Source organism: Dyadobacter chenwenxiniae, from assembly GCF_022869785.1.
In the GTDB taxonomy this organism is placed as follows: Bacteria; Bacteroidota; Bacteroidia; order Cytophagales; family Spirosomataceae; genus Dyadobacter; species Dyadobacter chenwenxiniae.
In genome coordinates this window covers 4842445-4900115 of the sequence record NZ_CP094997.1, presented here as the reverse complement: position 1 = coordinate 4900115, position 57671 = coordinate 4842445, and the positions used below count along the sequence as shown (strand labels likewise).

43 protein-coding genes and 1 pseudogene (1 of these 44 running past the window's edge) are annotated in these 57671 nt (G+C 46.0%); 22 read left to right on the top strand and 22 right to left on the bottom strand.

Going from position 1 to position 57671, the window contains the following annotated elements:
- Positions 1-25: 25 nt before the first annotated feature.
- A complete protein-coding gene (locus MUK70_RS20875; protein ID WP_234654973.1) occupies positions 26-880 on the top strand; it encodes a 3-keto-disaccharide hydrolase in 855 nt (284 codons plus the stop codon).
- Between the two features lie 95 nt (positions 881-975).
- Here the strand turns inward: MUK70_RS20875 and murA are convergent, their stop codons facing one another.
- The 4 genes from murA to MUK70_RS20855 all read right to left on the bottom strand — a co-directional run bounded on the left by murA (position 976) and on the right by MUK70_RS20855 (position 6102).
- Positions 976-2283, bottom strand: a complete 1308-nt coding sequence (murA, locus tag MUK70_RS20870; RefSeq protein WP_234607919.1) for a UDP-N-acetylglucosamine 1-carboxyvinyltransferase — start codon at positions 2281-2283, stop codon at positions 976-978.
- Between the two features lie 43 nt (positions 2284-2326).
- Complete coding sequence (locus MUK70_RS20865; protein WP_234607918.1) at positions 2327-3082, bottom strand: DUF4290 domain-containing protein; 756 nt, start codon at positions 3080-3082, stop codon at positions 2327-2329.
- A 67-nt stretch (positions 3083-3149) separates the two neighbouring features.
- Positions 3150-5561, bottom strand: a complete 2412-nt coding sequence (gene porU2, locus MUK70_RS20860; RefSeq protein ID WP_234654972.1) for a putative type IX secretion system sortase PorU2 — start codon at positions 5559-5561, stop codon at positions 3150-3152.
- Positions 5562-5592: 31 nt separating this feature from the next.
- Positions 5593-6102, bottom strand: coding sequence for a dihydrofolate reductase (locus MUK70_RS20855; RefSeq protein ID WP_234654971.1), 510 nt, complete (start codon positions 6100-6102; stop codon positions 5593-5595).
- Between the two features lie 235 nt (positions 6103-6337).
- Between MUK70_RS20855 and MUK70_RS20850 the strand changes: the two genes are divergently transcribed.
- The 9 genes and pseudogenes from MUK70_RS20850 to MUK70_RS20810 all read left to right on the top strand — a co-directional run bounded on the left by MUK70_RS20850 (position 6338) and on the right by MUK70_RS20810 (position 14825).
- A complete protein-coding gene (locus tag MUK70_RS20850) occupies positions 6338-6712 on the top strand; it encodes a PadR family transcriptional regulator (RefSeq protein ID WP_234607915.1) in 375 nt (124 codons plus the stop codon).
- 29 nt (positions 6713-6741) lie between these two features.
- A complete protein-coding gene (locus MUK70_RS20845; RefSeq protein WP_234654970.1) occupies positions 6742-9291 on the top strand; it encodes a PspC domain-containing protein in 2550 nt (849 codons plus the stop codon).
- Positions 9292-9362: 71 nt separating this feature from the next.
- Complete coding sequence (locus tag MUK70_RS20840; RefSeq protein WP_234607913.1) at positions 9363-10058, top strand: head GIN domain-containing protein; 696 nt, start codon at positions 9363-9365, stop codon at positions 10056-10058.
- A 168-nt stretch (positions 10059-10226) separates the two neighbouring features.
- Entirely contained in the window at positions 10227-11084 is an 858-nt protein-coding gene (locus MUK70_RS20835; RefSeq protein WP_234654969.1) for an outer membrane beta-barrel protein, read from the top strand.
- A gap of 19 nt (positions 11085-11103) precedes the next feature.
- Positions 11104-11622 (top strand): acyl-CoA thioesterase, encoded by a 519-nt coding sequence (locus MUK70_RS20830; protein ID WP_234654968.1) that lies wholly within the window; start codon positions 11104-11106, stop codon positions 11620-11622.
- Positions 11623-11676: 54 nt separating this feature from the next.
- A pseudogene (locus MUK70_RS20825) lies at positions 11677-12046 on the top strand (Rid family detoxifying hydrolase).
- A 39-nt stretch (positions 12047-12085) separates the two neighbouring features.
- On the top strand, positions 12086-13636 hold the full coding sequence (gene gltX, locus MUK70_RS20820; RefSeq protein WP_234654967.1) for a glutamate--tRNA ligase: 1551 nt from the start codon (positions 12086-12088) through the stop codon (positions 13634-13636).
- Between the two features lie 105 nt (positions 13637-13741).
- Positions 13742-13996 (top strand): hypothetical protein, encoded by a 255-nt coding sequence (locus MUK70_RS20815; protein WP_234607908.1) that lies wholly within the window; start codon positions 13742-13744, stop codon positions 13994-13996.
- Positions 13997-14045: 49 nt separating this feature from the next.
- A complete protein-coding gene (locus MUK70_RS20810; RefSeq protein ID WP_234654966.1) occupies positions 14046-14825 on the top strand; it encodes a TIGR00266 family protein in 780 nt (259 codons plus the stop codon).
- Between the two features lie 64 nt (positions 14826-14889).
- Here MUK70_RS20810 and MUK70_RS20805 read toward each other — a convergent pair whose 3' ends face one another.
- From MUK70_RS20805 to MUK70_RS20785, 5 genes are all read right to left on the bottom strand, one after another.
- Complete coding sequence (locus MUK70_RS20805) at positions 14890-15897, bottom strand: ligand-binding sensor domain-containing protein (protein WP_234654965.1); 1008 nt, start codon at positions 15895-15897, stop codon at positions 14890-14892.
- Positions 15898-15975: 78 nt separating this feature from the next.
- Entirely contained in the window at positions 15976-18042 is a 2067-nt protein-coding gene (locus MUK70_RS20800) for a sialate O-acetylesterase (protein WP_234654964.1), read from the bottom strand.
- A gap of 122 nt (positions 18043-18164) precedes the next feature.
- Positions 18165-19736 (bottom strand): RagB/SusD family nutrient uptake outer membrane protein, encoded by a 1572-nt coding sequence (locus MUK70_RS20795; protein ID WP_234654963.1) that lies wholly within the window; start codon positions 19734-19736, stop codon positions 18165-18167.
- Between the two features lie 38 nt (positions 19737-19774).
- Positions 19775-23011 (bottom strand): SusC/RagA family TonB-linked outer membrane protein, encoded by a 3237-nt coding sequence (locus tag MUK70_RS20790; protein WP_234654962.1) that lies wholly within the window; start codon positions 23009-23011, stop codon positions 19775-19777.
- Between the two features lie 581 nt (positions 23012-23592).
- Positions 23593-24684, bottom strand: a complete 1092-nt coding sequence (locus MUK70_RS20785; protein ID WP_234654961.1) for a Gfo/Idh/MocA family protein — start codon at positions 24682-24684, stop codon at positions 23593-23595.
- A gap of 347 nt (positions 24685-25031) precedes the next feature.
- Here MUK70_RS20785 and MUK70_RS20780 point away from each other — a divergent pair, with 347 nt between their 5' ends.
- The 9 genes from MUK70_RS20780 to MUK70_RS20740 all read left to right on the top strand — a co-directional run bounded on the left by MUK70_RS20780 (position 25032) and on the right by MUK70_RS20740 (position 38671).
- The gene (locus MUK70_RS20780; RefSeq protein WP_234654960.1) at positions 25032-26939 is read left to right on the top strand and encodes a DUF3858 domain-containing protein; all 1908 of its coding nucleotides are present in this window, start codon (positions 25032-25034) and stop codon (positions 26937-26939) included.
- A 10-nt stretch (positions 26940-26949) separates the two neighbouring features.
- Complete coding sequence (locus tag MUK70_RS20775) at positions 26950-28878, top strand: transglutaminase family protein (protein ID WP_234654959.1); 1929 nt, start codon at positions 26950-26952, stop codon at positions 28876-28878.
- A 122-nt stretch (positions 28879-29000) separates the two neighbouring features.
- Positions 29001-29939, top strand: coding sequence for a dihydrodipicolinate synthase family protein (locus MUK70_RS20770; RefSeq protein ID WP_234654958.1), 939 nt, complete (start codon positions 29001-29003; stop codon positions 29937-29939).
- 90 nt (positions 29940-30029) lie between these two features.
- Positions 30030-31505, top strand: coding sequence for an aldehyde dehydrogenase (NADP(+)) (locus MUK70_RS20765; RefSeq protein ID WP_234654957.1), 1476 nt, complete (start codon positions 30030-30032; stop codon positions 31503-31505).
- Entirely contained in the window at positions 31505-32506 is a 1002-nt protein-coding gene (locus tag MUK70_RS20760; RefSeq protein WP_234654956.1) for a 4-hydroxyproline epimerase, read from the top strand. The genes MUK70_RS20765 and MUK70_RS20760 overlap by 1 nt, the downstream gene beginning before the upstream one ends.
- A gap of 15 nt (positions 32507-32521) precedes the next feature.
- Positions 32522-33784: an NAD(P)/FAD-dependent oxidoreductase gene (locus tag MUK70_RS20755; RefSeq protein ID WP_234654955.1), complete on the top strand. Its 1263-nt coding sequence runs from the start codon at positions 32522-32524 to the stop codon at positions 33782-33784.
- A gap of 58 nt (positions 33785-33842) precedes the next feature.
- Complete coding sequence (locus MUK70_RS20750) at positions 33843-35627, top strand: DUF885 family protein (RefSeq protein WP_234654954.1); 1785 nt, start codon at positions 33843-33845, stop codon at positions 35625-35627.
- Positions 35628-35679: 52 nt separating this feature from the next.
- Positions 35680-37107 carry an APC family permease gene (locus tag MUK70_RS20745; RefSeq protein ID WP_234654953.1) on the top strand — a complete coding sequence of 476 codons (1428 nt, stop codon included), beginning with the start codon at positions 35680-35682 and terminating at the stop codon, positions 37105-37107.
- Positions 37108-37120: 13 nt separating this feature from the next.
- The gene (locus MUK70_RS20740) at positions 37121-38671 is read left to right on the top strand and encodes a M20/M25/M40 family metallo-hydrolase (protein ID WP_234654952.1); all 1551 of its coding nucleotides are present in this window, start codon (positions 37121-37123) and stop codon (positions 38669-38671) included.
- A 98-nt stretch (positions 38672-38769) separates the two neighbouring features.
- Here the strand turns inward: MUK70_RS20740 and MUK70_RS20735 are convergent, their stop codons facing one another.
- The 3 genes from MUK70_RS20735 to MUK70_RS20725 are packed head-to-tail and all read right to left on the bottom strand — an operon-like array spanning position 38770 to position 40052.
- On the bottom strand, positions 38770-39213 hold the full coding sequence (locus MUK70_RS20735) for a hypothetical protein (RefSeq protein WP_234654951.1): 444 nt from the start codon (positions 39211-39213) through the stop codon (positions 38770-38772).
- 6 nt (positions 39214-39219) lie between these two features.
- Positions 39220-39636: a type II toxin-antitoxin system VapC family toxin gene (locus tag MUK70_RS20730; RefSeq protein WP_255716314.1), complete on the bottom strand. Its 417-nt coding sequence runs from the start codon at positions 39634-39636 to the stop codon at positions 39220-39222.
- A complete protein-coding gene (locus MUK70_RS20725) occupies positions 39633-40052 on the bottom strand; it encodes a hypothetical protein (protein WP_234654949.1) in 420 nt (139 codons plus the stop codon). Before MUK70_RS20725 ends, MUK70_RS20730 begins: the two co-directional genes overlap by 4 nt.
- Before the next feature lie 175 nt (positions 40053-40227).
- Here MUK70_RS20725 and MUK70_RS20720 point away from each other — a divergent pair, with 175 nt between their 5' ends.
- Complete coding sequence (locus tag MUK70_RS20720) at positions 40228-40476, top strand: hypothetical protein (protein WP_234654948.1); 249 nt, start codon at positions 40228-40230, stop codon at positions 40474-40476.
- 84 nt (positions 40477-40560) lie between these two features.
- On the opposite strand, the gene MUK70_RS20715 is transcribed toward MUK70_RS20720, so the two are convergent.
- The 8 genes from MUK70_RS20715 to MUK70_RS20680 form a co-directional block, all read right to left on the bottom strand.
- A complete protein-coding gene (locus MUK70_RS20715; protein WP_234654947.1) occupies positions 40561-40845 on the bottom strand; it encodes a type II toxin-antitoxin system VapC family toxin in 285 nt (94 codons plus the stop codon).
- The gene (locus tag MUK70_RS20710) at positions 40799-40981 is read right to left on the bottom strand and encodes a hypothetical protein (protein ID WP_234654946.1); all 183 of its coding nucleotides are present in this window, start codon (positions 40979-40981) and stop codon (positions 40799-40801) included. Before MUK70_RS20710 ends, MUK70_RS20715 begins: the two co-directional genes overlap by 47 nt.
- Positions 40982-41109: 128 nt before the next feature.
- Positions 41110-42495, bottom strand: coding sequence for an aminopeptidase P family protein (locus MUK70_RS20705; protein ID WP_234654945.1), 1386 nt, complete (start codon positions 42493-42495; stop codon positions 41110-41112).
- A gap of 132 nt (positions 42496-42627) precedes the next feature.
- Positions 42628-44211 carry a RagB/SusD family nutrient uptake outer membrane protein gene (locus tag MUK70_RS20700; protein WP_234654944.1) on the bottom strand — a complete coding sequence of 528 codons (1584 nt, stop codon included), beginning with the start codon at positions 44209-44211 and terminating at the stop codon, positions 42628-42630.
- A 22-nt stretch (positions 44212-44233) separates the two neighbouring features.
- Positions 44234-47224 (bottom strand): SusC/RagA family TonB-linked outer membrane protein, encoded by a 2991-nt coding sequence (locus tag MUK70_RS20695; protein WP_234654943.1) that lies wholly within the window; start codon positions 47222-47224, stop codon positions 44234-44236.
- Positions 47225-47332: 108 nt separating this feature from the next.
- Positions 47333-49654 carry a S9 family peptidase gene (locus MUK70_RS20690; RefSeq protein ID WP_234654942.1) on the bottom strand — a complete coding sequence of 774 codons (2322 nt, stop codon included), beginning with the start codon at positions 49652-49654 and terminating at the stop codon, positions 47333-47335.
- A 201-nt stretch (positions 49655-49855) separates the two neighbouring features.
- Positions 49856-51019 (bottom strand): NRAMP family divalent metal transporter, encoded by a 1164-nt coding sequence (locus MUK70_RS20685; RefSeq protein ID WP_234654941.1) that lies wholly within the window; start codon positions 51017-51019, stop codon positions 49856-49858.
- A gap of 14 nt (positions 51020-51033) precedes the next feature.
- The gene (locus MUK70_RS20680; RefSeq protein ID WP_234654940.1) at positions 51034-54807 is read right to left on the bottom strand and encodes a hydantoinase B/oxoprolinase family protein; all 3774 of its coding nucleotides are present in this window, start codon (positions 54805-54807) and stop codon (positions 51034-51036) included.
- Positions 54808-54938: 131 nt separating this feature from the next.
- Between MUK70_RS20680 and MUK70_RS20675 the strand changes: the two genes are divergently transcribed.
- Together MUK70_RS20675 and MUK70_RS20670 are read left to right on the top strand one after the other, a co-directional pair.
- Positions 54939-55340, top strand: a complete 402-nt coding sequence (locus MUK70_RS20675) for a HEPN domain-containing protein (protein WP_234654939.1) — start codon at positions 54939-54941, stop codon at positions 55338-55340.
- The gene (locus MUK70_RS20670) at positions 55316-55633 is read left to right on the top strand and encodes a nucleotidyltransferase domain-containing protein (protein ID WP_234607878.1); all 318 of its coding nucleotides are present in this window, start codon (positions 55316-55318) and stop codon (positions 55631-55633) included. The genes MUK70_RS20675 and MUK70_RS20670 overlap by 25 nt, the downstream gene beginning before the upstream one ends.
- A gap of 19 nt (positions 55634-55652) precedes the next feature.
- Here the strand turns inward: MUK70_RS20670 and MUK70_RS20665 are convergent, their stop codons facing one another.
- Entirely contained in the window at positions 55653-56531 is an 879-nt protein-coding gene (locus MUK70_RS20665) for an AraC family transcriptional regulator (RefSeq protein ID WP_234607877.1), read from the bottom strand.
- Between the two features lie 115 nt (positions 56532-56646).
- Positions 56647-57671: the end of a PVC-type heme-binding CxxCH protein gene (locus tag MUK70_RS20660; RefSeq protein WP_234654938.1), read on the bottom strand. Its footprint extends 2740 nt past the window's final position; the window shows 1025 of its 3765 coding nt (coding positions 2741-3765); its start codon lies off the right edge, out of view; the stop codon is at positions 56647-56649.

Below are 57671 nucleotides of genomic sequence, written 5' to 3'. Positions count from 1 at the left end.
TTGTGGTCTCATTAATCCTTAATTCATGAAATTACAACTTACACTATTTTTAAGTATTATCAGCTTTGTGGTTTTCGGCCAAAAAAATGCAGATAAGCAGGAATGGAAGCAGCTCTTCAACGGCAAAAATCTCGACGGCTGGGATATCAAAATTCGTGGCTATGAGCTGAATGATAACTATCTGAACACCTTTCGGGTAGAGGATGGCAAAATGGTTGTTCGTTATGACAAGTATGACGACTTCAAGCAAAAATATGGCCATATCTTTTATAAAGGCGATTTCTCTTATTACAGGATTTCAGTGGAGTATCGTTTTGTAGGAGAGCAGGCTCCGAAAGGGGAAGGCTGGGCCTGGCGGAACAGCGGTATAATGGTTCACGGGCAGCCTGCGGCAACGATGGGGAAAGACCAGGATTTTCCTGCTTCCATTGAAGTTCAGCTGCTGGGCGGGAACGATAAAAAGCGTACAACTTGCAATCTTTGCACACCAGGGACCAATGTGGTGATGAATGGAAAATTAATTACGCAACATTGCGTGACTTCCAAATCCCAAACTTACAACGGTGACCAATGGGTAAAAGCAGAAGTGCTTGTGCTTGGCGATTCGCTCATCCAGCATTTTGCGAATGGAGAAATGGTTTTGGAATACAATAAACCGCAATTAGGCGGAGGAAATGTAAGTGGCAACGATCCATCTTTAATAGTTGACGGAAAGCTGTTGGACCACGGCTCCATATCCCTGCAAAGCGAAAGCCATCCTGTTGAATTCAGAAAAGTAGAAATCCTGGATCTGAAAGGCTGTATGGATGCGAAGGCTGCTAATTACAAGTCATATTATGTGAAGGCGGATAATAGCAAGTGTAGTTACGGGAAGAAGTAAGGTGTTAATGTATATGGATTTGTCAGCCTGAGCGGAGTTGAAGGCGCGTTACCTAGGAGTAGCGCGCCTTCGACTCCGCTCAGGCTGACAAGGTGCTATAACCTGACAATCTCAGCTCCGATTGCATTCAATCTTCCATCAATATTCTGGTAGCCGCGGTCGATCTGCTCTATATTATCGATAATGCTGACTCCTTTTGCGGATAATGCGGCGATTAGCAACGCTACTCCGGCGCGAATATCGGGGGATGTCATGCGGATGCCGCGGAGTTGTGTTTCGCGGTTATGTCCTATTACAGTTGCTCGATGGGGGTCACAAAGAATGATCTGAGCGCCCATTTCAATTAGTTTATCTACAAAAAACAGGCGGCTTTCAAACATTTTCTGGTGGATGAGCACGGTCCCCTGTGCCTGCGTGGCTGTTACCAGGATAATACTCAACAGGTCAGGTGTGAAGCCGGGCCATGGCGCGTCCGCAACCGACATCGTCGAGCCATCAAGAAAATTCTCAATACGGTAATGTTCCTGAGCAGGAATAAAGATGTCGTCTCCGTGAAATTCCATTTTAATTCCCAGCCTTTGAAATACGTCGGGAATAATACCTAACTGCGGAATCTGACAGTTTTTGATCGTAATTTCTGACTGCGTCATCGCAGCGAGACCGATAAAACTTCCAATCTCGATCATATCGGGAAGCATCGTATGTTCTGTTCCGCTCAGCTGGCTCACGCCTTCTACAACGAGCAGATTGGAGGCAATCCCGGAAATTTTTGCACCCATTCTGTTCAGCATTTTACATAATTGCTGCAAATAGGGCTCACAAGCTGCATTGTAAATTGTGGTTGTGCCTTCTGCCATCACAGCCGCCATCAAAATATTGGCTGTTCCGGTTACAGATGCCTCGTCAAGAAGCATGTAAGCGCCTTTCAGATTGGTTGCATCCACTTTGTAAAATCCGCCGTCTTCTTCGTCATAGCTAAATTGTGCACCCAATTTCTCGAAACCTAAAAAGTGCGTATCCAGCCTGCGGCGTCCTATTTTGTCCCCTCCCGGCCGAGGGATCCTGCCTTTGCGAAAGCGCGCGAGCATCGGGCCAAGTAACATTACGGATCCACGCAATGCAGCTGCCTTCTGCTTGTAAGATTCGGATTCTAAATAATCGAGGTTGATATCACTCGCCTCGAAGCGAATGGAAGATTCGCTCAGACGTGTGCGCCGAACGCCCAGATCCCCGAGCAGATTGATAAGCTGGTTTACATCCCGGATGTCGGGAATGTTGTGAATGGTTACCGGTTCCTTGGTTAAAAGCACTGCGCAGATAATTTGCAACGCCTCGTTTTTTGCACCTTGGGGAAAAATAGAACCTTTAAGCCGTCTATCTCCGGTTATTTTAAATGAAGCCATATGTGATTGTGGGCAATTGACAGGATAAAATTAAACCTGGATGTTAGATTCCAGGTTTTTTACGGTTATTCCGGTTGTTATTGTTGTTGTTACCGCTGTTATTCCGGCCTGCGAACTTGTTGTTAGGCCTGTTTCGATTATTGGAGTTGCCTTGATTGTTGTTGCCTCCCTGCCGCTCCGAGTTATGACCGGATTGGGCTTTGAAACCGCCTCCGCCTCCACTTTGATGACTGTTTCCGCGATTGCGCTCCTGGTTACCGCTGTTGTTACGATCCTTCGGCGCTGCTTCAATAGGTCCGTTAGCACGGATGTAATCAATTTCCTCTTTCAAATGGCCCTTACTAAGTTGTTCGAGCTGGCCCAGAAGCACATTATCCTCCGGATTATCCTTATTCCAGGTGTTGAAGAAGGAGCGCATAAGCCGGAAAATATAGGAGACAAAGGCAAGTTTATCCTCTTGGTTTTCAGTATTAATAGCCTTTTCAAGGAGCAGGTCAATGTTGCGGCCGTAATGGCGATACATGAGATTCTGCTGGTTGTAGCCTACTTTAAGTGGCTTTTTGCCTAATGCCTCAGGAGATGGCGGTGGGAATGGACTGTCAACATCCAATTCGAAGCCGGAAATAATGTACAGATCATCCCACAGTTTATTGGTGTAATCCTGGTTATCCCTCATGTTCGGATGGATTTGACGCATGAGCTCAACCAGAATGTGCGCATAAAGGTTGCGTTTTGCCTTATCTTCCATCTTTACGATGTGATCAGCAAGTTTTTGTACGTTACTACCGTATTCTTTCAAGTGGATAAGTCATTTTTATAATCGACAAAAATAAGAAGTTTTTACTGAAAGAAAAGAGCAGGCGGGGTTAATGGACCCAAATCAATTTTCCTTGCAACACCTTTTGCACGGCCGGTACAATGGTCCGGTTAATCTGCTCAATTTCCAGGCTGTATAAATAAACGCCCGACGGCAGGTTTTCGGGATACCAAAGCCATTCGTTTTTTCCGGAATATGTCTCAAATGTGATTTCCTTCACTTTTCTTCCCCATAGATCATACACAAGTAAATTCGCTTTTTGAGGATAAGTTGACGATCCAAATGCAACAGAAAACCGAAACCACTGATGGGACGGATTCGGAGAAACGGTTATTGTAATATTAGTAGAATGCGACGTTGGCGGAATAGCAGGAAAAATCCGGATCGCCGGATCGCCGTGGAGCACCATTTGCTGGGCGGTAATGATCGCAGTTATGTTTTTGTGGCTGATCAAATTTCTGCGGATCGCCTCGTTCTGGATTATTCCAAAAGATTTGTGGGCGAATGCCGAATCGGTTAAGACTTCGTAGAAACGATCGGTATAATGTTTCAAGTCCGTAGATAAGCCGTTGAAAGTGTGAGCAAGAAATAAAACCGCGCCGCTGTTTGGATTTAAAATCCAGTCGTTACTCATGGATTTATTGGAATAAAAAATACTTCCTGCCGCGCAGCCATTAATGATGATTGCCGGATAGCGGGGATGGTTTTTAATGTATGCGTTTGGATCGCTGGCCAGTCCAATGTCAACATCCGTTACGTCCAGGCTGGAATGTCCGAAAAACGTAACAAGACCAACGCCTTTATTAATGGGAATGTATGTTGACAGCTTTTCAACAGGATCAGTGGTTTTCTTTGAAATCGTTGCTACGCTCGCTGCTAATGCTGAATTTTTAATTCTTTGTTCAAAAGATTTTACATAATCGGAAAAAACTGCAATCTCATCCATCGATCTTCCGCCGCTCAAATGCAGAATATTTTTGCGCCACGGAGCCGATGCCGGTTCGGCTTCCATAGCTTTCACTTTTGATAGATAATCATGGACATTCTGCGAAGTAAATGCATTAAGGCGCCCTATGGGCACTATCGGGTTCAGTCCGGAAACCGTATTGGCTTCCGTTACCAGCGCAATGTCAGAGCCTGGCCAACCGGCGTTGGGTACCATATCCAAAGTTCTTGCATTTGGGGATTTTCTAGCCGTTTGCGGATCCGTGGAGCGCCCGATCAGGAATACAAACTGTAAATTCCCAGCTTGTGACAACCAGGAAATCATATTTCTGATTCCTGAGGGTCCCGGCTCCCCGTAATTAAATTGATCATAGACATCCTGGCTGTCGATAATCAGTGGTTGATAGCCGCCTCCTTTTGCGGATGCCCGATACTCCGCATATGCCAGAACCGGGTCAACATTTTCAACGCGAGTCCGTACAGCAGGATGTGTGATGATCAGATAATTAAATGTTTGCGGTTCAATGTTCGGGAACTTTACGACCCTTGGTTTCAAAATGTCTATCGGCTCGCCTTGATTTGCAGGCTCCTCCAAAACCTTTTGCGGAAAGCGAAGTTTGGCATAGGACAAAGAAATGGTTCCTTCGTTTCCGGCAGCCACGAGAGTAAAACCAAGTTCGGTTTCGGTGCTGAAATCGGAGGGGGCCAAAAGTGCTTTAAAATTTAGTGACTCGAAATTATCAAAGCGAAATGTTCTGATCTTCCTTTTTAAACCGGATTTATCAGATGACCAAAGTTCATAAGCATGGCTTCCCATCGACCGACCTGCAAGGACAAGTTCGATCTGAGCTTCCGAAAATCGCTCAACCAGCGGCTCTTTAATGCCTAGTGAAAATGAATAAGAAGCATTTTGTTCGATTTCCGGGCCTGTCCAGCCTTCCCCCACATCGTAACCTGAAAGTGCCGAACCATCATTGAAGCCGGTTTCCGGCGGATAGAAATTCCCGGGTGCATAATGCGATACGAACAGTTTTTCGACTTCCGCAAAATGATAGCCAAGTGAATCAAATACTTTGGTACTATCGAAATCTGTTCTTTTGCCAGATATATCTGCCGCATTCCAGGTTAAAAAATACGCACTGGTGTCAGAATAAAGGCTGTAACGGGTATGGGGAATGGTGGCGGGCTTTACGTAAAGTGCACTATCGAGCGCTCCGTCGTTTCTTTGTCCCTGGAATATAATGTGGCTTTGCCCGGCACCGTTTACCTGGATAGCAACTTCTTTCCCCCTCCAAAACATCTGAAATCCAGCAGACTGACGCGGGTCAACGGGAAAGCCTGCCTGCTGAAGTTCCGCAGTGCATATTTTATAAAGCCCGTTTTCAACAACTGGAACGCGCAAGTAAGTTTGTGAAAAAATAATCCATTCGTTTCCATATAACTTCTGGGCTGAAAGTAAGCTCGGCGATAGGATCGAGATGCAGAAAAATAATGTGTGTGTGATCGTTTTGTTCATGCTTTAAAGTGAATGAACAGATTGCGTACGTCTAGTCCGTGCCCTTCCTTTCGTAAACATTCATGGAAAACGAATAAGCGTGTTTCTCGTCTTTTTCATGAAACTCCGAACTGGTTAACTCCCAGTCGTCCTGGTTTACTACCGGAAAGAATGCGTCGCCTTCAACCTGTGCGTGTACAATAGTCAGATATAACCTCCGGGCAAGCGGCAGCATTTCTAAAAACACCGAAGCACCTCCCAATATAAATACGGCATCTTCCCCGGAAAGTAACGCAAGCGCAGCAGGAATATCTTTGACGTACATAGTGTCGGGTGCGCTAGTCGGCGGTTGGCTGGACGACAGGATTACGTTTTTAAAAGTAGAATGCAGCGCGTCAGGCGCTTCAAAGCTTTTGCGGCCCATCAGGAAGGCTTTCCCGTTGGTAACCCGGCGAAAATGGGCCCACTCGTCGGGCAGATGCCAGGGAAGGCTGTTATTCTTGCCGATTACCCGGTTTTCGCTCATTGCAGCGATGATATAGAGCTGAGTTTGTGTTGCCAAAACAATTCGATTGTTAAAGATTCGGACAGAATATAGCCTTAAATTTTCAAGTTTTAAATCTTAAATACATATTCAACCGGTTAACATTCAATTTTTGCCTTTCATCCAAACGGCCGAATCTTTTTAACATGGTACCTTGCATCGCAAAGTACCTGTGTATACCTTTGTAATACCAGAAGGTAAAATCCTGTCTGTTAGCCATGAACTGTTACATTTAATTAACACATGAAAACACATGAATATTGAAAATGCCCAAGTGCAGATGCGGAAGGGAATTTTGGAATTCTGCATTTTGCACATCATATCCCGGGGTGAGGTATACGCTTCGGATATGTTGGATGAGCTGACTTCTGCACGGATAATGGTGGTAGAAGGCACACTTTATCCGCTTCTAACCAGGTTAAAAAATTCTGGCTGGCTGGACTATAAATGGGTGGAGTCCTCCTCGGGTCCGCCCAGGAAATATTATGTTTTGACTGATGAGGGGAAAATATTCCTGGATGCAATGCAAGCCACCTGGTTCGAGCTGGCGGAGTCTGTTCAAACGGTCATTCACCGCACAGAGGAATTGAGCAAATCTGCTTCTTCCAATCTTCCTGAACCTAACTGATCATATAGAGACATTCGATTATTACAATCATGAAAAAGACAATCAGCATAAATATAGGTGGCATTATCTTCCATATCGAGGAAGATGGCTATGAAAAGTTAAAAGGCTATCTTTTCTCCATCCAGAAATATTTCTCCTCTTTTGCCGATAGCAAAGAGATCTTATCTGACATTGAAGGAAGGATTGCAGAAAGGTTTTTGAATAAACAAAAAGCAGAAGCAAAGCAGGTTATCTCCCTTTCAGACGTGGACGAACTGATCGCCGCAATGGGAACAGTTGCTGACTTTGAGGCCATTGAGCAGGCAGAAGACATTCTTGCGGACCCATTGGAATCTGCTGCTTCAAGAGGTTATACACCAACAGAGGAGGCATACTCCTCCTCAGCATCATCTTCTTCTTATAATGCTCCCAAAACGGAACCTGTACATCCGGCTCGCCCCAGAAAACTTTACCGCGACTTGCGGCGCAAGCTTTTAGGTGGTGTTGCTGCGGGGCTTGCCCATTATTTCACCATTGACCCGATCTGGGTGAGGCTTGCATTTCTTTTTATGGTGATCGGGTTACCGGCTGGTTCGGGCATGATGAACCTGAATATGGAGGATGAATTCGGGCCGCTTTCGGGTTTTATGGTGCTGGTTTACATTGCCATGTGGGTTGCGTTTCCGGGATCAACGACTTTGGAAGAGGATACAAAAATTAAAAAATTCTATCGCGATCCGGACCGTAAAGTGGTGGGTGGCGTTGCAGCCGGTGTAGCTTCCTATTTTGGTGTGGATCTGGGTGTTGTGCGGTTTCTGTGGGTGTTATCCATACTTCTTTTTGGAACCGGCGTGTTGGTTTACATCATTCTTTGGGTGATTGCGCCAGTGGCAAATACGCTTACAGAAAAGATGGAAATGCAGGGTGAACCGATTACCCTTTCCAATATTGAATCGAATATCAAGCAGGGTCTTAGTCTGGAAGATAGATCAGGAGAGGAACATGGCGTAACCAAACTTTTACTTTTTCCTTTTCGAGCCATTGCGGCTATTATAGGAGCATTAGGCCGATTGTTAAAAGGGTTAGGTCCAATCTTACGGATTCTGATCGGCGCTTCCCTGGTTGCTATGGCGGTGTTGGGTTTGCTGGGCTTAATTATTGCAGGCGGTGTGGCACTGGGTTTGACCAATTCTGCATCATTTGACAATTTGCCAATCCCCTTCCTGATTTTTCAAGAGTTGCCTGGCGTTTTGATCTTGTCTGGGATTTTAGTTTCTGCTATTCCTTTGGTTACATTCCTGTTATTGGGTCTTACATTAATCTCTAATAAAAGAATTGTTGGTGGCTCGGTTTGGTTGACTTTACTCGGGCTTTGGATTGTAGGCATTATCGGGACGACGATCGGAGGAATTTCTTATCAAAGAAACTTTGCAAAAAGAGGTGAAGTAGTGCAATCAATTTCCTATCCTGCACCGGCTGGCACGCTGACCTTGGATTACAACTATATCAATGACGAGGAAAACGTGGATGTTGACATTAGATTGGTGGGATATGCGGCAGCTTCGGACAGCGTTAAACTTGATAAAACATTACATGCAAGAGGCCGTAGTCGTGAGGATGCAGAGAAAAATGCAAGTGGTTTGGTTTATGATATAAATGTAAAAGATTCTGTATTTACTTTCACAGAAGGCCCATTGCTGGCAGGCCATGGCCCATTCCGCGACCAGCGCATTGATCTTGCACTTCATATTCCTTACAACAAACAATTTGTAATGAAGCGTGATTTTTACTTCTTAATGAATCGCTGGAGTCAAAAAAGTACGGAGCTTTATGATCTTGATAGGGACGACGTAAATTTCAATGAACTGACCTGGGAAATGCGTCGGGATTCAGGTTTGGTTTGTGTCAATTTGCCCGCCAAATTTTTGAAAAGCGAAACAGATGAAAACGATGAGAATTCAGGTTATTCATTTGATTATGACGAAAGCAGCGATCTTGAACTGGGTGAACGCGGTAATTTTAGCAAACAATTTCCAGTAGGAGATTTCAATAAAATAGACATTGGCGGCGCTTATTCGATCATTATCCGTCAGGGAAGCGATTACTCGGTAACCGCAGACAGTGAAGAGCCGGCGGACGTGGACGACTTAAAAGTATACGTTGAGAATGGCACACTACGTGTGAAAAGGGATAGGGAATTCAGTCTTTTTGATTCTGAAAAATGGAAACGGATTGGTTTGGTGATCACTATGCCGAAAATAGAAGACCTTTCTCTGTCAGGTGCCAACAAAACTTTGGTAACAGGTTTTGCGGGCCTTACCAAATTGCGGGTTGACATTTCCGGCGCATCCAAATCTGAAATCAACGTTGAAGCAGATCAGCTGGATGTGAGTATTTCCGGTGCTTCCAAGGCAACATTGAAAGGATCTGCGCGGTCGGTTAACCTGGACGCTTCCGGTGCTTGCAAGCTGGAAGCCACGGAATTAAACGTTCAGACTGCCGAAGTCGATGCTTCCGGTGCTTCGAAAGTTGAGCTGGGAAGGGTTCCTAGCATCAGGCGCCATGCAAGCGGTGCCAGCAAGATCAATGTGCAAGAATAATTTGTGTCGATGCAACTTTTCACAAAACCTGCGCATCTTTCAAAAAATCCCAATCTTATAAATTTAAGACAATGAAAAAGATCACCTCATTTTCTATCGCGGCGCTGATGATGCTCGTATGCTCCATGGCAGCGAATGCGCAGGATACCAGAAATTTCAACCTGTCAGGTTTCAGCAAGCTCTCAATGGGCAGTGCATTTCGCATTGAGGTTAAGCAGGGAAGTAAATACAGCATTACAACAAGCGGACGTCCCGAGGATCTGGACGATCTGGAAGCAACGATTAAAGGCGATGCCCTTCATTTGGGATATAAGGGCAACGGCTGGAACAAAAATCGGAAAACGGTCAGTGTTAACATCACAATGCCTTCCTTGGACGCAGTTGATTTTTCAGGTGCATCGAAAGCCAATGTGGCTCCTTTTTCAGGTGTAAAGCATATGGATATCGAAGTTTCCGGCGCCTCACAGGTGAATATGGAATTTTCTGCACCGAAAGTGACATTTGAATTGTCCGGCGCATCTTCCCTGATCCTGGTAGGGCAGGGTGACGTTTTGAACGGCGAAGTTTCAGGAGCCTCGTCCTTCAAAGGCCGTGACTTTTCTGCCAAAACGGTTAATATAGATGCATCGGGAGCTAGCAGTGCAGCAGTGGTTGCGAGCAATGCGGTGCATGCCGAGGCAAGCGGGGCGAGCAGCATTCGCTATTCCGGGTCTGCCAAAGACATTCATTCCAGCACTTCCGGCGCAAGCTCCGTTAAAAGGGACTAGCATAACCACCCCTGATTATTGAAACAAAAAGCCGGCTCTGTCCGGCTTTTTGTTTTTGTGAGGCCAACGAAAAAGTAACAAATTAGGTTAAGAGTAATATATTTACGGACTTTACCTTCTCTATAATCCTTCATTTAGCAACAGATCAAAAACTTTTACCAGAGGAAAATGAGAAGAAAATGCTATACTAAATACGCTGCTGCACAAGCATTCTTTTTAATTCTCACATGGATAGGTGCATTGCAGGTTTCGGCTCAAAACAAATCCGGAAGATATGTCAATCCATTCGGCGTCATGAGCGTGACTGCTGGCGTGGGCGTGGCCTATTACATGGGCGACCTGACGGATGGCGTGAATATGAAACATTTGGGATTAGGGCCGTCGATTTCGCTTGGAGGGCTTTACCGCTTGACCGAGCGTGTCAGCGCACGTGGTGAACTGCGGTTTTACAAAGTTTCAGCCGATCAGAAATATTCCAAAAACGCACAGAATAACCTCTCTTTCAAGACATTCAATCCCGACATTAACCTGGGCATCCAAGCAGATTTGTTCTCTTTTAATAGTCAGCCGCGCATCAATCCATATCTTTTTGGAGGCATAGGGTTTACATTATTGAGTCCAAAAGCAAAAATTGACGGTGAATGGCACAGCCTGGCTCCGTTGCGGACAGAAGGCATAAAATACAAGCGCCTACCATTGGTTTTTACAGCGGGAATTGGTGTTTCAATCAAAACCACAGAAAGGCTAAGCCTTGGTTTGGAGCTTTGCAACAACTTCCTTAATTCCGATTACCTCGACGATGTCAGCACAGTATACCCCAATCCCGACCAGTTGCCCAGCGATTTGGCCAGAAGATTGTCGGATCGTTCACCCGAAATCGGTTTGGAGCCGAGACAACCGGGTTGGAACCGGGGAAGCGCAAAGAGCAAAGACAGTTATTTATTCTTTCAGGTCCGCGGCACTTACCTGATCGGCAACCGCCAGCAGGCCATTGAGCGCAGGAAAACCCGTTGTCCCAAATTCTAATACAAATTAATTTTCATACATGTTAAAGGCCAAACATCCACACCAGTCTGAGGTGACCATGACCGAAATGGTGCTTCCCAACGATACCAATACATTGAATAATCTGATGGGAGGCAGGCTTTTACATTGGATGGACATTTGCGCAGCTATTGCCGCTCAGAAGCATTCGAACCGCATTGTTGTAACCGCTTCGGTGGATAATGTTTCATTTACTGAACCCATTAAGCTCGGAAACATTGTAACAATGCAGGCCAAAGTAACCCGCGCATTCAACTCTTCCATGGAAGTTTTTCTGGAAGTGTGGGCTGAGGACATTCCTGCCGGGCAGCGCGTGAGTACAAACCGCGCCTTTTACACATTCGTTGCCGTGGATCAAAACGGCCGTCCTATTGAAGTGCCGCCTTTGGAACCCGAGACGCCAGAGGAACATGATTTGTATTTGAGTGCGCTTCGCCGCCGTCAGCTTCGCCTTGTTCTGGCTGGTCGAATGAAACCTGCGGACGCTATCGAATTGAAAGCACTTTTTCAGGTTAATTAAGTCAGGCTTCCTGCTTTATTTTTGGTATTTTTACGGCATAAAAACATTCAGCTTATGCCAAAAGAGATCATATTTTCAGATAAAGCGCCTGCTCCGATCGGGCCTTACAGCCAGGCCGTTAAAATAAACGGAACCCTTTATGTTTCAGGCCAGATCGCGGGCAGAACTTGCCAAATCAGGCGACATTAAAGCCGAAACCGGGATCGTAATGCAAAACATCGGGCACATTCTGGGTGCAGCCAAATTAGGCTTTCAGCATGTGGTGAAATCGACGATTTTCCTAAAAGATATGAACGACTTTGCGGCTGTGAATGAGGTTTACGGCAGCTTTTTTACCAAAGAACCGCCTGCAAGGGAAACGGTTCAGGTTGCGCGACTTCCTAAGGACGTTAATGTTGAAATATCCGTCGTTGCAGTCGAGTAAGACGCACGAAATCATCCAGTACATTTTAGTTTAGAATAAATGAATAATAAACCTGTCCGGGTAAGATTTGCCCCCAGCCCGACCGGCCCGCTGCATGCAGGCGGCGTCCGCACTGCCTTGTATAACTATTTGTTTGCACGCCAGCAGGGTGGACAAATGTTGCTTCGCATTGAAGATACAGACCAGAACCGCTACGTTCCGGGCGCGGAAGAATACATTTTGGAAGCATTGGAATGGCTCGGTATAACCATAGACGAAGGTCCGCAGCAAGGCGGCCCGCATACGCCTTACCGCCAGTCGGAACGGAAAGAAATGTATCGCGAATATGCAGAGAGGCTTGTTGCCGAGGGAAAAGCATATTACGCTTTTGATACGGCAGAAGAGCTGGATGCCATGCGCAAACGTCTGGAAGCGGCCAAGGTTGCTGCTGCCCAGTACAATGCGATCACGCGGATGGAAATGACAAACTCGCTGACATTATCCGCGGAAGAAACCAAATCCAGACTTGATAGCGGCGAAGCATATGTGATCCGGATGAAGATAATGCCAAAAGAAGACATTCGTTTCAATGACCTGATCCGTGGCTGGGTGGTTGTGCATTCATCGCAGATCGATGATAAAGTGCTTTTGAAATCCGACGGCATGCCCACTTACCATTTGGCCAACATTGTGGACGACCATTTGATGGGCATTACGCACGTGATCCGTGGTGAAGAATGGCTTCCTTCTGCACCATTGCACGTTTTGTTATATCGTTTTTTGGGTTGGGAAAGCACCATGCCACAGTTTGCGCACCTTCCATTGCTGCTAAAACCAGACGGAAACGGTAAGCTGTCCAAGCGCGACGCAGATCTCGGAGGTTTCCCGATTTTCCCTCTCGAGTGGACCGATCCGAATACAGGCGACAAAGCCAAAGGTTTCCGGGAAGAAGGTTATTTCGCGGATGCAACGGCCAATTTCCTTGCCTTGCTAGGCTGGAATGCCGGAACCGAGCAGGAACTTTTTAATATGGAAGAGCTGATTGCCGCATTCAGTTTCGAGCGTGTGCATAAGGCCGGGGCGCGATTTGACATTCAGAAAGCCAACTGGTTCAATCAGCAATATCTTAAAAACCTGGATGACACAACGCTTATTGAACAGGCGAAACCGCTTTTTGCAGCACAGAACATCCATGTTACCCACGAACAAGTGGCGCAAATTGTCTTTTTGCTGAAAGACCGCGTGCATTTTGTGAAGGAGATTGTAAGCGAATCCCGCTTTTTGTTCAATACACCTGAAACCTACGATCAGGAGCTGGTTTTGAAAAAATGGGATGAACAGGCAGTAACCGCAATTTCCGGATTTAAAGATGCGCTTACGACATTTGAGGCGGAATTTACAGCACATAATATTAAAGAAAACCTGGCAGCCACAATGGAATCGCTGGGCATAAAAATGGGTAAAATCATGCAGGCGCTCCGTCTTGCGCTCACAGGCGAAGGCCACGGACCGGACCTGATGGTAACGATGGAAATTTTGGGAAAAGATGAAGTTGTAAAACGACTGGATAATGCCCTGACCCGTTTACCAGCGCAAATTCGCCTGGCATAATTGTGATATGACCGTTGGATCAAAATGACTTGGTGACCGGAACGCTGTTCCATAATTTAGTAATCAATCGAAATGACCGCTTTGCGGCGAATTGCTTTCAAACACATGGCTAAGAAAAAACAAAACGATACGACCAAACCGGTTCCTGAAAAGCCGAGGGTTCATAAAGACCTGGACGGTTTCGACATTCAGATCAATTCATTCGGAGAGATCACGACGAGTTTCGACATGGACCGTATCAATGAATTTTTGAACAAAAATGTGGACGATAAAAAACTCCGGGACCGTGAAGACATTCCAGGACGCAAAACGCGCAAAAAGAAGAAGACCAGCGAGGAAGAGGAGGAAGAAGAAGAGTAGCAATCGGTCATTGCAGTTCAGCTTAATCAAATAAACCTTTTACGCAAAGATGATCTCACACGAAATTGATTACAAAATTATTGGCGACGATATCCAGGTCGTAGAAATTGAGCTGGATCCGAATGAAACCGTTATCGCAGAAGCAGGCGCAATGCTTTTCATGGAAGACGGAATAGAGTTTCAGACTAAAATGGGTGATGGCTCCGAGGCGAACCAGAGCATTATGGGTAAGATTTTCCAGGCTGGAACACGGTTGATCACGGGTGAGTCGCTTTTTATGACCCACTTTACAAACAGGGGCTACGGCAAGAAAAAGGTGGCATTTGCAGCCCCTTACCCGGGAACCGTGATGCCGATTGATCTTTCCAAAATATATGGAAATGAACTGATTGTGCAGAAAGACGGCTTTTTGTGCGCTGCCATGGGAACGAGCATGAAAATTCACTTTAACCAGCGTTTTGGGTCAGGCTTGTTTGGCGGAGAAGGTTTTATTTTACAGAAAATCAAAGGCGATGGAATGGCGTTCGTGCATGCGGGCGGCGTGGTGATCGAGCGTCAGTTGAATAACGAAACATTACGCGTGGATACAGGTTGCGTGGTTGCATTCGAGCAATCATTAAGCTTCGATATTCAACGTTCAGGCGGCCTGAAATCGATGGTTTTCGGCGGCGAAGGCATGTTCCTGGCTACATTGCGCGGAACGGGCCGCTGCTGGATCCAGTCCATGCCGATCTCAAAACTCATCCAACGCCTGGCCGTAATGGGACCTAATTCAGGGAAAGAAAGTGGTTCGGTTATTGGTGGTTTGGGGAGATTGTTCGAAGATTAACACTTCGGCTGCTCAGTGTGACAAAGCGTTTGTCACACTGAGCAGCCGAAGTGTTATCCTTTTTTTATTTCAAAATATATAAACCTTCGCCGGTTCCCAGCCACATTTCACCGTTTGGGTTTTCAGCAAAAGCGAAAATTCCACTTGTTCCTAACTTTATAAACTTCCATTCCTTTCCATTGAAAATGCCGCATTCTTTGTCGGCGCTGGAAAAGGATGCCCAAAGATTTCCGTTTTTATCCGAGTAAATTGATCGAGTGCTGTAGATCAGCGATTGTTCATCAGGCAAGCTTACAACTTGCGCTTTGCTGCCATTAAACTTAAAAATTTGCGGCCTTCCAGTGATCATTAAACTCGACAAACCATAATCAATGGACGCCACCAGTTCATTGTTTTTGTTGACGACAAGGTTGCCGAAATGATAAGGTTTAAACCCTAACTCCTTTGATCCGGCAACAGAAATGATGTCATCCGCGCCTATTTTGGCGAGGGAACCTTCATCGACGCCATCATTAAGCGCGACCCAAACCTCGTTGGATTGATTTATTGTAATGCTTTGAACCATATTTCCGGGCAATTTGGAATTGGCCGGGGTGAATGTTTTGAATGTTGCTCCGTCATATTTTACCAATCCGCCTGATTGAAAACTGCTGCATGAAAACCAGATATTATGGCTTGCATCGATCGCTATGGACTGAACGGCGTTCTTTGGTAATCCAAATTGCTGCGCTTCATATCTTGTAAACTTTGATCCGTCATATTTAATAAGGTTGTCGCTGCCGATCCAGACGTTATCCGTTTTGTCAATCTCAATGTCTCTAATGGCAGCGCCTGTAAGTATGGAATTGGAGGAATCGAATATTTTGGCCGTCACACCATCATACTTGATTAAGCCTTGTTGGAGTGTTCCAAGCCATGCATTGCCCTTTTTGTCGAAAGCAATGCTTGTAATGAAGTAATCGTTTAAGGTGATAGCAGCCAATGTGCGGCCATCAGGAGTGACTTCGTCTGCGTTTTTCTTGCAAGAGCTGAACAAGAGCAGAGTGGCACAGATGATTGTAAAGTTCTTCATGAGCATTCAAGGTTAGGTTACAATCCGCATGGACACCAATGCTTTTAATTAAGTTGGAATGTGCTGATGGTCATAACCTTAGTCAACATAAAACATCCGTTGCGTACTTGTGCTGCTTTCTGTCACAATGCGTAAAATGTAAATGCCAGCCGGCAAAGGGTAATGCGGCCGGACTGCGAGCAAACCAATGATCTCCCGGTCGGACACAAATAATGGGTGCGCTCGTCCGGCCACGTCAAAAAGCGAAAGTTGTGGAGCAGGCTTATTTTTATCGCATTCCAGATAAAATGCCTGTTTTGTAACAGGATTGGGGAATGCGACAAGCTGGGGCAGTGCGCCGGGTTCCAACACAGTCACAATGGGCGAGTAGGAGGTCGTTCCATCTGTATATTCCAGCCTTATCCGGTAGAAAATTATTTTAGCGTCAATGTCCGCATCCGTATAAGCGTACACGCCCGAGCTTATTCCGTTATCGGAAACATTGTATTGTTGCAGGTCAGTGTAAGTATCGCCGTTTGTTGTTTTTTCCAACACCATCCTTCGCATTCCCGGATTAGGCGCGACTAACCAGGTCAAATCGACGGATTGATTTTCCTTCACAGCTTTGATCGTGTTAACAACCTGAACGGATCTGTACGCATTGTTCACAAAGAAAAGTGACGAAGTGCTTCCGGCAAGATTTGGGGACGTTCCAGCTAGCCGAATGCTGTATTGTCCGTTTGCGAGATTATCGGGCAGCTTAATGAGCAGCGGATTTTCACTGCCTACGCCAACTGTGTCCACGAACTTCCCGCTTTCATCAAACAGCTCTGCACGTAACGAAAGCCCTTCTTCATTTTTACCAAAAATTCTGTAACCGATGTGAAAAGAGGCGCCTGGAAAAGCGGTTGAAGGCACAATCCCGGTATGGATGGAGTTGGCCGGTTGTATCGGGGTGATTTGCTTAAATAATGAATCGGTCAACGCCCTGTTCCATGCAGAGGCGGCTAGGGTCAAACCCTGGATGCCGCCGGGCACATTTTCGAAATGTTCGGAAACGGGCCGGGGAATTTGAATCGTGTCCAGGTTCGGGCCGGGGAAGTTATTAAAGCCTTTGATTGAAGAAAGTCGGATTTGTGCATTGATAACGGGCAAATAGGGCTCCTTAATGATGTTGCTGGCTGAGTTCCTGGCAATAATCCAAGGCACATTGTAACCCGCATCGGCCCGGGTTTTTGTAATAAGGGTTTGAATGTTATTGAAATAATCTTGTTCGGTAAATTTCAGTTGGGCATCATTCTCTCCATGCGACCAAAGCACTGCACGGAGGCCCAGCCACGAATTCATATGGCGGATCGTATTCACAATGTTGGAGTAAGGCTGTCTGTTTGGCCAGAATTTTCCCACATAGGGATTAAAAGCATCTTTCCCGGAAGCAGCATCGCGATAACTGTCAGAATTCGCGGCTGCCCACGCTGCATTCATAAAAAGGACTGGTGTTTTGAGCCGTTTGGAAAGCAAGTCGCCCAGCTCACCCCAATACCAGGCCGTTTCCCCCGACGGGAAAATAAAGTTATCTTCTCCCAAAACATCAAAGGTCGGCTTACCCATCGGCTCGTCCGGCGAAACGGTGATATTTTCGGGATTTAGCACTTTATTGACCGCATTAAATGAAATCACATCGTTGGAAGCACTTTTCGCGCCAAGTCCCGGCAGACCCATCGCATTGGAATTCCCAGCCACCAAAAGAACTTCGCCCACACCAACCCTTGCGACTGAAACGGAATCAATATTTCCGTTCGGCATAACAGCTGTTATTTTCAACCTGTACCAGCCGGTCTTCACGCTGATTGAAGCGGAAAGAAATCCCTGGCGGAGTTGTTCTTCATCAAAATTCCAAACCTGCTCTTTATTGATATTGCCGGAAATCGGAACAAGCCTGCCTTCAATGCTCGCATAAGGTTGGAAAGCATAAACACTAATTGCTACGGAAGCAGAGCCGTTAAGATCGCGCTGGATGATCTGATTATTGCTGGGCGCGGTTAATGTTATCTGAGCATTTGCAGAAAGCGCGAAGGTTAGTAAGAATGCAGCGTATATCCAACCCAAAACCGCCAGGCTACTTTTAAACAGACCCACGCAATGTTTTGGGACAATTTCAGTCATAGGCTTCCTGTGTAATTCGGTTACAATTTCAATTTACGTTAATTACGCAGCAGCACCTATGGTTATTGCATAAAAAAAGAGCCGGCCCAAACTGGACCGGCTCTCGCAAAAAAACTTATTGATTATCCGTCGTAACCTGGGTTTTGTGGTTTCAGGTTAGGGCTGTTTCTCATTTCTTGAAGTGGAATTGGGAACAACAAATGTTTTTCCAACAAAGGAGCGCCGCCAGAAACATTCAGGTTGCGGTGACCTATAAAGTTGTCAAAACCTTTTGTTGTTTCGTTGAACACTTTGCGCAGGCGAACCATGTCAAACCAGGTGATTCCTTCGTAAGCGAATTCATACCAGCGTTCACGCCAAACTGCTTCGCGGAAAGTAGCAGCTGTAAATGTGCCCTGAGCAGGTGTTTTCAATTCTGCACGGTCACGGATGCGCTTGTATGCATCATAAGCTTCTTTATTCACACCACCCACTTCGTTCTGTGCTTCTGCATAAATCAAAAGTACTTCTGCGTAACGGATCTGGTTAACATTCAGGTTGTTAAGCCTTGTTGGCGTTATGCCTGGGCCACCCAGCGCAGCAATGTTGAAATACTTAAATACGTAGGGAGCACCAAGTTCAAATTTAGCACCTGTACCGTTCTCATAGTATGAGGTATAAAACCATCCTTCCTGATCCTTGGTACGAAGGTCGCCTTTTTCATAAGAATTGTAGAACGATAGGGTAGGCACTGTACTTCCTGTTCCGCTGGGACCTGCATAGGTTACAGCTTTGAAGTTCGGGAAGAAGTCGTTCAACGGGAAACCAGCAACTACTGTGTTGTACTGGATCTGGAAAATATGCTCAACCCTGTTTTTCAGGTTTTCCTGGTGCAATTCCCTGTAAGTAGGGAACAGGTTCAGCGTTGAAGGATTCGCTTTTGAAAAGGTGATCACTTCCAATGCTTTGTCTGCCGCCAGCTTGTAATGCGAAGCTCCTTTGCTCAATGGAAAGCCCGCCATAGTCAGATAAACCTTCGACAGAAGGGACTTAACTGCTATTTTTGAAACGCGTCCGTTTGTATTGAAATCGGCTAATCCGGCAGCCTCAGCATCTGCAAGGTCTGCTACGATCTGGGTGTAAATTTCCTCCTGAGATGATTTTGAAGGGAAGAAGTCATCCGATTCAACAACTTGCGGCAAAGTGATCAGCGGAGCATCGCCCCATAGCCTTACCACGTAGAAGTAAGCCCAGGCACGAAGAAATTTCGCTTCTCCGATCAGTCTTGTTTTTTGCGCTTCATTTGCAGCCGGGAAAGTAATACCCGGGATCTTTTCAATAGCCAGGTTAGCATTCGCGATCACGCGGTAAAGTCCGTTCCAGAAGTTGGCAATGTGGCCTGTATTACCATCGTAAATAAGCGCATACAGGTTATTCAAATCCGAATTCTGGCCGGTTTCAGTTGTAGCCGTTCCCGTAACCGCTTCCAGCATTTGCCAGTTGGCAGAGAAAATACCAGCACTTTCACCATAAAAACGCGTCTCTGCATAAGTTGCAGCAACCGCAGCCTCGGCGTGATCAGGAAGTGTATAGAACACATCCGGTTGAAGGTTGGATGGGTCCTGCTCGTCGAGGAAGTCGGAGCAGCTTGTCGGGCCCAGTAGGATTGCCCCGAAGAGCAAAAGTTTGGAAATCGTTATTTTATGTAGTTTCATACTAAATGTCATTTGTTATAATACCAATAATCTGGTTGTTAGAATGATACCTGGATACCGCCCATGTAAGTGGTTGGCCGGGGATAGCTGTGCCAGATCATACCTTGTGAGAAAACGTTGTCTGTATCTCCACCACGGATCGGTGTTTGCTCTGGGTCGCCATGTGGGTATTTGCTAAGCAGGAAGAAGTTCTGAGCTGACACATATAGTCTCAATCTGCTCATTTTCAGCTTGCTTGCAAGTTCAGACGGGAAGTTATAACCCAACAACAAGTTACGGCCGCGAAGGAATGAACCATCGAAGATCCAGCGTGTATCCACGTTGGTAACATAACCAGCTTTTGTATCACGAACCTGCGCAATCATAGTATTCTGATTTTCCGGTGTCCATGCATCCAATACGGTTGCGTAGCTGTTAGCTAGCGCCTGACGGTCTTCGCTGGCGTGCAGGTTCATGTCCATCAAGTCGTTTCCGTACGAGAATTGCAGGTCAAGCGTCATGTCGAAGTTTCCTAAACGCAAAGAGTTGGAAAGTGTTCCCCAGCCTTTTGGGCTACCATTACCAATGATCATACGGTCCGCGTCAGTGATTGCATTGTCCTTGTTTACATCAAGATATTTCACGTCACCAGGAAGCATTTTCAGGTTACCACGGTAGCTGGTGAATTTGGCAGCTTCGTCTCTTTCAGCTTCGCTCCAAGTTCCAAGACGTGTAAGTCCCCAGAACGCACCCACAGGCTCTCCGATACGGATAATGCTGGTTTGGTTTGTAATAGAAGGACCGCCCACTCCGAAGATATCCGAAGGCGTTGCCAGCGACAATACTTTATTTCTGTTGAAAGAGATATTAAAGTTAGTGTTCCATGAGAAATTAGCGCTCTCAATGTTCACTGTGTTCAAAGCAAACTCAAATCCTTTGTTCTCCATAGAACCGATGTTCTTTCTAATGGTCGCGTAACCGCTTGTACGTGGAACGGGTGCATCCAAAAGCATGTCGGTGGTTTTACGATAGTAGTAATCAGCTTCGAACGAGATTCTTCCTTTCAGGAAGCTAATTTCCAGACCAGCGTCGGTTTGAGCTGTTTTTTCCCATTTCAAATCCTTATTTTCCAATCTGTTGATACCTGTTCCGCTGATACGCGTATCACTGTAAACCGCTGCATAGTTGGATCTCAACAATGGCAGCGACGAATATGGCGGAATTTCAGAGTTACCTGTCAAACCATAGCTGGTACGCAGTTTCAAGTTAGAAATCAATGTATTGCCTTTCAGGAATTCTTCATCAGATACTTTCCATGCAAATGCAGCCGAAGGGAAGAATGCAAATTTGTGGTTATCCCCGAATTTGGAAGAACCATCCGCACGACCTGTAACGGTGAACAAATATTTCTCAAGCAATGTGTAGTTCACACGGCCGAAATAAGAGTTAAACGCATAACGCTGCGCACCTGAAACGTAAGGGTTTGAAGATGGCAGTACAGAACCCGCGCCAATATTATCAAAGCCAAAGTAATCGGTCGAGAAGTTTTGCGAACCTACACCTGTTGTGCTGATATTGGTTTCCTGCCAGGATATACCGGCCAGAAAATTAAGGGAATGGATTCCAAACGTTTTGTTATAGGTCAACAAGTTTTCCCATGACCAGAAAAGCTCTTTTCTGGTTTCTTTTCTGGCTGTTCCCAGTTCGTTAGGCGTCAATGAACGCGTTTGAGACTGGTTCACTTCCTGATCGATAATATTCACACCCAATACTGAGCGGAATTCCAGACCTTTTGCCAGGGTAACATTTCCGTAAAAGCTACCCAATGTTGTTTGCGTCTTCAGATTGTATTTACGTCCGTTCAAGCGGTGTACCGAGCTGAAAGCACCTTCTGCACCCGGATAATCGCGGTTGTTGGCATACGTTCCGTCTGGATATTTAACCGGCATGAAAGGGAAGTCCTCCACCATCTGGCGGGGAACAGCGTCGTTAATATCGACAAGGTTTTCAGCCTGGTTGTTGTAGCTCAATGTTCCACCGATGCGCAACCATTTTTTAACCTGGTCATCCAAGCTGAAACGTGTTGAATAGCGTTTCAAATAAGATGTTTTGATCAAACCCTGATCATCGCGGTAGTTGAGTGACAACGAGTAAGTCGTTTTGTTGTTACCACCGCTGAAACCAAGCTGGTGGTTCTGAGAAACACGGCTTTGTGTTGACTCTTTAAACCAGTCGGTGTCATAATTTGGAGAGAATGTTCCGTCAGCATTCTTGGTGAAAACGTCCGGGTGAGCAGCAGCCAACTGTGCACGGCGCACAAGCGGATCGTGCGTCTTGTATTTGCCGGCAGCCCAGCCCGCAGGGTCAAACTTCTCCATATTTCTGTAAGACAGATCTTCTACCGCCATGTATTCTTTGGCGTTCAGCACCTTGGCTCTTTTGGGTCCTGCCGTTGGCACGCTCAGGTCCAAACCGTAAGTGATAACACCTTCGCCGGACTTGCCTCTTCTGGTGGTGATCATAATCACACCATTCGCACCTCTTGCTCCATAAATAGCAGTTGAAGACGCATCTTTCAAAACCTCAACAGATACAATATCATTCGGGTTAATAAAGTCGATCGCCTGGCTTTGCTGGTTTTGGTTACCTTGTGGCAACATTACTCCGTCCACAACGTACAATGGGTTGTTAGAAGAGTTGATAGAACTGAAACCACGGATACGAACATTGGAACGACCGCCCGGACGACCTGAGTTCACGTTCACCTGTACACCCGAAATTTTGCCCTGCAGTGCCTGGTTCAGTGAAGGAGCTGGTCTTTCTCTCAACTGCTCTTCTTTAACCGAACCAACAGAACCTGTTAAATCCGATTTCTTTGCGGTACCGTACCCGATTACGACAACCTCGCTGAGTGCTTTGGAATCAGACTGCATAGCCAGGTCAATAGTGCTTTGGTTGCCTACTGCCACTTCCTGTCCAACATATCCTACAAAGCTGAAAACCAGTGTGCCGCCGGCATCGGGAATAGAAAGTGTATAATTTCCTGATCCGTCCGTGGTAGTTCCTGTGCTTGTTCCTTTGAGAACCACGTTTACGCCAGGAAGGCCTTCGTTATTGTCTTTATCGGTTACTCTTCCTTTTAATGTCTTGTCAAGCTTGATGTTTGCTACGGTCCCTGGGGCAACGTTCATGTTGGCGGTTGCCAGCATAGGGCTCGAGAGAGCCGGGATCAGAACAAGGGCATTTCGAAGATTCCTCATCCGAAACATCCATTGGTTGGTATCGGTATTTTTCATGTAGTGGTTTGTTAAACGTTTTTCATAGATCTGCGTAATGCGTAATTGATTTTGACTTTAATGTTTAGCATAGTCTTTGTTCATCGTGAATAATAGTTTGAATGGTGAGGAATTGGTATATATTATGTTATGGTTAATATTCAATTAATTCAATTGTGAAAACTGCATAGTTATGGCTTTGACAGATTATGAATGCCTATAAGTTTACTGTGAGATGATTTTTGATTTGAATACTAAATGTAACAATCCTTTATTAGCAGGGTGTCAGACGTGTGATTTTCCTAATGCCAGCGTAACTTTCTTAATTGTTTTGAAGGTGCGCACAACACAAGCTCATAACCTATGATATTTTTAAAAGTCTTAAAAATACGTTGCAATATTATAATAAATAACAATAAATTTCGAATGACTGTAAGAGAAAAAATAGAATTTTCTGTGCAAACGTTTGCATAAATCCACTCATATTTGATCAATTTTCGCTTGGAATCAATTAGTTAACCGCCTGTTTACATAAAAAAGCCTTGTTAGATTTCTGGTTTTGTAACCGAAAAGTAACAAGGCTTATATTTAATTTTAAGCGATTAAGCCAGATCTACGGTGCGTCCTGTTTTTACAGATTCGTCACATGCGAATGCAATCTGCAAGCTCGTAACAGCGTCCTGCAAGTGGTCTGTCAGGTCGAAATCTTTACGGATCGCATTCAGGAAATAACGTTGTTCACGATTACAAAGCTCCTGGTGATCGGGCTCGTCTTCAAGATTGATCCAGGAATCTTCCCTTACAAATTCATCCTTATCATTCAAATCCGCATGGTGTACGCGAATGGACTCTGTTTTTGTATGTGCTTCCACAGAAGAAGATTTTCCACTGCCGCCCGCATCTTTCGCAACGATAGAAACACTTCCTTTCGGCCCGATCACATCTTTCACAAAGAATGCAGTTTCGCTGATCATCGGTCCCCAGCCTGCTTCATACCAGCCCACGGAACCATCTTCAAACCAAATTTGAAGCTGACCATAATTGTAATTGCCAGCTGGAATGTCTTCCGTCAAGCGAGCCCCAATCGCATTCACACGCAATGGTTTCGAGCGCGTCATCTGACACATTACATCTATGTAATGCACGCCACAGTCCACAATAGGACTCAGGCTTTTCATCAGGTTCCGGTGTACGCCCCACATATAGCCGTGGCTTTGCTGGTTCAGGTTCATGCGCATTACCAGCGGCTTGCCCAGGTTCTGCGCTTCGGCTACGAAACGCTCCCAAGATGGATGTACGCGAAGAATGTAGCCGACAACCACTTTCTTACCAGCCGTTTTTGCAGCTTCCACAACGCGCTTAGCACCTTCAACCGAGTCAGCAAGCGGTTTTTCAATGAAAACGTGCGCGCCGTATTCCAGTGCCTTTATAGCAAAGTCCTCATGCGTGTCCGGGTAAGTGGAAATGCAGACAGCATCCGGTTTGGTTTCCTTTAAAGCAGTTTCGTAATCGCTGAAAAGGGCATAACCGCCGCCCAGTTTTTCATTCAGAACTTCTTTGCTTTTGCCGGTTGAAACGATCCCGCAGATCTCAAAACCGTCCAGCGAATGATATGCAAATGCGTGGGAAGCGCCCATGTTGCCACAACCGACTACGAGTACGCGAAGTGGACTTCCATTTTCAAAAGATGACATAATGATGTAAAATGTTAATGATCCGGGTTAGCAGGAATAGGTAATCATTGAACAAAGCAAAGCTTCATTTTGGTGCAAAAATAGGCATTAAAATCTGTTTTTGGAGTTGGGACTATTTGAGTGAAAAAAAATCTACGAACAGTTACAAATTTCTTTTGAAAATAAAATTAATGCTGCAATAATGCACAATAATTTCTACCTCTACCTCTGTTTGTTGCATGACTCATTTTTTACTTCAGTGCAGGCTGTCCTGCGTTGTCTTGTGGAGGGTTTGTGTCCTCTCAATCCTCACCTTTTTCTCCCTTAATGCTGTTGCCCAGGAAGATTTTAAGCCAAAATTCGGTGTAGTGGATCGTGCCGCTGTAGAAATGACGGCTTTCCAGGGTGATAGTTCGGCCGCCGCAGTTTACCTCTACGATTTTGGCGAAGTTAGCTACCGTTACGATGATATCCGCGGGCTGGTGATGGTGATGGAATCCTGGATCAGGATCAAAATCCTTAAAGAGTCAGCCCTTGACCGAGCTTCTATTGCAATCAATACTTACGAAGGCAGCGGACCCGAGAATCAGGAAATGTTGGACGACATTCAGGGCTACACCTATAATATAGAGAACGGACAGGTTGTGCGAACGGCGATGGACAGAAAGTCGATTAAGCGGGAAAAAGCCACGGGTAAATATTATGCTTACAAATTCAACCTCGCCAATGCACGCAAAGGTTCGGTGATCGAATATTCGTACAGGCGTACAACGCCATTGACTGTCCGCGATAAACCCGCTCCCTGGTCTTTCCAGGCCTCCGTGCCGAGTAAGTGGAGTGAGTTCCGCATTACGATCCCGTTTTTTCTGGAATATAAAACAACCATGAGCGGTTACCTTCCTCTGTATATCAGCGAACAGGAGCCTACGGATGTGCATTTCAGCTTGTCCAAGCTTAACGGGCGCGGCGTCGCCTATCGTTTTGTTGTGAAGGATGCGCCTGCATTTGTCAACGAACCTTTTATAACGACGGAAAGTGATTATTTGTCCAAGGTTAATTTTGAGCTTTCCGTCATTCAGGTGCCTGGTGAAATATCGAAGCATTTTTCCAACACCTGGGACAATGTTGAAAAGACATTGAACGAGGCAAGCTGGTTTGGCGTAGAGTTGCGTAAATCATCATTCCTCAAAGCCAAGCGCGATGAAATTATACAGACCGCCAAGACGCCGGAGGAAAAAATGGAGCTTGCATACAGGCATCTGCAAAGCCATATGAAATGGGACGGTTCGTCGTATCTGGGTTCCAGAGATGGTGTCAAAAAAGCCTACGAAAATAAGGCAGGCAATGCTACTGAGGTGAATTTGATCCTCACTTCACTGCTTCGCGAATTAGACCTGAATGCTGATCCTGTGATCCTGAGCACGCGTTCCAATGGCAGGTTCCTGAAAGAAATCCCGCTTCTGGAAAGCTGCAATTATGTGGTCAGCCACGTTGAGATCGCCGGAAAAGAATATTTTCTGGACGCCACACAGCCCTATGCCAAGCTCGGCCTCCTTCCTGAGCATGCATTGAATGGTTATGGCAGGCTCGTCCCCAAAAAGGGAGCGGGGAGGTTTTTGGATATAAAACCGCTGGACGCGCAGACCAGACTGGAAATGGTGAATGCAAACATTTTGCCCGAAGATGGCAGCATTAAAGGCAGTTACAGCATTTCCTATGCGGGTTATGAAGCATTGCGCTGGCGCGACAAATATGTGAAAGAGCCCGATGACATTTATCACGAAGCGCTTAAAAAGCGGTCTCCGGAATGGAAAATCAGTAACATTGCAGTGAAGAATAGAAACGAGGATTTGAAAACAGCCGTTAATGTGGCTTGTGATTTTGAATTTGAAGACGAGAACGCTTCGCCTGATTTATTCTATTTTAATCCCATCATGGCCGGTCGCTGGGAAAGCAATCCGCTGAAATCCAAAGAAAGGATTTACCCGCTTGACTTCACCAGCGGAATGTCGGAATCGTTTATTGGCAATTATAAGCTTCCGGCAGGTTACGTTTTGGAAGAAATGCCAAAGGCAGAAATGGTAACCCTGCCCGAAAAAGCTGGAAAATTTGTTTATCAGGTGCGGCAGGCAGGCGATATGATCCAGGTTAGCAGTGTTCTCGTGCTCTCAAAAACAAACTTTCCGGCCGAGGAATACCATGACGTGAAAGAGTTTTTTGAACGCGTGGTCCAAAAACATGCGCAACCGCTGGTGATCAAGAAAAAGGCTAATTGACATTTAAAACATGCGAACATTATTACTGAATGTATTTTTTGCCTGCGCAATTTCCTTTGTATCCCTGGCGCAAAGCGATTTTGATGTAACAAAAATAAATCCGGAGCTCATTACCGGGGCCAATGCCGTTATCCGTGAGGACGATGATTTGTTTGAAATTATATCAAAAGCAGAAGCCCGGCATAAAAAGCGAACGGTTGTAACGATTTTGAACGAAAAAGGGGAGGAAGAATACGGACAGCTGATCGTGGGCTATGACAAATTCACCAGGATCACCGACATCAGCGGAAGCCTTTATGATTTCAGCGGAAAGCTTCAAAAAAAGATGAAAAACGCAGACGTAACCGATTATGGCTACGGTGGAGGCGGGGACAACATTACGGATGCAAGGGTAAAACTGGCTGATTTCGGCAAAAAAAGTTATACATATCCCTATACGGTCGAGTTCAGTTATGAGACCAAGGAAAAAAACATGATGTTCTATCCGCGCTGGATGCCGTTATCGGACTCTAAAACGGCTGTTCAGCATGCGCAGTTCATTATTAAGGCGCCAGCCGGATTCAAGTTTCGTTATAAAGAATATAATGGTGCTCCGGCAGTAGCCAAATCCAAGGCGGCAGATGGGGCGGACATTTACCAGTGGGCTGTAAATAACCACACCGTTCCCAAGATCACGGACTTTTATCCGCTGCCGCTATTAGAGTACACCCCATTGGTGATGGTTGCCCCTTCCGATTTCGAAGTGCAGGATTATGAGGGAAATTTCAATAGCTGGGCTGATTTCGGAAAATTCTATCATACATTAAATGCTGGTCGCGACGTGCTGCCTGCCACAACGGTGGCCGAGATAAAATCGGTTGTGAAGGATGCAAAGTCGGATAAAGAAAAGGTTGTATTGATTTACAATTGGATGCAAAAGCGCTCGCGATACGTAAGTATTCAGCTCGGCATTGGCGGCTGGCAGACCATTGATGCGACGACGGTTGCGAACAAAGGATATGGCGACTGCAAAGCGCTGAGCAATTTCACCGTTGCTGCATTGCGCCAGGCAGGCATTTCCGCTTATGTGGCGCTCATTAAAGCAGGCGACGAAGCTTTGATGAAGCCCGATTTCCCAAGCAGTCAGTTCAACCACGTCATCGCCTGCGCCGTGGTCGCGAAAGACACGATGTGGCTCGAATGCACAAGCCAAACCACAACGCCCAACTTCATGGGCACATTCACAGGCAGCCGCCACGCATTGCTTATCACGCCTGAAGGCGGAAAACTGGTTCCTACGCCGGTATATAAATCACATCAGAACACAAGAAAGAGCCGCGCGAATGTGAGCCTGGATGAAGTAGGAAACGGAAAGGTGGAAGTGCATACACTATATGCAGGCTTGCAGCAGGAATCGCGTAACAGCGTTTTTCACAATGGCAACAAGGAAGAGCAAAAGAAGTGGCTGATGAACCACATTAACCTGCCGAGCCTGGATTTACAGCAATTTGAGCTCCTCGAAGGCCGTGAAACCGAGCCAACAATCACGGAAAAACTATCGCTGAATGTCCGCAACTGCGCTACCAAAACGGGAACACGCCTTTTCATCAAACCTACATTATTAAGCCGTCCGTTTGATTTGCCCGCCACCACAGAACGCACAACCGATTTCTATCTGCCTGGCTCCATTTACGACTTTACCGATTCTGACACAGTCTCCTACGTCATTCCAGCGAATTATAAGCTGGAAACAACGTTGCCGTCTGTTCAGATCAAATCGGTTTTTGGCACTTATGAATCGAAGACGGTTTTGGAAAATAACAAGCTTGTATGCGCACGGAAGGTCGTTATGAACGGTGGGCGCTACAACGCCAAGGATTTTCCAGCCTGGATCGATTTCCTCAAAAAGGTAAGGAAAGCAGACCGCGCCCAAGTGGTATTCGTCGAAAACAAACCTTGAAGCCGGATTTCGTTTTATGTTAAAATTCGTATATTATTGATTAAAACCAGAAATGTTTGTCGGTTTTTCAAACATTAACTTTGACAAAAATTAAGATCTTTCATAGTTAACACAATCAATATATGAACAAGGAATCCTGGCAAGGTGTATTTCCGGCGTTGCTAACGCCTTTCAAATCAGACGACAGCATTGATTTTGATCTTTTCCGCAAAAATCTTGAAGTGCAGATTGAAGCTGGCGTAACCGGCGCGATCGTTTCGGGCTCACTGGGAGAAGCGAGCACATTGACGAAAGCGGAAAAAGTGGAATTGGTTAAATATGCCAAAAGCATTGTTGCGCAGGATTTCCCGATCGTGGTCTGCATTGCCGAGCAATCCACTGCGGAAGCGGTAAGCCTTGCCAAAGAAGCCGAAGCTGCGGGTGCAGACGGTCTGATGGTGTTGCCTCCGATGCGTTACAAAGCAGACGATCACGAAACGGTTGTTTATTTCAAAACCATCGCGCAAAGCACTGCCTTGCCATTGATGATTTACAACAATCCGGTGGATTACAAAATCGAAGTGACGTTACAAATGTTCGAGCAGCTTGCCGAGATTCCGAATGTGCACGCAATTAAGGAATCAACACGTGACGTAAGCAATGTTACTCGCCTGTACAACCGTTTTGGCGACCGTTTCAAAGTGTTCTGCGGTGTGGATACATTGATTATGGAAGAAGTGATGCTGGGTTGTGACGGCGTTGTGGGCGGTTTGGTTGACGCATTCCCGAAAGAAACCGTTGCTATTTTCAATCTGGTCAAAGCTGGGTTATATAAAGAAGCCTTGGCCGTTTACCGTTGGTATCTTCCTTTGCTCGAACTGGACATTCATCCAAAACTGGTTCAAAACATCAAGCTTGCCGCTACAAAAGCAGGCATAGGCTCGGAATATGTTCGCGCACCAAGACTGGTTCTGGAAGGTGCAGAGCGTGAAAAAGTGCTTGCGATTATTGATGAAGCCATTGCTTCTCAGCCTGCATTGCCAGATTATTTGAATTTGTCTTCGGAAGTTTCTGTTGCATAACATTGTCGCATGACGTAATCCGGCTTTACTTTAAAGCTGGATTAGCATTCTATTCGCGACTTTTACAAACAGAAATTATCCTAACCAACCATGACAACTTCAAAAGAACAACTGGAAGCCATATTGCAAAAGTCTCTCGAGGCTTTTGTGATCATGAAAAAATATTCAATTCAAAAGCGTGTTGCGCTCATGCGGACTATTGCGGACGAGATCGAAGCCATTGGTCCTGAACTCGTTGCAACAGCCAAAGCGGAATCCAACCTGCCCGAAGCACGCTTAACCGGCGAAAAAGCACGGACGATTTTCCAATGGAGAAGTTATGCAGAAGCATTGGAAAAGGGCGCCCCGCTGGATGCCAGCATTGACACAGCAAACGCCGAAAGAACGCCTCCTAAGCCGGATATTCGCAAAACGAGCATTCCGTTGGGACCCGTTGCCGTGTTTGGTGCGAGTAATTTTCCATTCGCATTTTCAACAGCTGGCGGCGACACAACCAGCGCCATTGCGGCCGGTTGTCCGGTTGTGGTGAAAGCGCATCCGGGACATCCCGAAACTTCTCAGATTATGGCCGACGCCATCAGTCGCGCGGTTGCTAAAAGCAATTTCCCGGAAGGCACTTTTTCACATGTTTATTTTGAAACCAATGAAGAGTCGCAGTTCCTGGTAAGCCACCCGATCATTAAGGCGGTTGGTTTTACAGGTTCTTACCGCGCTGGGACTGCATTGGCCGAGATTTCAGCAAAAAGGCCCGAGCCAATTCCTGTTTTTGCCGAAATGGGTAGTGTTAACCCTGTTTTTTTATTGCCAAATAAATTAGAAGCTTCTGCTGCTGAATTGGCAAAGCAATATGCTGGCTCGCTAACATTGGGCGTAGGGCAATTCTGCACCAATCCCGGCATCATCATCGCCATTGAAAGTCCTGCATTGGAAACATTTGAAAATGCATTAGAGGAAGAAATTATAAAAATTGCCCCTTCACATATGCTTCATGCAGGCATTGCAGAAAGCTATGAAAAAGGACGCAAAAAGTTAACCACGCAACCCGGCGTTGAAATCCTTGCAGTCACTGAAACGGAAGTTTTGGAAGGACAAGGCGGCGCGACGGTTGCCACGGTTCATGCGCAAACATTCCTGAGCAACGACGCTTTGCAGGAGGAAGTGTTCGGTCCTTTTGCATTGATCATTAAATGTGAAAACATAGACGAAGTGATTTCTGTGGGCGGAAAGCTGCACGGACAATTAACAGCCACATTATTGGCAACGAACGAAGACCTTGCTGCCAATGATGAGCTGATCGGATTGGTAACCGACAAATGTGGCCGGATCCTGTTTAACAACTTCCCGACGGGTGTTGAAGTTTGCAAATCCATGCACCACGGCGGGCCATTCCCATCGTCGAGCAACGTCCAATTTACTTCGGTTGGTTCAGACGCCATCAAGCGTTTTGTGCGGCCGATGAGCTTGCAGAACTGGCCGGATGAATTTTTACCAGAAGAATTGAAAAATGCCAATCCGCTCGGCATCTGGCGGACGGTTAATAACGAGCTAACGAAGGAAGCTTTGTAATGAGAAAAACATTTTTCTGCATCGACGCACACACTTGCGGGAATCCCGTTCGTGTGGTGGCCGGTGGCGGCCCGCTTTTGCAGGGCAATAGCATGATGGAGCGCAGGCTTCACTTTTTGAAAGAATTTGACTGGATCAGAAAAGGATTAATGTTCGAGCCGCGCGGCCACGACATGATGAGCGGAAGCATTTTATATCCGCCCGTCGATCCCGCAAATGACATTGGCGTGCTCTACATTGAAACCAGCGGCTGCCTCCCGATGTGCGGGCACGGAACCATTGGAACTGTCACCATAGCGATTCAGGAAGGTTTGGTAACCCCGAAAATTCCTGGAAAACTGCGCCTAGAAACGCCTGCCGGATTGGTTTTGGTAGAATATGTGCAGGAAGGCAAAAGGGTGAAATCTGTTAAACTGATCAATATAAAATCATTCTTGGCAGCCGAAAACCTCGAAGTGGAGTGTCCTGAACTGGGCACATTGAAGGTGGATGTTTCCTATGGCGGCAACTTTTACGCAATCGTCGATCCGCAGGAAAACTTCAAAGGAATCGAACATTACACGGCCGATCAGCTGATCAGTTGGAGCCGTGTTTGCCGCAAGCGGATGAATGAGAAATACAAGTTCGTCCATCCTGAAAACGAACATATCAACGGATTAAGCCATTTCCTTTGGGCCGGTGCGGTTTTAGATAAAACTTCAACTGCCCGCAATGCTGTTTTCTACGGAGATAAGGCCATTGACCGTTCCCCCTGCGGAACCGGAACTTCGGCCCGGATGGCGCAATGGCATGCCAAAGGAAAGCTCAAAAAAGGCGATCAGTTCATTCACGAAAGCATTATCGGCTCCAAATTCACGGGAACCGTTGAGGGCGAAGTGACGATAGGAGATAAGCCCGCCATCATTCCAGGCATCGAAGGCTGGGCTGTGGTGACGGGTTATAATACAATCATTATCGACGACGAGGAAGATCCATACGCATTTGGATTTCAAGTGATTTAGGGAGTTTTTACAAATATGAACGTGACGAACAAGGGAAAAGCCACCATCATTGGCGGCGGGATTATGGGGTTGACATCGGCTTATTATTTGCTCAAAAGCGGATGGCAAGTGACGTTGATTGACAAGGGCGATTTGTCGGACAATTGCTCGCAGGGCAATGCTGGAATGATCGTTCCAAGTCATTTTATTCCGCTGGCGGCTCCCGGTATGATTTCCAAAGGCATCAAATGGATGTTCGATAGCCGAAGCCCATTTTATGTAAAACCTTCTTTGGACTGGGGACTGGTTTCCTGGGGTTTAAAATTCATGAAAAGCGCCACGCCTGCGAATGTGGAGCGTGCAGCGCCTTATCTGCGTGATTATCATTTGCTTAGCAAGCAACTTTATGAAGATCTGGCCAAAGAAGAAGGCTTCGATTTTGGTCTGGAGGAAAAGGGCATTCTCATGCTTTACAAAACGGAGAAAGCCGGAGAAGAAGAAATCCACGTTGCCAAAGACGGTCAGAAACTGGGTTTGGACATTGAAATGCTAACTAAGGAGCAAGTTCAGGCCATTGAACCCAACATTAAGCTGGACGTGATAGGCGCAGTGCATTATCATTGCGACGCCCATTTGTATCCAACTGCATTGTTTACGCAACTTTTGAAATACATTAAATCAAAAGGCGCTGAACTGGTTTTAAATGCGAAGGTGAAAGGTTTTGATATAAAAAATGGTGAAATAAAAGGCGTTCAAACTGAAAACAAAACCATTGAAGGCGACCTCGTCATTATGACCGGCGGAACTTGGCTTCCCGAGCTTTCGAAACTGGCCGGATTATCCATTCCTGTGATGCCTGGAAAAGGTTACTCATTCATGGAGCCTAATTCAGAGCACAAAATCGAGCATCCCGCATTGCTAATCGAAGCCCGCGTTGCAGTTACGCCAATGAACGGACAAGTCCGATTCGGCGGCACGATGGAGCTAGCAGCTGTGAACGACAACATTAATATGAACCGCGTGGAAGGCATTGTGAACTCCATCCCGCAATATTATCCCGAACTGAATGTGGCGGTTCCAGCCAAAGAGCGAATTTGGTATGGTTTCCGTCCGTGCTCGCCAGATGGCTTGCCGTATCTGGGCTACAGCAAAAAACTTAAAAACCTGATCGTCGCGGGCGGCCACGGCATGATGGGCATCAGCCTCGGACCTGCTACGGGCAAGATGGTGGCGGAGCTCGCCAACAAGTCTGGATTGTCGGCGGATATCAAACTTTACAATCCTGAAAGATATAATTAACCCGGAATGATCCGGGTTTTTTGTTTGAATAGCTTTTCTAAACCTTAATCAGACCTGGATGAAAATTTTCAACCACAGAATTTTCTTGTGCCTTATTTTCCTGATAAGCACCACGTTTCTTCCCAAAGCTTTTGCCCAAAACAAATTCAACCTTTACGAACAAACCAGCGAAACAGCCGGACTGATCATTCAATATGGTCAGGACACGCGCGCGATCCGCTCGTTTTATTCGCCTATGGAACGTGGAAGAGGCGGTTTTGGAGCGCCCAGCAGTGTTCTGAATTCTCCCGAGCAGCGAAAGCGACTGCGGGAAGTGGATCAAAATTATTTGGAAAGACTGGCGAAGGTGGATTTCAATGCCATGAGCATTTATGGAAAGGTGGATTATATTTTGCTCAAAAGAAGCATCGAGGACGATTTACTAACATTGACCAAAGAAGAAAAAGAATACAATGTTGTAAAGGCACATTTCCCTTTTGCCGACAAAATATATGCTCTGGAAAAAGGCCGCCGCCGCGGTGCAACGGTTGACGGACAAGCAGTTGCGGGACAATTGAATGATATTTTAAAAGAAGTAAAAACCGCCTCGGATGCTTTCAAAAAAATAGAAAGCATTGAAATGCCGCTCGCAGAACGCGGTGAAGAAGCAGTAAGCGGCTTGAAGTCCAGACTAAAAAGCACTTATGAATTTTACAAAGGCTATGATCCGCAATTCTCCTGGTGGGTTCCGGAGCCATACGAAGCATTAGACAGCGCATTAACTGCTTATGCCAAAACCATCAAAAGCAAAGGCAAGCTGACCACAACCCAGAAAGACGACAACAGCGGAATCAAAGGCGTTCCCATAGGCCGTGATGAGCTGATCAGGCAGCTGGACGCAGAAATGATCAGTTATACGCCGGATGAACTGATTGATTTGGCCAACAAAGAATTCGCGTGGTGCGATAAGGAATTGCTGAAAGCTTCGCAGGAAATGGGCTTTGGAAATGATTGGCAAAAGGCGCAGGAAAAGGTTAAAAACAGTTATGTAAAAGCAGGAACCCAGCCCGAACTGATCCTGAAACTTTACGATGACGCTAAGAATTTTATCACCGCCAACAACCTGATCGATTATCCCGAAATCGCCGACGAAACCTGGGGAATGCAAATGATGACGCCTGAACGTCAGCTCATTAATCCATTCTTCCTCGGCGGCCGCGACATTATCATTTCCTACCCGACCAACACGATGCAGCATGAGGACAAGCTCATGAGCATGCGCGGAAACAATCCTTATTTCTCACGGGCGACGGTTCATCACGAGCTTGTGCCCGGGCATCATTTGCAATATTATATGAATAGCCGTTACAAGGCCTACCGGAGCGAATTTAGGACGCCGTTTTGGACGGAAGGCTGGTCGCTTTACTGGGAATTGCTGCTGTATGACAAAGGCTTTGCCAAAACACCCGAGGAGCGGATCGGCATGTTATTCTGGCGAATGCACCGTTGCGCGCGGATCATTTTTTCGCTTAACTATCATTTAGGCAAATGGGGCCCGCAACAATGCATTGATTTTTTGGTAGATAGAGTTGGTCACGAACGCGCTAACGCGGAAGGCGAAGTGCGCCGCTCGTTCGAAGGCAGTTACAGTCCGCTTTATCAGGTGGCTTACCACATCGGCGGCTTGCAGATTCTAAGCCTGAAAAATGAACTGGTTGACAGCGGAAAAATGACATACAAAGATTTTCACGATGCCATCATGAAAGAAAACAATATGCCCATTGAAATGGTAAGGGCCACATTGATCAATCAGCCGGTAACACGTGATTTTAAAACAAAGTGGAAATTTTATAGTTTCAAATAAAAGCGTACTTTAAGAGTCGAAACTTCTGACAAGTTTAAACCTAACTCTTCATATGTCTGTAGAATCCGTCCCGGAAAAAACCGCATTTAAACCCACATTAGGTCTCGTAGACGCAACCATGCTCGTTGCCGGCAGTATGATCGGATCGGGCATTTTTATTGTAAGCGCGGACATTACGCGTAACACCGGGAGCGTGGGTTGGCTCATGTTCGTTTGGTTAATCACCGGTTTTATGACGCTTACGGCCGCATTAAGTTACGGCGAGCTGAGCGCCATGTTTCCCAAAGCCGGTGGCCAGTATATTTATCTCAAAGAAGCCTACAATCCGCTGATGGGTTTTCTTTACGGTTGGAGCTTTTTCACCGTAATCCAAACCGCCACCATTGCAGCCGTTGCAGTGGCTTTTGCCAAATTTACAGCTTATTTATTGCCTCAATTCAGTGAAGACATTGTCGCGCTCGATCTCGGATTTTTACAAATAACGCCCGCCCAGTTACTGTCCATTGTCGTCATTGTGCTGTTAACGTTCATCAATACACGCGGCGTCAACAGCGGCAAAATTATCCAGACCACATTCACGCTCACCAAGTTATTAAGCTTGCTAGGCTTGATCGTTTTTGGTTTAATTTTCATGAAACCGGAGATTTGGGCTGCTAATTGGGACTCGGCGACCATGTGGGATATGCACAAGCTGAATGTTGACGGAAGCATTGCCTCTTACACCACAATCGCCGCTTTCGGCGCCATTGCCGCATCCATGGTCGGCTCTATTTTCAGCAGCGATTCCTGGAATAATGTAACTTTCATTGCAGGAGAAATCAAGAATCCGCAGCGTAACATTGGACTCAGCCTTGCATTAGGAACCATCATTGTGACGGTGATTTATTTGCTGACCAATGTGATGTACACTGGCGTTTTGTCTTTGCAGGAAATTGCGGCTGCTGATAAAGACCGCGTTGCAGTAAGCGCTTCACACGTCATTTTCGGCACTTCGGGAACGATCATTATTGCGGTGATGATCATGATTTCAACATTCGGCTGTAACAACGGCTTGATCATGTCAGGCGCGCGGGTTTATTACTCAATGGCCAAAGACGGTCTGTTTTTCAGCAAAGTAGGGCAGCTTAACAAGAATTCTGTTCCTGAATTTGGGCTTTGGATTCAATGTGTCATTGCGTCACTCTGGGCATTGAGCGGGAAATATGGTAACCTGCTGGATATGATCTCGTTTGTGGTGGTTGTGTTTTACATGCTTACCATCGTCGGGATTTTTATTCTTAGGAAAAAAAGGCCGGAGATTGACAGGCCTTACAAAGCTTTTGGATATCCCTTTTTGCCGATTATTTACATCGTAATGGGCATTGCATTCTGTGTCTTGCTGATTATTTATAAGCCGGAATACACCTGGCCTGGATTGATTATAGTGCTGCTGGGGATTCCTGTTTATTATATGGTTGCTAAGAAAGAGATCAAAGCATAACAATTCAGCTCCTATGAAGAAGATCTTTTATTCATTGCTATTCTGTCCTGGGCTTTTGCTTGCACAGGAAATCGACCAAACTGCCATTGCCAAGATCCGCAAGGAAGGAATGGAAAACTCCAAAGTTGCAGATATCGCCCACCAACTTACAGATGTTTCTGGCCCGCGACTTACCAATTCCCCCGGCTTCCAAAGAGCAGCCGAATGGTCGGTGAGTGAGTTAAAAAAATGGGGTTTGCAGAATTCACGCATTGAAGATTGGGGTGAATTTGGAAAAGGCTGGCAGGTTGAAAAAAGCTATCTGGCGATGACAAAGCCTTATTATATGCCTTTCATAGCCATTCCAAAAGCCTGGACTTCCGGAACTTCGGGGCCGATCAAAGGCGAAGTGGTGGTCGTGAACATTCAGAATGAAGAAGACCTCAAAAAATATGCAGACGGAAAGCTGACGGGTAAAATCGTTCTGGTAAAAGGCCCCGCCGACACCGACCCAACATTCAAGCCCGACGCCGTGCGTTACACGACAGAGGATCTGGACAAAATGACCAATTCGCAGCCATTCGGTCAAAGCAACTTCACACCCGAACAAGCTGAACGCATGCGCACCATGCGCAGCTTCCGCAGCCGCGTCGACAGCACAATGAAAGCGCAGGAAATCAGTTTGGAACTGGCAGGGAGAGCAGGAAAACACGGCACGTTCTTCACAAGCAACGGCGCATCCTACAAAGGTGATGCACCCATAGCCGGTCCCGCATTCGAAATGGCCCCCGAACACGCCGGACTCGTAGCACGACTCGTCGAAAGCGGCATCCCGGTAACATTGGAAGCTGAATCACAAACCACATTCTTCGACAAAAAACTTATCACAGGCAACGTAATCGCAGAAATTCCCGGCACTGATCCAAAACTAAAAGACGAAATCGTAATGCTAGGCGGCCACCTCGACTCATGGCATAGCGCAACTGGAGCCACTGACAATGCAGCCGGTTGCACCGTGATGTTGGAGGCCGTGCGGATATTACAAGCGTCCGGTTTGAAACCCAAAAGAACAATTCGCATTGCGCTCTGGTCGGGTGAAGAGCAGGGGCTGCACGGATCAAGGAATTATGTAAAAAACACATTTGGCGACCCGCAGACAATGAAGCTAATGCCAGCGCACGAAAAATTATCAGCTTACTACAACATTGATAACGGCACAGGCCGCATTCGCGGAATTTACTTACAGGGAAACGAAGGCCCACGCGCTATTTTCGAAAAATGGCTCGCCCCTTTTAGCGACATCATTGACCACCCAACCGTCACATCAAGAAATACAGGCGGCACTGATCACCAAAGTTTCGACGCGCTCGGACTGCCTGGATTCCAATTCATCCAGGACGGAATCGAATACGGCTCCCGCACGCACCACACGAATGCGGACACCTACGAGCGCCTTGTGATGGATGATTTAAAACAAATGGCCGTGGTGGTAGCGACCTTCGTTTACAACACAGCCCAACTTGACGAAAAAATCCCAAGAAAAGAACTGCCGAAAGCCAAGGCAGCGGCAGGCGTAGGACGATAGCCCTTCAAAATCTTTACTGATGAAATTATTGATTTGCTATTCTGGACAGTGAGCAGCATTGTTTTGGCTAAGTGCTGGGAAAGGTGAAATTGACGAGGTTACTTTCTTAATAATTTGTCAATCAACTTCAAAATCCCTTCCCGGTTCTTAGCAGCTTTAATGAATTGCGGCAGTTTTTCAACCATTGTCGTATGTGTCAAAGTTTGCCTTTCCCTCAATTTCGAAGCAATATAATTCCGTATCTCCCCAAGATGCTCCCGATTACAAGCCCAAAGCACATTGCCTTTATATTTACCTTGGAGCCATAAGGGAAGGTTGAAAATAGGATCACCGATCAAAGAGTTCTGATAAGTTTTTCCCGGAACTTCATGCTCAATATGGCTGCAATTATTGCAAACCAATTTCCTAGTTTTTTCTGCTTCGTTCTTTTGATTAATGACCAGCGCTTCTTTACTGCATTTCGGACATTCCACCGAGAAGTGGGTCATGTAGGAGTATAGGCGAGTTGGCGGGCCGGAGTAGCGGTGGGTTTGGGCGGGCATTTTGGTCTACCTATTACTTACAACATTTTTGGTCCAGTCTTCCAAATCAATTCCATTGATTCGTTTAAAGTGGCTTGTGTTATTAGTAACCATTATCATTTTATGCGTTACTGAAGTTACGCCAATTAGCAAGTCAAAATCATCTAACGGAGTGCCCGCCTTTTGTAGTCGAGCCTTTTCCTTGGCAAAAAGATCCAGAGCATGAAAAATGGGAAGTATTCTGACACCTGTCAGAAAGCGATCCAGTGCCGTTCTGTTTTTTTCGGGATGTTCGCTTTTCTCAATTCCGAATTTGAGTTCCGCTAATGTTATTTCTGAAATGAAGCAGTCCTCCGCATTTATTTCGTCAAATTTAGCCTGCAAGTCGAACTTGCCTTTCATGTAAAAAATGGCAATGTTAGTATCGATCAGAAATCTTTTCAAAAGGATTCGGTTTGTCTGGTCGAAACTCTGCTGCTACGAATGTCATCAATGATCTCCTCTGCCGATTTAGATGACTCGAATGCTCCAAACGCCTCTTTAAATAAAGATTTTTTGCGCTGCTGGTCAGATTTTACCGATTCAGACAGTTTTGATATTAGATCGAGTTTTTCATCTAGGCTCAAATTTTCCAGAAGGTCAACATAACCATCAACAATTGTGCTATTTTTCGCTTCTGCTTCCATAATTGAAGTGGATGACTCGTTCAACTTTCGTAGATCAGGCAAGCCGGATTTTTTTAGAATTTCGTTTACCTTCTTTAATAGTTCAGGAAAATGGTTTTTCCCTAGTAATTCCTTTAAGCTATTGTCGATGATAATCTGTGGTCTGGTTGACTCATTTGGAGTTTCTGCTTCCATAGTGTTGTGTTTAGTGATGTAGGAATGATTTTCAATCATTCAACTCATAGAGTTGGATGTCAAATATAATAAAAGCCTTGAAACTTCAAGTGATCCGACACGCACTTTTGCTTTTTCCATCAAACCCAGTAAGTTTACAACGTCCAAACTTTCTCAGGCATTTAACTCTTTTCAAATGTCTGTTAATCAAAAAGAATCCCGCCAAAGCGCAGCCGAGGAGCTGCTGAGTAATTACCTGAATCAGGATGTCGACCTGATCGAAATCGAACGGATGCACAACGAAATGCTCCGACATTATCTCCGCCCAACCGACGAATGGAATCTTAGTCGCAAGTACGCGCTGCTTGCGCTGGATACGAGTGAGGTGATTACCCGATTGTTGAAAGAGATTGGGGATTATGGGAAAAGTATTAGAAGTTGCTAAGAAACTGAAGAAGCCGTCGTCAGTTAGTACTGGCAACGGCTTCTGTGTCGAGTGCTAATTCTAAATTTTATAAGAAAAGTCAGATCATAAAGCAACCAAAATCAATGAGTCTATACGCTCAAAATGCTTCTTATTTAATGTTGCCAGAGGCATTCCGTGCGAAACAGCACTTGCTGCTATAAGCAAATCGGCTAATGCAATTTGCTTGCTCTTTTTCTTCAATTCCGCATTAATATGAACGGCTGTGTCGATGCAATCCTCATCAAGTGCGACGATTTCTAATTGTTGGAATACGTTGTCCCAATATGCCGCTTGACTTGCATCACAGTTTTTTCCGCCATTGGTTGATCGCTTTTCTGTTATTTTCAATGGTTTGGATCTCTTCTTCGGTTGCAGTAGGGCCGTTTAAAAGAAGGAATTCCAAGTCGTTTTCAGACTTCTCTTTTCCTTCTTTCTCAATTTCCGCTTTGAGCTGCTTCAACTGCCTGGCAGGCAACGTTTTCACTACCCTCAATAGTTGATCGAACGATATATCCACTTGTACTTGCATAGACCAAATTTACTAATATTTATCAAAACGAAATTAGTGGTAAGGATGACAAAAAATTTCGTTCCTTGACAATAAGTTATGAATCACCCCCGCAACGCCTCAATTTCCACCACATCCTTCACCAATTCCTTCCCAAGCACCCGATTTCCATCTTCCGTAATCACCAAATTATCCTCCACCCTAATCCCCGTAAAATTCCTAAACTGCTCCAACTTCCCGTAGTCAATAAACTGCGAAAGCTTATTCTCAGCCTTCCAACGGTCAATTAATGTTTGAATAAAGTAAAGACCTGGCTCGACGGTTAGCACGAAGCCTGGTTCCAGTGCCCGGCCCAGGCGGAGGGATTTCCAGCCGAAAGTGGTGCCTTTGATGAGGTCTTCGGTGTAGCCCACGTATTGTTCGCCGAGGTTTTCCATGTCGTGGACGTCCAGGCCCATCATGTGGCCGAGGCCGCATTGGAAGAACAGGGTGTGGACGTCGTTTGCGAGTGCCTCCTGCGGATCGCCTTTGATGATGCCTACTGATTTTAGACCTTCCAGTAATTTGGTTGATGCTAATGCATGCACGTCTCTGAACAAAACGCCCGGTTTGCAGGCCTCAATGGCTGAAACCTGTGCATTGAGGACGATTTCATACATTTCTTTTTGAATGCTGCTGAATTGCTTTCCTGCGGGAATGGTGCGGGTCAGGTCGCCGCAATAATGCATTGCGGTTTCGGCACCGGCGTCACACAATGCCATTTGGCCGTCCTTGATAACGTAGTCGCGGGCGTGCGTGTGCAATGTTTCTCCGTTGACTGTCAGAATGATCGGGTAGGAGATGTCGCCGCCTTGTCCGATGGCGATGCTCTGCAACTTTCCGGCGATGGCTTTTTCCGTCATGCCCGGGCGGGTTGTGCGCATGAAATCCAAGTGCATGTCAATGGAGGTGTTGACGGCTTTTTCAATTTCGGCGATCTCCTCCGATGACTTGTAAGAACGCATGGAAACGACTGCCTTGATCAACTTCACGGAAGCGCGTTGTGATGCTTCGGAAGGTGAAACTTGCAGCCATTCTTGCAACTTTAAATTATGCTCAGCGCGGTAAGGGGGTAAAAAATGCACTTCCTGTTTCCTGCTTTGAATATCCCGAAGATATCCAGCGAGCGCCGAAAGCGGGTTTACTTGATTAGCACCCACTTTGGCAGCTTTTTCAGTAAGCGGTTCCTGATAACCCGTCCAGACAATGTCATCAATCGTCAGCTCATCGCCAAACATGATTTCCTGATCATTATCAATGTCAATAACCGCATGAATTGAAGCCGTGTCCAGTCCGAAATAATATAAAAAAGTGCTGTCCTGACGAAATGGATAAGTATTATCCCGATAATTCATCCCGGACTCATCATTGCCGAGGAAAAGAATTATACCGCTCCCTACTTTCTGTTTTAAGATCCGGCGGCGTTGTTTGTAAGTTTCTGTTGAGAACATATTGACGTGGCTATTCGCCGTTGGCTTTGGGCTTTCGGCTATTTTGTATTTTTAATGTTAAACAAAAAAATCCTGCTCACCAACAAGTCGTGGGAGCAGGAGCTTATTACCTGACCTATTTGAGTTCTTTTTTTAATATCCTGGATTCTGTTTCAGGTTTGTGTTTTTGTCCAACTCTGTTTGCGGAATTGGAAACAACGCTCGTTGCTGTGCTTGTGGACGGTGGTTGAACCATTTTTTGGTTTCGTATACACCAAACCGTATCAAATCCTGACGACGGTGGGCTTCGACTGCGAATTCCCAGCCTAGCTCGTCCAGGAAGCGGCCGAACTTGATATCGTCTCCGCCTTGGCGCTCCGTAATTGTTCCGTTTGTGGCTTGGTAACCGTAGTTGTAGCGACTGCCCTTTGCAAGGTCGGCGGCTGTCACAGTTGCTTTTGCAGGGTTGGTTTTGAATGCGCGTTTGCGGACTTCCGTTACAATGGTTGCTGCGTCGGCTGCTTTGCCTGTGCGCAAAAGGGCTTCGGCTTTGATCATCATGACGTCTGCGTAGCGGAGCAATGGGAAGTCGTTGTCCAAGCTGCCGGTTGCATTGGGTTTAATTTTGTATTTTCCAATGCGGTAACCGTCGGTTGAGGCTGTTTTATCGATGCCTGGGACGGTTCTGGAATAAGTAATGACCACGGCGCCGGTTGTTGCGTTTTTCTGTGGGCCCATGATCCAGGTGTCGGCCAGACGGCTGTCTTCGGCGTCGTAAGTCTCGATAAATTGCGGCACGGCGCAGTTTCCGCCCCATGGACCGGCGTTCATCGGATACACGGTGCGGCTCAACGGATCGAGCGTTTTCATGTGGATCTGGTTGCCGGTTCCGTAAATTTCATCGTAAGGGATCGCGAAAATGATCTCTTTGGAATTGAAATTGGTCCAGGTGAAAACATCCGAATAATTGGCGTCCAGCACATATTTGCCACTTTTGATTACATCGTCCGCTTGCGCAATGGCTTTTTCCCATTCAGGCGTTCCAGTGTAAACTTGCGCGTTCAAATATATTTTTGCCAAAAGCGCTTTTGCACCCCAACGGTTAAGCTGACCATAAGTCGTGGACGCATTTTCGCTGAGGTTTGGCATGACTTCAAGCAATTCTTTTACCACAAAATCATACACTTCTTTGCGCGTGTTTTGTTTTGGTAAATTAATATCCTGGAAATCGGTTACGATAGGCACATTGCCGTGGTTATCGAGCAAAAGATAGTAAGCCAGTGCCCGCACTGCTCTCAACTCAGCTTCCAATTCCACTTTTCCCGTTGTCAAAGGAATTTCACCTTCTGCAATTTGAGATAAAACCCTGTTTGCCGTAGTAATGCTGCGGAATGAGCTTTGCCAGGCATTTTCAGGTTGCCATTGCAAGGAAGTCCACGTGTGCTGGTGCATCCGGCGATACGTTCCGCCGTCATCCCAGCCATTCGGGCGAACGGGCGTAACGATGGCGTCGGCTGCTTCTTCCTGCAAATCAAAATAGCCCTGCCAGCCTAACATTAACCCCCGAAGAGACGAATAAACAGGCGCTATAATCGCTGGAATGTCCTTTTCGGTTGGCTGATAAGTGCTCGATAAAACTTCTGAATAAACCTGTTCTTCCAGGTCGGTGCAGGAGTAGAGCGTGGCCGCACCCATTATGGATGCGAGGACGATGTATATTTTACTTTTATTAATCATTGTTTCAAAATTTTGCTGTGGATCAGAATGTTACACTAAGGCCTGCTGTGAAAGTCCGGGTCGTCGGATATTTGTCGCGCTGGTCACTTCCCGGGAAGAAGCCGGTCATGTCTACGCCTTCGGGGTCAATGCCGGTGTAACCTGTGATGGTGGCCAGGTTAAGGCCGGAAACAAAAATCCGGGCATTTTTCAGGCCTTTCAGGTTAGGAAGCGTGTAGCCAAACGTAACATTGTCGATCTTCCAGTAATCGCCTTTTTCAATGTAATTGGAAACATAAACAAGCTCATTGTTCAGCACTTTACCATCGATCGGATCATAGGCCGTTTTGAGCATGTTGTAAGCCTTGTTTCTTGGGTTGTTATAAAACATGCTCTGGAAGTTCAGAATGTCGAATCCGAATGCGCCGCGCATGTTTACAGCCAGGTCGAAGTTTTTATAACGAACCGAGTTGTTCCAGCCAACATTGTGTTTTGGAATGCCATTTCCGTAATACTGACGGTCTTCCGGCGTCGCATTCGCAATAGGGATCACTTCACCATCTTTGTTTTCAACTAACCAAGCGCCATTTTCATCAACACCTACACTTTTCCAAACAAAAAACCGTCCGATAGGCTCGCCCACTTTCACACGGTGCGTAGAAACCTGGATCGGCTCGCCCGTGTAACCATCGTCAAAAAAGTCGTTTGCTGCCTGAAACTGATCATTGGAAAGACTCACCAGTTTGTTTCTGTTGGTCGAGTAAGTGAATCCGGTGTTCCATTGCAAGTTAGCAGTTTGAATGGGTACAATGTTCAAAAGCACTTCCATCCCCTCGTTTTTCATGGTTCCAGCATTGATCAGCATAGAACCGATCAGGTAAGGAGGAACCGGAACGGGGAAATCGTAAAGCAGATCTTTCACCTTGCGACTGTAAAAATCAACCGAACCATTGATCCTGTTTTTCAGGAAACCAAAATCTACACCGGCATTAATCTCCTCTTTTTTCTCCCAGCGTAAATCCGGGTTGAAGTTACGCGCCGGCACAAAACCCGGCACCCATTTTCCACCGATAAATGCACCTTCCGTACGCGTAAAATTGTAGCTGATCTGTGACAAATATGGATCACTCGCGATGGTTCCCGTGACACCAATCCCCGCTCTTAACTTAATTTCAGAAACGCCTGTAAGCCCTTCCATAAAACGCTCTTTGCTGATTCTCCAACCCACGGAAGCCGCAGGGAATGTTCCCCATTGGTTGTTAATCCCAAATCTGGATGAACCTTCGCGACGAACGCTGGCCATAAACAGATATTTTTCATCCAGACTATATGTTAAGCGCCCAAAAAATCCGGCTAATTGCCATTTGTTTTTTCTGCTTGCCATACCGGCTTGCCCTTTTTGCAAAGCACCGCCCGCACCCAGGTTGTTCCAATCATAAGCGTCAGTTGGGAAATCCCAGTTGCTTGCGCTGAATTCTTCAAAGGTTGCATCCTGCCAGCTGTAACCGCCTAGCAATGTAAAGCGGTGTTTACCAAACGTTTTGGCATAATTTCCTGTGAATTCCAGCAGGTTTTCGTTGTTCGCGTCGGTGCTTCTGAATGCGGTCGAATTCTGGTTGCTAAGGCGCGTCGCCGTGTGGTTAAATGTGGTTGAACCGCCTTCCAGATTGCTGTTTTGCACATTTGAAACCAATAATTTGAAATTCAAATCGGCAATCGGCGCATAATCCAGACTTCCACTCATCCGCATTTCTTTGAACTTGGCTTCATAGTTTGATTCGTTCAAAAGCGAAACCGGGTTTTCATAAAAATAACCGTCCCTTTCCTGCCAAGCGCCTGTTTCCGTTCTCACGCGGTCCGTTGGATTTCTAATCATTGCCTGGCGGTAAGCATAGCCATAAGCTGCATCATTATCCACAGGTGAAACCGCTCCATTAGACGAAGTAATGCGGTTGATAATCTGAATGTTCGTCTTCAATTTATTGTCAAACATCGCGTGGTTGAGGTCGGCGCGGCCTGTGAAGCGGTTTTGTCCTGATCTCAAAAACAGCCCTTCCCAGTTCCTGTAATTCACCGATCCTGTGAAATTCGTTGTGCTGTTTCCGCCAAAGAATGTCAGGTTGTGATTATGGCTCACAGGTTTTTGTGTGATCTCATCCAGCCAGTCGGTGTTGCCGCCGAAGTCTTGATAATCAATGCCTTCGCTGATTTTTCTACGATAATCGTCGCCCGTCAGCAGATTAGGTCTGCGCGCAATGGTCTGAATGTTTACATAATTCGAATATTCCACGCTCGACCGCGAAGTGTTGTTGCGGTTTTTACGCGTGGTGATCAAAATTACACCGCCCGTTGCCCGCGTTCCGTAAATGGCAGCGGCAGATCCATCTTTCAAAACATCCACAGATTCAATGTCTTCCGGCGCAACGGTGTTCAATCCGCCCGGAATCCCATCAATCAGGATCAAAGGCGCAGAAGTTCCGTTAATGGAGTTAATCCCACGGAGGTTAATCTGCGTGTTGGAAGTAGGCGAGCCGCTGGGCGTTGTTATGCGCAAACCGGCCACTTTCCCTTGAATCAATTGCGCGGCATCGCGAACCGTTCCTTTAATAAAATCCTCACGCTTAATGCTCGCAACCGAACTCGTAATATCGCCCTTTTTCTGCGTTCCGTAACCGATCACGACCACCTCCGAAAGCTGTTTCTGGTCCGAAGCCATTTCAATGGTAAAATCGCTCTGAGTTCCCACAACCAACTCCTGGCTCGTATAACCAATGTAGCTCAAAATCAGCGTTGCGTCCTCAGGAACGGTCATTTTGAATTTTCCTTCGTTGTCTGTCGCTGTTCCTATCGTATTATTTCCTTTCACAATAATGGTTACACCCGGTAGCGGATTTTTGTCTTCCGCTGAAACCACGGTTCCGGTAATCTGGCGATCGGCTGCCTGTACATTTCCTGGCAGGACGAGCAGCATGGCGACACTGCAAAGCAGGTAACAGGCCACTTCCTGAATAAGTCTGGATAATTGTTTATTCATGTGTCAAAAGCTAGATGGTGATTTTTGTAACGACCTTGGATATACGTCTCCCGTGGGTTGCTATTTTGCAACCTGATACATTAAACCGGCAGACTTATAATGATATTTTTACTGTGGTGTTAGGTCTGTTTTATTCCTATTCGGAGGCGTTACCCCCAACAATTTGTTTACAAAGAAGTCCCTCTTTTTCCTTCTTCCGTAAGTCCCGCCGTCGCTGTGGCCCATGCCCGGCACGACCAGCAATTCAAAATCTTTGTTCGATTTGATCAATGCATCCGCAACTCGGTAAGTCGATTCCGGCGGCACATTCGTGTCAGCTTCACCGACGATTAGCAGCAAGTCGCCCTGCAATTTGGCGGCGTTGGTAATGTTGGATTGCTCGTCGTAATGCTTGCCGACGGGGTAACCCATCCATTGCTCGTTCCACCATTGCTTGTCCACGCGGTTGTCATGACATCCGCAGGCCGAAACCGCAGCATCGTAAAAACCAGGATGAAAAAGTAAGGCACCCAGCGAATTTTGACCGCCCGCCGACGTGCCGTAAATGCCCACGCGGGTCGAATCAATGTAAGCGTATTTTGAGGCCAATGCTTTCATCCAGGCAATGCGGTCCGGAAAACCGGCATCGGCGAGGTTTTTCCAACATACATCATGAAACGCTTTCGAGCGGTTCGCGGTGCCCATGCCGTCCATTTGGACCACGATAAATCCAAGCTCTGCCATGCTCTGCATTTCGCCATAAGAACGGAATGCTTTTGGCACAAACGAATCATGCGGACCGGCGTAAATGTTCTCGATAATCGGGTATTTTTTAGTCGGATCAAACTTGCTTGGCCGGTAAACAATGCCCCAGATATCCGTTTCGCCATCGCGTCCTTTCGCCTTGAAAATCTCGGGTAACTGGAAGCCTAACGCCAGATATTGTGAAATGTCTGCCTCTTCGAGTTTGGTCACTAATGAGCCATCCGCCGTTTTCCGCAACTCAGAAACCGGCGGGCTCATCATCGTTGAGTAAGTGTCAATGTAATAAATGCGGTCGGGCGAAAAAGTGAGTTGGTGCGTTGCTTTCGCATGATCCGTCAATTTTACAAGGCCGCTGCCATCGAATTTAATTCTATAATAATGGATGTGATAAGGATCTTCCTCCGTGTTCATGCCGCTCGCGCGGAACCACACTTCGCGTTTTTGTGTATCAATGCTGTCAATGTCACGAACCACCCAGTTGCCTTTTGTAATCGGATTTTTGATCTCGCCTGAAAGCTCATCGACCAGATACAAATGCCGCCATCCGTCTTTTTCAGAATACCAGATGATCTCATGTTTTTCGGGTTGGTAATGCGTGTAAATCAGATTTTGGTAAATAAATGTCTCCGTTTTTTCGTCAATCACATTCCGCGTTTCGCCCGTCGCCGCATCCACATCAATCACCCGGAAACGCTGATGCCCGCGGTCCACTTTTTCGTAAGTAAAATGCGTGTTATCCCCATGCCGCCAACGAATAACCGGCGCCTCGAAAAAGTCGATCATGTCCGATTTGACTTTGGTCACCGCCTTAGTCTCCACATTCACCACAAACATTTCATAAGACGTAAATTCATCGCCCGGCTGTGCATAACCACGCGTTTTCACTTCGCCGCGCGTCGTGTTCGGCAACGATGACATAATGATGCTGATCTGCCGTTCTTCATGCGGCGTAATCCGGTAAGCAACAATGTATTTTCCATCCGGCGACCAGCTGAGTTCGCCAAAAGGTTTCAGCGAATTCCCTTCAAATGTGAGCTGCTGAGCATCTTTTTCTTGTTTTTTGGTTAAATAAATGTTTCCGTTTCTGACAATTGCCGTAAGCTTTTTGTCCGGCGAAGTGCTGTCTGCCCGGAACGGTCTCCACCGACTTCTCGGCCTTGTCCAGCCAATTTCTTTTGGGCGTTCGATAGGCAGTTTGTCAAGCTTTTTAGCTGTTTTGGTTTTTGTATCAAATGCAAACCACTTGCCCGTTGTTTGTACAAATAAGGTTTGATTTTTAGGGTCTGAATAAATCTCGCTAAGCAACAATTTATCGGCAGACAATGTTGAATCCAGCGTTTTCGAAATTGCGTTTGCCAGTTCTTTTTTGTCTAGTGGACTCGTCTTTTTCCCTGTTGCCGGATTTACAAAAACGTATTCCGTAAGGCTGTCTTTCAGCACATTTCTATACCAAAAAGAATGTCCGTCCGATTGCCATGTCGGCTGAATCGTTGCCTTCAAAATCGTCCCTTTGGTCACAGAATCCATCAATTCCATGTGCTTGTAAGATGCACTGATTTCGGAAGCATCGGGATGATAAGGAGGCAATGCGGATTGCTGGGCAATGCTTTTTTGGGAAAACATTGTGATCAGCGAGCCGGCAAAGAGCGTCAGCAAACGAAGCTTTTGACTGGAATTTTGCGCCATACTAAGAGAGATTATCTTCAATTTCGTATGGGTAAAATTACCTTTCCGTTAAGCAATAAACTTCGTTATAATTAGCGCCTTTTTTACCGATATTAACTTATTTCAATCTTTGATTTTGCTTTTGGGTTAAAACAGAGGATTTAATTCGGGATATGTGCAGAAGCTTAGAATAAACAATGGTGCACATTCTGATTCGCTAGGTTAATAGATTCCAAATGCCAATGCCGCCATGACCGCAACAACGAGCCAGCCCATCACCAGCAGCACGCGCGAATGTTTGTAAGTGCCCATGAGCCGCGATTTTCCACTCGCAATCAGCAAAATAGCCAGCGCAACGGGCAAAACGAAGCCATTCAATGTTCCCACAAAAACCAGCACTTTCACCGGCTTGCCAATCATTGCAAATACAGCGGTGGAAATGACGATGAAGATAATGGTTAACGCAGAATGGTGTTTTTCCAAAAACGGATGAAATGAACGGACGAAAGAAATCGAAGTGTAAGCCGCGCCGACTACGGAAGTAATGGCTGCGCTCCATATTACCAGACCAAAAATCTGCCGTCCCGCCGATCCTGCGGCTTGTTCGAAAATGGAAGCGGTTGGATTTTCGGGATTAATGGTAGCGCCGGACAAAACCACGCCTAATGCTGCCAGGAACAATAAATAGCGAATAACGGACGTGATCAAAATGCCTGTCGCAGCGCTGCGATTCACTTGCGGCAGCGAAGCCTCGCCGCTAATCCCGCTATCCAGAAGCCGATGCGCGCCCGCAAACGAAATGTATCCGCCGACCGTCCCGCCCACCAAAGTTACCGCCGCCATCGCGTCAAATTTTTCAGGTAAAATGGTGTGCTGCAATGCGGAAATCAGTGGCGGGTGTGAGGTGAAGGCAATATATAGGATCAAGACAATCATCAGCATTCCGAGTACTCGGCTGAAAATGTCCATCGCTTTTCCGGCTTCTTTAAACAGAAAAATCCCAATCGCAATCGCCGCGCTCAAAACCGCCCCGACTTTCACATTCACGCCCGTCATCGCCTCTAAACCCAATCCAGCCCCGGCCACATTGCCAATGTTGAATGCAAAACCGCCGATCACGATCAAAAATGCCAGCATATAACCAAGTCCAGGAAACAATTCATTAGCAAGTTCTTGCGCGCGTTTTCCCGAAACGGTGATGATTTGCCAGATATTGAATTGTGCACAAAGATCAATGATGACCGTCAGCAGAATGATAAAGCCGAAACTGGTGGCGAGTTGCTGCGTAAAAACGGTCGTCTGCGTCAGAAAACCCGGTCCAACTGCCGAGGTTGCCATCAGGAATGCAGCGCCTAGTAATGCTTTGGAGGATTTGTTGCTTGCCATTTTTATATCAAATTTTAACCAAATCCACCGCCACCCGGCGTTTCGATAACCAGAATATCGCCTTCCTTTGCTTTCAAACTGCAAATTCCGGGTAATAACGATGTTTTGTCTCCACTAATCAATGTGTGCACGCCGCATTTTCCATCCTCTCCGCCATTCAATCCATAAGGTGCGTATTTTCTGTGTTGTCCCATTAAAGTCACTTGCAATGTTTTCAGAGATTCGAATTTCCGCACAATGCCGTCGCCGCCATTGAATGTTCCTTTTCCACCGGAATTTTTTCGGATGCCGAATTCCAATAAGCGCACCGGATATTTGCGTTCCAACTGCTCAGGATCGGTAATGCGTGTGTTGGTCATGTGCTGGTGCACGGCAGACCGGCCATGAAAGCCCGGACCAGCGCCGGTTCCGCCGCCGATGGTTTCGTAATAGCCAAATTGCTCGTCACCGAAAAGGAAATTATTCATCGTCCCCTGGCTACAAGCCGCCAATCCGAATGCTTTAAGCAATGTATCCACCAACCGCTGGCTCACTTCCGTGTTCCCGCCGACCACGGCCGGACATTGGAAAGGATCGTCGGAAAAGTTGGGGTGTAGAAAGCTGTTATCGGGCAGGATAATGTCCACATTCTTCATCAAGCCGTCATTCAACGGAATTTCCTTGTTTACCAATAACCTTAATACATATAAAATTGCGCTGTATAAGATCGAAATGTTTGCATTCAGGTTATTAGGATGCACATTGGAAGTGCCGGTAAAGTCGAAAACCTGCTTTTTGGTGGTTATAGCGACTTTCACCTGAATGCGATGGCCGTCGTCAAGGAATTCGGTTGCTTCGAAAGTTTTGCCTTGCAGCGGAATCAATGCAGTTTGAAGCTGGGCAACCGCATTTTCTTTCAATAGCCGCATGTATTTTCGGGCCGTTTCCAATCCATGCAAATCGACCAATCTCAACATTTGCTCACTGCCTTTCCTTAATGCAGACAAAGCGGCGATAATGTCGGCTTCATTCGACAAGAAATGCCGGGTAGGATAGGGGCCTTCTGTGAAAAGGCTGCGCATGTTATCCCATTGAAATACATTGTTTTTGATCAAATATTGAGGTAAAATAATAACCCCTTCCTCGGCCAGACAAGTCGCATCCGGCGGCATCGAACCCGGCGTTTTCCCTCCCACTTCCGCATGGTGCGCGCGGTTGATGACGTAACCAATGCAAATGTTTCCCTGCGTAAAAATGCCGGAAATCAATGTAATGTCAGGCAAATGCGAGCCGCCGTATTTCGGATGGTTCGTAATGATCACATCGCCCGGGCCAATTTCAATCGCCTCTTTAACCAGCCTCCCGCAAATGCCCATGCTGCCCAAATGCACCGGAATATGCTGTGCATTCACCAGCAACTCGCCATCCTGATCCAGCAATGCACACGAAAAATCGAGCCGCTCTTTAACATTTACGGAGAATGCAGTCCGCTGCAACTGAACGCCCATTTCGTCTGCAATTGATTTGAAACGATTCGTAAAAAGCTGCAATGCAACTTCCTCGCTTTGTTTTTCAGCTATAATACCGGTTTTCGAAGTCTTATAAGCAATAGCATCCTTGCTGTTCTGAATGATGAGTTTCCAGTTTTTCGGGATGTAGGCTGTGGAAGTGTTGTTTAATAAGATCGCGGGGCCAGTAATTTGATCATCTGCCGAAAGTTGATCCCATTCGAAAAGGCTTGCCTCAGTGTCATGATTTGCTTTTTCAGTTTCAAATGAGTTAGTTTCAAATAAAGGACTAACGCTTCTTAATGCATTTGCTGAATTTCCTTCTTTAATGATCGTTTCTGGTTCAATAGGAACTGCTTTCTCTTGAACCATTAACTTTAAACTTTCCAATTCAACCGTCAGGTTCGAAGGATAATAGCCAAATTGCGCCGTGTAAAGTTTTTCAAAAGCATTTAATGTTCCAGCGCCTGCGTAATTGACTTCAATTGTATTTTCCTGTCCGGCAAAGCGCAGGTAAACGTAGCAAAAGGCAGTTTCAAACTCATTAACTCCCTGATCTTGCAATTTTGCGGCGCCTTCCTGCAAAAGCTCGTTTTTCCAATGGTCAATTTGATCCTCCGCTTTTCGCCACGGGAGCAGGATTTGTTTTGAAACAATGGTGCTGATCAGCGCCTCGCCCATTCCCACCGCACTAAAAAGTCCCGCATCGTAAGGAATGATCACGGTTTGAATATCCAGCAAATCGGCCAGCTGACAACTGTGTAATCCGCCTGCTCCGCCAAATGTGATTAGTGCAAAATCCGCAGGGTTAATGCCTTTTTCAACAGATATTTTACGGATGGCATCAGCCATTTTCTCATTGGCAATGCTTTCGAGGCCGGATAACAACTCTTGAAATGAAAGCGAGTTTCCAGTTTGCGTTTCAATGTTGTTTTGCAAAGCGGTTAGCGCCGCCAAAGCCGCGTCAGCCCGAACGGGAATGCCAAATTTAGAGGCATCCAGTTTTCCCAAAAGCAAGTTCACATCCGTAATCGTAAGCGGCCCACCGGCTCCATAACACGCAGGTCCAGGCGAAGCCCCGGCACTTTCCGGCCCGACTTGCAGTGAAAATCCATCAAACCAGCAAATCGAACCGCCGCCTGCCGCTACGGTTTCAATCGCTAATGTTGGGTTATGGAATTCAATCCCGTCAATTTCCGTAATGTATTTCAGCTCCGGCCGCCCATCAATCAAGGCAGTATCCGTACTCGTGCCGCCCATATCAAATGTGATCAATTTGGGAAACCCAAGCCGTTTTCCAGCATTAGCCGCCGCCATCATTCCACCAGCCGGTCCGCTTAGTAAGCTGTCTTTCGCGCGGAAGCCGTTGACTTCGGAGAGGCTGCCTGTGCTGGTCATGACTTTTAAGCTTCCGTCACCCAACTGAAATTTAATGTTACTCAAATATTGATCTAAAACAGGATCGAGATAAGCATTCACCACAGCCGTTTGTGTGCGGCGCAGATAATGGGAGAATGGGAAAAGTTTGGACGAAACGGAAATGTATTTCGCTCCATTTTCTATGAAAGCTTTCTCAACCAAAAGCTCATGCGCATTGTTTTGATAGGCGTGTAACAGCGAAACAGCAATAGAATCTGCGCTATTTGAGAATGCTAATGCTGTCAAACTATCAGCCCTCAAATCTTGAATTACAATTCCCGAAGCATCCAACCGTTCTTCGACTTCCAGAACTTCGGAATAAAGCAATCTCGGTTCGGGAATGTCGAGTTGAAACAGGGAAGGGCGTTGCTGATTACCGATGTAAAGCAAGTCTTTAAAACCTTTGGTAACGATTAAAAGTGTTTTAGCTCCTTTTCTTTCGAGTAAAGCGTTGGTTCCTTTCGTGGTGCCGAGCCGCATTTCCAGCGCTGGTAATGTTTCACCAAGTGTTGTTTTGGTCAATAACCTTGCTGCAAAAACCGGCGCTTCTTCACCGCTGAAAATCTCGAAATCTGCGTTTTGAGAAAATGGAAGATCATTTTCCAGCTTGAATGTCTGATTAGAAGAATTAACTGAAACGACTTTGCTAATTGACCCATTTTCAAGCAAGCGCAATATATAACCTTTCAGTAAAACAGCATTAAACGGCCAGGAAGCAGCATATTGAAATGTGCTCTCACTAATTTTCCCAACAACCCGTCCCCGCACACAGCCAGAGCTCAAAACTTTCAACCTGGTTTTATTCCCCTCAGGATCAATTGCCAGGCAATCCGTAAAAGTCCCACCCGTATCAACCCATATTTTCCAATAAGGAGCATTCATTTTTCCCAAAGCCGATTAACCAGAAAGTGATGCAAAGCTCCAAAATAGGGGAGATTTGAAATAAAACCTATGGTAATGCTGAAAAATGGCTGGGCTTGGAATTTTATGTAAGTTTGGCAAAACAATTTATTATGGCAGACACACTAGACATAGAGAAAATTTATAAACACTGGATTCAAATGTCTGACAAAGACTTTGAGACCATGCGGCACTTGTTTCAATCCAAAGATTTCCATTGGGCTTTGTTTGTCGGACACATTGTGATTGAAAAACTACTGAAAGCTTTGGTTGTGAAGAAGTTGTCTAACCATGCGCCTTTTACTCATGATTTGACCAGGTTAGCAAAATTGACGGAATTAAATTTCTCTCGGGAACATTTGGATTGGATGGACACTATCACGACATTTAATATGAATACGCGTTATGATAGTTACAAACAGTTGTTCTATCAAAAGTGCACCGAAGAGTATACAAGTGAATGGTTTGAGAAAATTCAAACGTTACGATCATGGATCAAGGAGAGGCAATCATAATCGCGCAGCAATATGTTGACCTGGTAAATAGAATTTATCCAGTGAAACAGGCTTTTCTTTTTGGATCGTTCGCCAGAGGAAATAGTCATTTGGATAGCGACATTGATATAGCGCTTGTCTTAGACCGCTCAGAAGACATTATGGAGACGCAGATTGCCATGATGAAACTGCGGAGAGATATTGATCTGCGCATTGAACCGCATCCATTTATTGTTCAGGATTTTCAAAGCTCCAATCCTGTTGCTTATGAGATCATGAAATATGGGATAGAGATTGGAAAAGCTGCTGCATAGCCTTTTGTTTAAAAGACCTTCACCCAACCCGCTCACGGAAATCCTTATGAAATTCCCTGGGGGACTTTCCCATGATCTTTTTAAAAACCCGATTAAAATTGGTCACATTATCAAATCCGGTTTGGTAACTGACGTCGGAGAAGCTGTCGAATTTTCCGGAGATGATGATTTTGCAAGCTTCGTTTACACGGACTTCGTTGAGGAAACTGATGAATGTTTTGTCGGTGTGTTTTTTGAAATAACGGCAAAAGGCCTGGGGCGTTAGGTTGGAGACTTCGGAGATTTCGGTCAGGGAAATGTGCCTTTTGTAATTGGTGACCAAATATTGGAAAATCTGGTCCATGCGGATTCCTTCCACTTCGGAAATGATCTGTTCGCTGTTGTTGGTCGCCAGCGGTTTAATGTCGCGGATGGTGGAGAACAAATGCAGCAGCGAAATGAATGACGCGACCCGCAAGCTGTCTTTGTTTTGTTTTAATTCTGAAATCGTTTTTTGGACAAGTTTTAATGATGATTCTGGAATCTGGTAACCATTGTGCAGGCCGTCCACAAATTTCCTGATGCTTACCATTTCGGGCAGACTTAGAATGTTTTGATGGAGCTGCATCGGATTGAAGAAAATGGAAACGGAATGGATCTGCTTTTTCTCTTCGGGATTGAAATAGGCTTCGTCGTTTTTGAAAATGTGCGATTGATTGGCGCCGATAATGTAGACTTCGCCAGACTCGAACCGCTGCATATAATTGCCGGCAATGAGGATGCCGGAGCCTTCCACAACCCACTCGATCTGAACTTCCCGGTGCCTGTGCAAATGATTATAATAATGTGGCAAAACGTCTTCCTGCACCACAATGGTGTGCTCCTTGGAAACGGGAATAGTGAATTGAACGACTTTCATTGAAATGGTGCCTGCAATGTAATGATAGCTGTTTTGTTTAAAACAAAAAATCCTGGGTGCGGGAAAAGTTGCACCCAGGATCGATTATAGAGACATTATGCCTCGAATTCTTGAATTATTTACTCAAAACCGCCTGCTCTTTAATCACTTTCATGTTGCCTTTCATCAATCTCCAGTGACCTGGGAATGTGCAGACGTAAGGATAGTCGCCTACAACATCAGGCACTACGAATTTCAGGCGGAAAGTTTGTCCCGGATTCACAAGTGGCGTTGCTGCCAGCACTTGCGGAATGTTTGGAACGTAGTTTTTCTCTGCGCCATCTTTTGCAGTAATCATTTTGTCAGCAGCTGCGCCGATAATTTCTGTTGATTTTGGTTTTCCAACGACAACATTGTGCTGCATGGCGTCCGGGTTTTCGAAAACGAGTTCAATCGTTTTACCCGCAATGGCAGTGAATTCTGTCAAGCTAAACTTCATTTCTTCGCGGATCGCTTTGATTTGAACCACCTGAACATTCGGGTCAACTGCAACTTCTTCCTTAATGCCGTAAGATTCCATCAATGTCGTGAAACGAGCACTCAAATCTTCCGGAAGGTCGCCTTTTACAGAAGCCAGCAATGTTTTGCCTTCGTCATTTGCGGTTTCCTTGCGTTTCGGATTCCATGCGCCGACGATTCCTTTGAAAATTGCATTGCGTCCTTGTGGATCAAGTGTTTGTGCTGTTTTCATTAGTTTCAAAACATCGTCGCCGCTTGCATAGGAAGTGTAACCGCGCGTTGCGCGCTCCAAAGCAAAATCAGACAATTTATCCATACGCTTCACTTCAAAGCTTTTGCTCATGGTGTTGTTTTTGTTCTCATCCTTTTCAGGAACAACATTGTCAACATCCACAGTCGCCGTGATATTCACCTTACCAGACTCATCCGATGTAAAGCCGAAACCTGATTTCCAAGGACCGTTATTTCCCTCAGTCAGTTTCACCGTTTCACCCGGTGCGATGCCATTGGTAAGCTGGCGGCTGATGTAGTTGGTGTTCAATGAACGGCTTCTGATGCCTACATTCACAACAGGAACCAGCTCTTTTGGAACTGCCACTGTGCCTTGGTTTGTAATTTCAATCACCACACGTGCGTATTCAC

Coding starts and splice junctions, on each gene's coding strand:
- MUK70_RS20875 (WP_234654973.1), top strand. CDS start 26: ATGAAATTACAACTTACACTATTTTTAAGTATTATCAGCTTTGTGGTT.
- murA (WP_234607919.1), bottom strand. CDS start 2,283: ATGGCTTCATTTAAAATAACCGGAGATAGACGGCTTAAAGGTTCTATT.
- porU2 (WP_234654972.1), bottom strand. CDS start 5,561: ATGAACAAAACGATCACACACACATTATTTTTCTGCATCTCGATCCTA.
- MUK70_RS20850 (WP_234607915.1), top strand. CDS start 6,338: ATGAATATTGAAAATGCCCAAGTGCAGATGCGGAAGGGAATTTTGGAA.
- MUK70_RS20845 (WP_234654970.1), top strand. CDS start 6,742: ATGAAAAAGACAATCAGCATAAATATAGGTGGCATTATCTTCCATATC.
- MUK70_RS20840 (WP_234607913.1), top strand. CDS start 9,363: ATGAAAAAGATCACCTCATTTTCTATCGCGGCGCTGATGATGCTCGTA.
- MUK70_RS20835 (WP_234654969.1), top strand. CDS start 10,227: ATGAGAAGAAAATGCTATACTAAATACGCTGCTGCACAAGCATTCTTT.
- MUK70_RS20830 (WP_234654968.1), top strand. CDS start 11,104: ATGTTAAAGGCCAAACATCCACACCAGTCTGAGGTGACCATGACCGAA.
- gltX (WP_234654967.1), top strand. CDS start 12,086: ATGAATAATAAACCTGTCCGGGTAAGATTTGCCCCCAGCCCGACCGGC.
- MUK70_RS20815 (WP_234607908.1), top strand. CDS start 13,742: ATGGCTAAGAAAAAACAAAACGATACGACCAAACCGGTTCCTGAAAAG.
- MUK70_RS20810 (WP_234654966.1), top strand. CDS start 14,046: ATGATCTCACACGAAATTGATTACAAAATTATTGGCGACGATATCCAG.
- MUK70_RS20805 (WP_234654965.1), bottom strand. CDS start 15,897: ATGAAGAACTTTACAATCATCTGTGCCACTCTGCTCTTGTTCAGCTCT.
- MUK70_RS20800 (WP_234654964.1), bottom strand. CDS start 18,042: ATGACTGAAATTGTCCCAAAACATTGCGTGGGTCTGTTTAAAAGTAGC.
- MUK70_RS20795 (WP_234654963.1), bottom strand. CDS start 19,736: ATGAAACTACATAAAATAACGATTTCCAAACTTTTGCTCTTCGGGGCA.
- MUK70_RS20790 (WP_234654962.1), bottom strand. CDS start 23,011: ATGAAAAATACCGATACCAACCAATGGATGTTTCGGATGAGGAATCTT.
- MUK70_RS20785 (WP_234654961.1), bottom strand. CDS start 24,684: ATGTCATCTTTTGAAAATGGAAGTCCACTTCGCGTACTCGTAGTCGGT.
- MUK70_RS20775 (WP_234654959.1), top strand. CDS start 26,950: ATGCGAACATTATTACTGAATGTATTTTTTGCCTGCGCAATTTCCTTT.
- MUK70_RS20770 (WP_234654958.1), top strand. CDS start 29,001: ATGAACAAGGAATCCTGGCAAGGTGTATTTCCGGCGTTGCTAACGCCT.
- MUK70_RS20765 (WP_234654957.1), top strand. CDS start 30,030: ATGACAACTTCAAAAGAACAACTGGAAGCCATATTGCAAAAGTCTCTC.
- MUK70_RS20760 (WP_234654956.1), top strand. CDS start 31,505: ATGAGAAAAACATTTTTCTGCATCGACGCACACACTTGCGGGAATCCC.
- MUK70_RS20755 (WP_234654955.1), top strand. CDS start 32,522: ATGAACGTGACGAACAAGGGAAAAGCCACCATCATTGGCGGCGGGATT.
- MUK70_RS20750 (WP_234654954.1), top strand. CDS start 33,843: ATGAAAATTTTCAACCACAGAATTTTCTTGTGCCTTATTTTCCTGATA.
- MUK70_RS20745 (WP_234654953.1), top strand. CDS start 35,680: ATGTCTGTAGAATCCGTCCCGGAAAAAACCGCATTTAAACCCACATTA.
- MUK70_RS20740 (WP_234654952.1), top strand. CDS start 37,121: ATGAAGAAGATCTTTTATTCATTGCTATTCTGTCCTGGGCTTTTGCTT.
- MUK70_RS20735 (WP_234654951.1), bottom strand. CDS start 39,213: ATGCCCGCCCAAACCCACCGCTACTCCGGCCCGCCAACTCGCCTATAC.
- MUK70_RS20725 (WP_234654949.1), bottom strand. CDS start 40,052: ATGGAAGCAGAAACTCCAAATGAGTCAACCAGACCACAGATTATCATC.
- MUK70_RS20720 (WP_234654948.1), top strand. CDS start 40,228: ATGTCTGTTAATCAAAAAGAATCCCGCCAAAGCGCAGCCGAGGAGCTG.
- MUK70_RS20705 (WP_234654945.1), bottom strand. CDS start 42,495: ATGTTCTCAACAGAAACTTACAAACAACGCCGCCGGATCTTAAAACAG.
- MUK70_RS20700 (WP_234654944.1), bottom strand. CDS start 44,211: ATGATTAATAAAAGTAAAATATACATCGTCCTCGCATCCATAATGGGT.
- MUK70_RS20695 (WP_234654943.1), bottom strand. CDS start 47,224: ATGAATAAACAATTATCCAGACTTATTCAGGAAGTGGCCTGTTACCTG.
- MUK70_RS20690 (WP_234654942.1), bottom strand. CDS start 49,654: ATGGCGCAAAATTCCAGTCAAAAGCTTCGTTTGCTGACGCTCTTTGCC.
- MUK70_RS20685 (WP_234654941.1), bottom strand. CDS start 51,019: ATGGCAAGCAACAAATCCTCCAAAGCATTACTAGGCGCTGCATTCCTG.
- MUK70_RS20680 (WP_234654940.1), bottom strand. CDS start 54,807: ATGAATGCTCCTTATTGGAAAATATGGGTTGATACGGGTGGGACTTTT.
- MUK70_RS20675 (WP_234654939.1), top strand. CDS start 54,939: ATGGCAGACACACTAGACATAGAGAAAATTTATAAACACTGGATTCAA.
- MUK70_RS20670 (WP_234607878.1), top strand. CDS start 55,316: ATGGATCAAGGAGAGGCAATCATAATCGCGCAGCAATATGTTGACCTG.
- MUK70_RS20665 (WP_234607877.1), bottom strand. CDS start 56,531: ATGAAAGTCGTTCAATTCACTATTCCCGTTTCCAAGGAGCACACCATT.